This window comes from Roseiarcus fermentans (genome assembly GCF_003315135.1).
GTDB lineage: Bacteria > Pseudomonadota > Alphaproteobacteria > Rhizobiales > Beijerinckiaceae > Roseiarcus > Roseiarcus fermentans.
Genome location: NZ_QNRK01000049.1, coordinates 1 through 48,997, shown reverse-complemented (window position 1 = coordinate 48,997; position 48,997 = coordinate 1). Strand labels below are relative to the sequence as shown.

Annotated in this window: 46 protein-coding genes; 30 read left to right on the top strand and 16 right to left on the bottom strand. The window is 69.2% G+C overall.

Annotation, left to right across the window (positions count from 1 at the left end; genetic code table 11):
* Nucleotides 1-427 precede the first annotated feature (427 nt).
* Both rhaI and DFR50_RS28570 read right to left on the bottom strand, forming a co-directional pair.
* A complete protein-coding gene (rhaI, locus tag DFR50_RS28575) occupies nt 428-1,720 on the bottom strand; it encodes an L-rhamnose catabolism isomerase (RefSeq protein WP_113893250.1) in 1,293 nt (430 codons plus the stop codon).
* Between the two features lie 145 nt (nt 1,721-1,865).
* Complete coding sequence (locus tag DFR50_RS28570; protein WP_113893248.1) at nt 1,866-3,971, bottom strand: bifunctional rhamnulose-1-phosphate aldolase/short-chain dehydrogenase; 2,106 nt, start codon at nt 3,969-3,971, stop codon at nt 1,866-1,868.
* A 186-nt stretch (nt 3,972-4,157) separates the two neighbouring features.
* Between DFR50_RS28570 and DFR50_RS28565 the strand changes: the two genes are divergently transcribed.
* The 8 genes from DFR50_RS28565 (at nt 4,158) to DFR50_RS28530 (ending at nt 11,690) form a co-directional block, all read left to right on the top strand.
* Nucleotides 4,158-4,964, top strand: a complete 807-nt coding sequence (locus DFR50_RS28565) for a DeoR/GlpR family DNA-binding transcription regulator (protein WP_113893246.1) — start codon at nt 4,158-4,160, stop codon at nt 4,962-4,964.
* Nucleotides 4,961-6,487 carry a sugar ABC transporter ATP-binding protein gene (locus DFR50_RS28560; RefSeq protein WP_113893244.1) on the top strand — a complete coding sequence of 509 codons (1,527 nt, stop codon included), beginning with the start codon at nt 4,961-4,963 and terminating at the stop codon, nt 6,485-6,487. The genes DFR50_RS28565 and DFR50_RS28560 overlap by 4 nt, the downstream gene beginning before the upstream one ends.
* The gene (locus DFR50_RS28555) at nt 6,484-7,479 is read left to right on the top strand and encodes an ABC transporter permease (RefSeq protein WP_113893242.1); all 996 of its coding nucleotides are present in this window, start codon (nt 6,484-6,486) and stop codon (nt 7,477-7,479) included. Before DFR50_RS28560 ends, DFR50_RS28555 begins: the two co-directional genes overlap by 4 nt.
* On the top strand, nt 7,476-8,447 hold the full coding sequence (locus DFR50_RS28550; protein WP_113893239.1) for an ABC transporter permease: 972 nt from the start codon (nt 7,476-7,478) through the stop codon (nt 8,445-8,447). Before DFR50_RS28555 ends, DFR50_RS28550 begins: the two co-directional genes overlap by 4 nt.
* Nucleotides 8,448-8,506: 59 nt before the next feature.
* The gene (locus DFR50_RS28545) at nt 8,507-9,628 is read left to right on the top strand and encodes an autoinducer 2 ABC transporter substrate-binding protein (protein WP_113893237.1); all 1,122 of its coding nucleotides are present in this window, start codon (nt 8,507-8,509) and stop codon (nt 9,626-9,628) included.
* 225 nt (nt 9,629-9,853) lie between these two features.
* Entirely contained in the window at nt 9,854-10,168 is a 315-nt protein-coding gene (gene rhaM / locus DFR50_RS28540; protein ID WP_113893235.1) for an L-rhamnose mutarotase, read from the top strand.
* Between the two features lie 498 nt (nt 10,169-10,666).
* Complete coding sequence (locus DFR50_RS28535; protein ID WP_113893233.1) at nt 10,667-11,080, top strand: tautomerase family protein; 414 nt, start codon at nt 10,667-10,669, stop codon at nt 11,078-11,080.
* On the top strand, nt 11,043-11,690 hold the full coding sequence (locus DFR50_RS28530) for a TetR/AcrR family transcriptional regulator (RefSeq protein ID WP_170153429.1): 648 nt from the start codon (nt 11,043-11,045) through the stop codon (nt 11,688-11,690). The genes DFR50_RS28535 and DFR50_RS28530 overlap by 38 nt, the downstream gene beginning before the upstream one ends.
* A 454-nt stretch (nt 11,691-12,144) precedes the next feature.
* On the opposite strand, the gene DFR50_RS28525 is transcribed toward DFR50_RS28530, so the two are convergent.
* Both DFR50_RS28525 and DFR50_RS28520 read right to left on the bottom strand, forming a co-directional pair.
* Nucleotides 12,145-13,260 (bottom strand): 5-methyltetrahydropteroyltriglutamate--homocysteine S-methyltransferase, encoded by a 1,116-nt coding sequence (locus DFR50_RS28525; RefSeq protein WP_113893229.1) that lies wholly within the window; start codon nt 13,258-13,260, stop codon nt 12,145-12,147.
* 75 nt (nt 13,261-13,335) lie between these two features.
* Nucleotides 13,336-13,794 (bottom strand): nucleoside deaminase, encoded by a 459-nt coding sequence (locus tag DFR50_RS28520; RefSeq protein WP_245428195.1) that lies wholly within the window; start codon nt 13,792-13,794, stop codon nt 13,336-13,338.
* Nucleotides 13,795-13,908: 114 nt separating this feature from the next.
* Between DFR50_RS28520 and DFR50_RS28515 the strand changes: the two genes are divergently transcribed.
* From DFR50_RS28515 to DFR50_RS28500, 4 genes are read left to right on the top strand one after another with little or no spacing between them, the layout of a single operon-like run.
* On the top strand, nt 13,909-15,723 hold the full coding sequence (locus tag DFR50_RS28515; protein WP_113893227.1) for a pseudouridine synthase: 1,815 nt from the start codon (nt 13,909-13,911) through the stop codon (nt 15,721-15,723).
* Between the two features lie 3 nt (nt 15,724-15,726).
* On the top strand, nt 15,727-16,299 hold the full coding sequence (gene rsmD / locus DFR50_RS28510; RefSeq protein WP_113893225.1) for a 16S rRNA (guanine(966)-N(2))-methyltransferase RsmD: 573 nt from the start codon (nt 15,727-15,729) through the stop codon (nt 16,297-16,299).
* On the top strand, nt 16,296-16,703 hold the full coding sequence (locus DFR50_RS28505; RefSeq protein ID WP_113893223.1) for a hypothetical protein: 408 nt from the start codon (nt 16,296-16,298) through the stop codon (nt 16,701-16,703). The genes rsmD and DFR50_RS28505 overlap by 4 nt, the downstream gene beginning before the upstream one ends.
* A gap of 7 nt (nt 16,704-16,710) precedes the next feature.
* Complete coding sequence (locus DFR50_RS28500) at nt 16,711-17,391, top strand: helix-turn-helix transcriptional regulator (RefSeq protein ID WP_113893221.1); 681 nt, start codon at nt 16,711-16,713, stop codon at nt 17,389-17,391.
* 167 nt (nt 17,392-17,558) lie between these two features.
* Here the strand turns inward: DFR50_RS28500 and DFR50_RS28495 are convergent, their stop codons facing one another.
* The gene (locus tag DFR50_RS28495; RefSeq protein WP_113893219.1) at nt 17,559-18,146 is read right to left on the bottom strand and encodes a YdeI/OmpD-associated family protein; all 588 of its coding nucleotides are present in this window, start codon (nt 18,144-18,146) and stop codon (nt 17,559-17,561) included.
* A 179-nt stretch (nt 18,147-18,325) separates the two neighbouring features.
* Here DFR50_RS28495 and DFR50_RS28490 point away from each other — a divergent pair, with 179 nt between their 5' ends.
* Genes DFR50_RS28490 through DFR50_RS28465 form a run of 6 tightly spaced genes read left to right on the top strand, consistent with a single transcriptional unit; the run spans nt 18,326 to nt 25,660 of the window.
* Nucleotides 18,326-20,113 carry a thiamine pyrophosphate-requiring protein gene (locus DFR50_RS28490; RefSeq protein ID WP_113893217.1) on the top strand — a complete coding sequence of 596 codons (1,788 nt, stop codon included), beginning with the start codon at nt 18,326-18,328 and terminating at the stop codon, nt 20,111-20,113.
* Between the two features lie 13 nt (nt 20,114-20,126).
* Complete coding sequence (locus tag DFR50_RS28485) at nt 20,127-21,239, top strand: enolase C-terminal domain-like protein (RefSeq protein WP_113893215.1); 1,113 nt, start codon at nt 20,127-20,129, stop codon at nt 21,237-21,239.
* On the top strand, nt 21,236-22,180 hold the full coding sequence (locus DFR50_RS28480; protein WP_210209068.1) for a hypothetical protein: 945 nt from the start codon (nt 21,236-21,238) through the stop codon (nt 22,178-22,180). Before DFR50_RS28485 ends, DFR50_RS28480 begins: the two co-directional genes overlap by 4 nt.
* On the top strand, nt 22,173-22,820 hold the full coding sequence (locus tag DFR50_RS28475) for a gluconate 2-dehydrogenase subunit 3 family protein (protein WP_113893213.1): 648 nt from the start codon (nt 22,173-22,175) through the stop codon (nt 22,818-22,820). The genes DFR50_RS28480 and DFR50_RS28475 overlap by 8 nt, the downstream gene beginning before the upstream one ends.
* A complete protein-coding gene (locus tag DFR50_RS28470) occupies nt 22,804-24,456 on the top strand; it encodes a GMC family oxidoreductase (protein WP_113893211.1) in 1,653 nt (550 codons plus the stop codon). Before DFR50_RS28475 ends, DFR50_RS28470 begins: the two co-directional genes overlap by 17 nt.
* Nucleotides 24,457-24,469: 13 nt before the next feature.
* Nucleotides 24,470-25,660: an FAD-binding domain gene (locus DFR50_RS28465; RefSeq protein WP_113893209.1), complete on the top strand. Its 1,191-nt coding sequence runs from the start codon at nt 24,470-24,472 to the stop codon at nt 25,658-25,660.
* A 548-nt stretch (nt 25,661-26,208) separates the two neighbouring features.
* Here the strand turns inward: DFR50_RS28465 and DFR50_RS28460 are convergent.
* From DFR50_RS28460 to DFR50_RS28445, 4 genes are all read right to left on the bottom strand, one after another.
* A complete protein-coding gene (locus DFR50_RS28460) occupies nt 26,209-28,020 on the bottom strand; it encodes a glycoside hydrolase family 15 protein (RefSeq protein ID WP_113893207.1) in 1,812 nt (603 codons plus the stop codon).
* Nucleotides 28,020-29,042, bottom strand: a complete 1,023-nt coding sequence (locus DFR50_RS28455; protein WP_113893205.1) for an SDR family oxidoreductase — start codon at nt 29,040-29,042, stop codon at nt 28,020-28,022. The genes DFR50_RS28460 and DFR50_RS28455 overlap by 1 nt, the downstream gene beginning before the upstream one ends.
* Before the next feature lie 120 nt (nt 29,043-29,162).
* Nucleotides 29,163-29,999, bottom strand: coding sequence for a class III extradiol dioxygenase family protein (locus tag DFR50_RS28450; RefSeq protein WP_113893203.1), 837 nt, complete (start codon nt 29,997-29,999; stop codon nt 29,163-29,165).
* Nucleotides 30,000-30,012: 13 nt separating this feature from the next.
* Nucleotides 30,013-30,372: a protocatechuate 4,5-dioxygenase subunit alpha gene (locus DFR50_RS28445; protein ID WP_113893201.1), complete on the bottom strand. Its 360-nt coding sequence runs from the start codon at nt 30,370-30,372 to the stop codon at nt 30,013-30,015.
* Between the two features lie 82 nt (nt 30,373-30,454).
* On the opposite strand from DFR50_RS28445, the gene DFR50_RS28440 reads away from it, so the two are divergent.
* Nucleotides 30,455-31,423 (top strand): LysR family transcriptional regulator, encoded by a 969-nt coding sequence (locus tag DFR50_RS28440; RefSeq protein ID WP_113893261.1) that lies wholly within the window; start codon nt 30,455-30,457, stop codon nt 31,421-31,423.
* A gap of 40 nt (nt 31,424-31,463) precedes the next feature.
* Nucleotides 31,464-31,754 carry a hypothetical protein gene (locus DFR50_RS28435; protein ID WP_113893199.1) on the top strand — a complete coding sequence of 97 codons (291 nt, stop codon included), beginning with the start codon at nt 31,464-31,466 and terminating at the stop codon, nt 31,752-31,754.
* Nucleotides 31,755-31,814: 60 nt separating this feature from the next.
* Here the strand turns inward: DFR50_RS28435 and DFR50_RS28430 are convergent, their stop codons facing one another.
* Complete coding sequence (locus DFR50_RS28430; protein ID WP_245428197.1) at nt 31,815-31,937, bottom strand: hypothetical protein; 123 nt, start codon at nt 31,935-31,937, stop codon at nt 31,815-31,817.
* Between the two features lie 75 nt (nt 31,938-32,012).
* Entirely contained in the window at nt 32,013-32,933 is a 921-nt protein-coding gene (locus tag DFR50_RS28425) for a helix-turn-helix domain-containing protein (RefSeq protein ID WP_113893197.1), read from the bottom strand.
* A 162-nt stretch (nt 32,934-33,095) separates the two neighbouring features.
* On the opposite strand from DFR50_RS28425, the gene DFR50_RS28420 reads away from it, so the two are divergent.
* From DFR50_RS28420 to DFR50_RS28375, 10 genes are all read left to right on the top strand, one after another.
* Nucleotides 33,096-34,271, top strand: a complete 1,176-nt coding sequence (locus tag DFR50_RS28420) for a cytochrome P450 (RefSeq protein WP_113893195.1) — start codon at nt 33,096-33,098, stop codon at nt 34,269-34,271.
* A gap of 111 nt (nt 34,272-34,382) precedes the next feature.
* Complete coding sequence (locus DFR50_RS28415; protein ID WP_245428194.1) at nt 34,383-35,300, top strand: NAD(P)-dependent oxidoreductase; 918 nt, start codon at nt 34,383-34,385, stop codon at nt 35,298-35,300.
* Between the two features lie 84 nt (nt 35,301-35,384).
* On the top strand, nt 35,385-36,560 hold the full coding sequence (locus tag DFR50_RS28410) for an ABC transporter substrate-binding protein (protein WP_113893257.1): 1,176 nt from the start codon (nt 35,385-35,387) through the stop codon (nt 36,558-36,560).
* Between the two features lie 181 nt (nt 36,561-36,741).
* Nucleotides 36,742-37,605: a branched-chain amino acid ABC transporter permease gene (locus DFR50_RS28405; RefSeq protein ID WP_113893191.1), complete on the top strand. Its 864-nt coding sequence runs from the start codon at nt 36,742-36,744 to the stop codon at nt 37,603-37,605.
* Nucleotides 37,602-38,618 carry a branched-chain amino acid ABC transporter permease gene (locus DFR50_RS28400; RefSeq protein WP_113893189.1) on the top strand — a complete coding sequence of 339 codons (1,017 nt, stop codon included), beginning with the start codon at nt 37,602-37,604 and terminating at the stop codon, nt 38,616-38,618. The genes DFR50_RS28405 and DFR50_RS28400 overlap by 4 nt, the downstream gene beginning before the upstream one ends.
* A complete protein-coding gene (locus DFR50_RS28395) occupies nt 38,615-39,370 on the top strand; it encodes an ABC transporter ATP-binding protein (protein ID WP_113893187.1) in 756 nt (251 codons plus the stop codon). Before DFR50_RS28400 ends, DFR50_RS28395 begins: the two co-directional genes overlap by 4 nt.
* A 137-nt stretch (nt 39,371-39,507) precedes the next feature.
* The gene (locus DFR50_RS28390) at nt 39,508-40,215 is read left to right on the top strand and encodes an ABC transporter ATP-binding protein (protein WP_113893254.1); all 708 of its coding nucleotides are present in this window, start codon (nt 39,508-39,510) and stop codon (nt 40,213-40,215) included.
* Nucleotides 40,216-40,513: 298 nt separating this feature from the next.
* Complete coding sequence (locus DFR50_RS28385; RefSeq protein WP_113893185.1) at nt 40,514-40,993, top strand: DUF6932 family protein; 480 nt, start codon at nt 40,514-40,516, stop codon at nt 40,991-40,993.
* On the top strand, nt 40,990-42,267 hold the full coding sequence (locus tag DFR50_RS28380; protein WP_113893183.1) for an XRE family transcriptional regulator: 1,278 nt from the start codon (nt 40,990-40,992) through the stop codon (nt 42,265-42,267). The genes DFR50_RS28385 and DFR50_RS28380 overlap by 4 nt, the downstream gene beginning before the upstream one ends.
* Nucleotides 42,254-43,339 (top strand): beta family protein, encoded by a 1,086-nt coding sequence (locus DFR50_RS28375; protein ID WP_113893181.1) that lies wholly within the window; start codon nt 42,254-42,256, stop codon nt 43,337-43,339. The genes DFR50_RS28380 and DFR50_RS28375 overlap by 14 nt, the downstream gene beginning before the upstream one ends.
* Here the strand turns inward: DFR50_RS28375 and DFR50_RS28370 are convergent.
* The 5 genes from DFR50_RS28370 to DFR50_RS28350 form a co-directional block, all read right to left on the bottom strand.
* Nucleotides 43,293-43,886 (bottom strand): sce7726 family protein, encoded by a 594-nt coding sequence (locus tag DFR50_RS28370; protein ID WP_113893179.1) that lies wholly within the window; start codon nt 43,884-43,886, stop codon nt 43,293-43,295. The genes DFR50_RS28375 and DFR50_RS28370 overlap by 47 nt on opposite strands.
* Nucleotides 43,887-44,274: 388 nt before the next feature.
* Nucleotides 44,275-45,300, bottom strand: a complete 1,026-nt coding sequence (locus DFR50_RS28365; protein ID WP_113893177.1) for an Lnb N-terminal periplasmic domain-containing protein — start codon at nt 45,298-45,300, stop codon at nt 44,275-44,277.
* Nucleotides 45,301-45,364: 64 nt separating this feature from the next.
* Complete coding sequence (locus DFR50_RS28360; protein WP_113893175.1) at nt 45,365-46,390, bottom strand: SDR family oxidoreductase; 1,026 nt, start codon at nt 46,388-46,390, stop codon at nt 45,365-45,367.
* Nucleotides 46,391-46,525: 135 nt separating this feature from the next.
* Nucleotides 46,526-47,368, bottom strand: a complete 843-nt coding sequence (locus DFR50_RS28355; protein ID WP_245428192.1) for a protein-L-isoaspartate O-methyltransferase family protein — start codon at nt 47,366-47,368, stop codon at nt 46,526-46,528.
* Between the two features lie 221 nt (nt 47,369-47,589).
* Nucleotides 47,590-48,348 carry a dienelactone hydrolase family protein gene (locus tag DFR50_RS28350; protein ID WP_170153428.1) on the bottom strand — a complete coding sequence of 253 codons (759 nt, stop codon included), beginning with the start codon at nt 48,346-48,348 and terminating at the stop codon, nt 47,590-47,592.
* Nucleotides 48,349-48,997: the final 649 nt, after the last annotated feature.

Here is a 48,997-nt window from a genome sequence, read left to right as displayed (position 1 = left end):
CCGATGAGGAAATCCGCAACCGGAGAGCCGTGTGCGGGAGAACCGCTCGCACGGTTCGGAGGGAGGGGAGGCGAAAGCCTTCCCTACCCCTATCCAGGGCGCGCCCTGTCCGGCTCCTCGCGGACAGCCACCCTGGCAGTTGCAGTCGCCCGTAACTCCCAAGCCGGCAGCGAACAGCGCCGTCATCGCGAGCGAAGCGAAGCGATCCAGGGCCGCTGGGCTGCTGTTGCGCCCTCTGATCGTCCCGCCGCCCTTCGTTGCGAGCAGAAGACGGAGCGATTTTTTCCGCAGGAGGGAAGCGGCGGCATGGGTTGCTTCGTCGCTTCGCTCCTCGCAATGACGGGGTTGGCAGTTACAGTCGCCCGGAAAAACGGCCGCAACCCCTTGACAAAGTGGAATCCGCGCCCGGAATTGGGAGGCCCGGGAGTCAGACGATCCCGGACGACGATCCCGCGGCCGCCGGCCGCTCCTCGGCCTTCCGCGTCCGGTAGCCCGACGCGCGGTAGGTCGCGAGCGGATCGATCGCGCCGCCGCCCCGCCGCCGGGCTTCGGCGAGGATCGGCGAGACGTCGGTCACGAAGCCGGCCTTGAGCAGGCGACGCCCGAGCATGACGTCGCTCGCCTCCTGCGCGTCGGCGAGCGCGGCGCGGTCGACGGCGAGCGCCTGCGCATAGGCGCGCTGCACCTCGATCGCCGAGTCCATCAGGCTTTCGATCGGATCGGTGACGTTGTGGGACTGGTCGAGCATATACGCCGGGTCGAAGCCGGGCGCCCCGCGCTCCGCCGCGTCGACCAGCTCGTTGAACACCCGGAACAGGCGGAACGGGTCGATCGAGCCGGCGTCGAGATCGTCGTCGCCGTATTTCGAATCATTGAAGTGGAAGCCGGCGAGCCTGCCCACCCGGATCAGGCGCGACACGATCTGCTCGATGTTGACGTTGGGGGCGTGGTGGCCGAGGTCGACGAGGCAGAAGGCCTGCGGTCCGAGCGCCTCGGCCGCCATGAGGCTCGTTCCCCAGTCCGCGATCACGGTCGAATAGAACGCTGGCTCGTTGAGCTTGTGCTCGAGGAACACCCGCCAGTCGCGCGGCAGGCTGGCGTAGATCTGCGCCAGCGACTCCATATACCAGTCGAACACCCGGTTCAGGTTCGACTGGCCGGGGAAATTCGAGCCGTCGCCGATCCAGACGGTCAGCGCCTTGGAGCCGAGCTTCTCGCCGATGGCGATGCATTCGATGTTGTGCGCCACCGCCTGGTCGCGCACCGCCTTCGAGGCGTGGGTGAGCGAGCCGAACTTGTAGGACAGCGGCTGTCCCGGCTGGTCCTGAAACGTGTTGGAGTTGACGGCGTCGAAACCGATCCCGAGCGCTTTTGCGCGTTCGGCGAGTTCGCCGGTATCGCGGACCTTGTCCCAGGGGAAATGCGGCGAGCAGGTGGGGGTCGCGCGGGTCAGCTGATGGATGGTCGCGCAATCCTCGAGCTTGTCGAACACGCCGCGCGGTTCGCCGGGGCCGGGGAAGCGGGCGAAGCGCGTGCCGCCCGTGCCGACCCCCCAGGTCGGCACAGCCACGGCGAAGTCCACGACCTTCGTCGTGATCGCCTCGATGTCGAGGCCCCGGCGTTCGAGCTGCCGTCCGAGCGCGGAATAATCGTCCGCCAGCGCCGCCGCGCCCGCGGCGTTCTGTTCGGCGATCAGGGAGTCGGGGATGCGATAGGTCATGGTTTTTCCTCGGGCCTTTCCCGGTTCGCCGGGCCGGGGCGTCGGGCGTCCGAGGCCCCGCCGTCATTGCCAGCCGCAGGCGAAGCCACCCACGCCGCAGGGCGCGGTGGCGTGGATCGCTGCGCTGCGCTCGCGACGACGCACGTCACCGCGCGAAACTCACCGCATTGCCGGCGTCGACGTTGATGAAGTTGCCGGTGCTCTTGGCCGACAGGTCGGAGGCGAAGAAATAGACCGCCTCGGCGACGTCCTCGGGATAGACGGAAAGCTTGAGCAGCGAACGCTGGCGGTAGACCTCTTCGAGGTCGTCCGCCGACACCTTGTTGGAGGCCGCGCGCTGGGCGCGCCACTCGCCTTGCCAGATCTTCGAGCCGCGCAGCACGGCGTCCGGGTTGACCGAGTTGGCGCGGATGCCGAACGGCGCGCCGTCGAGGGCGATGCAGCGGGCGAGGTGCACTTCGGCGGCTTTCGCCGTGCAATAGGCGGCGGCGCCGGCCGAGGCGGCGATGCCGTTCTTCGAGGCGATGAACACGATGCTGCCGCCGAGGCCCTGGTCCTTCATGACCCGATAGCCCTCGCGGGCGGCGAGGAAATAGCCGGTGGCGAGGATGGCGAAGTTGCGGTTCCACAGCTCGAGCGAGGTATCTTCGAACGGCGCGGCGGAGGCGATGCCGGCGTTGGCGACCAGGATGTCGAGCCCGCCATAGGCGAGCACGGTTTCGCGCACCGCGGCCGCGACCGCGGTCTCGTCGGTCACGTCGATCGGAAGCCCGATCGCGGCGTCGCGGCCGAAGCTCTTGCGAAAGCCGCCGACCGCTTCGTCGAGGCTCGCCCGGTCGATGTCGGCGAGCGCCACGCAGGCGCCCTCGGCCATCAACCGCGCGGCGATGGCGCGGCCGATGCCGCCCGCCCCGCCGGTGATCAGCGCCACCCGCCCCGCGAGCGCCTTGGGCTTGGGCATGCGCTGGAGCTTCGCCTCTTCGAGCAGCCAGTACTCGATGTCGAACGCCTCCTGTTCGTCGAGCCCGACGTAGCGGCTGACGCTCGACGCCCCGCGCATGACGTTGATCGCGTTGAGGTAGAACTCCGAGGCGACCCGCGCCGTCGCCTTGTCCCTGGCGAACGACAGCATGCCGACCCCGGGGACGAGATAGATCACCGCGTTCGGGTCGCGCATCGCCGGCGAGTTCGGCCGCCTGCAGCGCTGGTAATAGGCGGCGTAGTCCCTGCGATAGGCGTCCAGACTCTCGTCGAGCGAGCCCACCACCGCGTCGGAATTGTTCGCCGCCGGATCGAAAGCCAGCACCAGCGGCCGGATTTTCGTGCGCAGGAAATGGTCGGGGCACGACGTGCCGAGCGCGGCGAGCGGCTTCAGATCGCGCGAATTGACGAACTCCAGAATGTCCGGCGCGTCGGAAAAATGGCCGATCTTGCGCTCGCCGGCCGAGATGCGCTTGCGGATCTCGGGCATCAGCCGGGCCGCCACCGTGCGACGGTCGTCGGGCGACAGGGCCTCGACCGCCGCGCCGCCGAAAGCGGCCCCCTTGGCGTTGGCGGCGAGCCAGGCCGAGGCCTTGTTGATCATGGCGAGCGTGGTCTCGTAGCAGGCCTTCGAGGTCGGGCCCCAGGTGAACAGGCCGTGGCCGCCGAGCACGGCGCCCTTGAGCCCGGGATTGGCGGCGGCGAGCTCGCCCAGTCTCAGACCGAGGTCGAAGCCCGGCCGCAGCCAGGGCAGGAAACCCATCTCCTCGCCATAGATTTCGCGCGTCAGCGCCTCGGCGTTGGCGCATGCCGCGATCGCGATCACCGCGTCGGCGTGGACGTGGTCGACATGGGCGTGCGGCACGAAACCGTGCAGCGGGGTGTCGATCGAGGTCGCCCGCGGATTGAGATCGAAGGTGCAGTGATTGAACAGCGCCACCATCTCGTCCTCGTGCGCGAGGCCGCGGTAAACCCTCTTCAACGACAAGAGCTTGTCGAGATAGAGCGTCGAGAAGCCGTCGAGCTTCATCGAGCCGATGTCGCCGCCCGAGCCCTTGACCCACAGCACCTTCACCGTCTCGCCGGTCAGCGGATCGACGCCGTCGATCTTGGCCGAGGTGTTGCCGCCGCCGAAATTGGTGATGCGCAAATCGGAGCCGAGCAGGTTCGACCGGTAGAGCAGCAGCCTAGGCTCGTCGAGCCGGGCGGCGTGCGCGTCGTCCCACAAGTCGGGCAGGGGCGCGGTGAGGCCAGACGCTGGGCCGCTCATGGGACGTTCCTCGCGATTGTCGAGCGATTTTGCCCGAAGCCTAGGCAAACAATCACGATCCGTCAACAAGACCGGCCGAGATCGCGCCGCAATGAGCAATATCGGTCAGACGCGATTGACAGCGCGCAGAGCCGGTGGCAGCCTGAACGCATAAGCACGGAATGATCGAGGAAACGGCAAGGGGCCATGCGCGAGCGTCAGCGCGCCGAAATCGTCCGCACTCTTCTCGCCGAGCGCGGGTTCCTGTCGATCGCCGACATCATGGCGGCGACCGGGGTGTCCGCGGCGTCGGCGCGGCGCGACGCGACGCGGCTGGCGGAAGCGGGCGTCGCCGAGCGGCTGCACGGCGGCGTCCAGGCGATCGACGGGGCGTTCTCCCGGGTCGCTTCTCGGCTCGCCACCCGCTCGTTCGATTCCAGTCGCACCATCCACGTCGCGGCCAAGCGGGCCATCGCCCGTAAGGCGGTCGAACTGTGCGTCGAAGGCGACGTCGTCATCATCAACGGCGGCACCACGACCTACCAGATGTCGGAGTTCCTGCTCGACACGCGGCTGAAGATCCTGACCAACTCCTATCCGCTGGCCGAGTTCCTGATCCACGAGACGCAGAACCGCGTGGCGCTGCCGGGCGGGGAGGTCTATCGCGACCAGAAGCTGATCGTGGCGCCGTTCGACGACGACGCCATCCAGCATTATTCGGCGCGGCTCATGTTCATGAGCGCGATGGCGATCGGGCCGCTCGGCGTGATCGAGGGCGATCCGCTGATCGCGCGCGCCGAGACCAAGCTACTCAGGCGCGCCGACCGGCTGATCGTGCTCGCGGACGCCTCGAAATTCGGCCCGCGCGGCAGCCTCGTCGTCTGCCCGCTGGCGCGCATCCACATGTTGATCACCGACTCGGACGCGCCGCCCGAGGCGCTCGCCATGCTCGAGGCCGCGGGCGTCGCCACGATCGTGGTCGAGGCCGAAGCCCACTCGACGGAGGCGGCATGAGCGCGGCGGCGACCGTCCCCCTTCTCGAGGTCAAGGGCCTCGAGAAGAGCTTTCCCGGCGTCCGGGCGCTCAGCGGAGTCTCGTTCGACGTCCGGCCGGGCGAAGTCCACGCCCTGCTCGGCGAGAACGGCGCCGGCAAGTCGACGCTGATCAAGATCGTCTCCGGCGTCTATCAGCCCGACGCCGGCGAAATCCTGATCGACGGGCGCGCCATGCGCTTCGCTGCGCCGGAGGACGCCAGGCGCGCCGGCGTCGCCACGATCTATCAGGAACTCCTGCTCTTTCCCGAGCTCACCGTCGCCGAGAACATTTTTCTCGGCCATGCCCCGCGCGCGTCGGGCGGACGGATCGACTGGCGCGCGATGACCGCCAAGGCCGAAGCGCTGCTCGCCTCGCTCGACATCGACGACCTCGCCGCCGACCAGGTCGTTGGCAGCCTGTCGGTCGGCCACCGCCAGCGGGTGGAAATCCTGCGCGCGCTGTCGCACGACGCGCGCATCCTGATCATGGACGAGCCGACCGCGGCGCTGACGGAAGCGGACGTGACGCGGCTGTTCGCCATCGTGCGTCGGCTGAAAGAACGCGGCGTGGGCATCGTCTACATCAGTCACCGGCTCGACGAACTGTTCCAGATCGCCGATCGCGTCACCGTGCTGCGCGACGGCGCCTGGGTCGGGGCGCGCGACATGGCGGACACCAACGCCGCGGAGCTGGTCCAGATGATGGTCGGGCGCCGCATCGACAACCTGTTTCCCAAGATCGCCGCGCCGATCGGCGCGCCGGTCCTTCAGGCGCGGGGGCTCGTCCGCAATCCGACCACGCGGGACGTGAGCCTCGAGGTGCGGGCGGGCGAGATCGTCGGGCTCGCCGGGCTCGTCGGCTCCGGCCGCAGCGAGCTGGCGCAGGTCCTGTTCGGGATCACCCCGGCCGAGCGCGGCGAGATCCGGCTCGACGGCCAGGCCGTCCGGATCGATTCCCCCGAGCGCGCCCGCGCCGGCGGGATCGCCTACGTGCCCGAGGATCGCGGCGCCCAGGGGCTCGTCAGGGCGATGAGTGTGCTGCACAATTTCTCGCTCGCCGCGCTCGGCGGCCTGTCGCGCCTCGGGTTCATCGACCGGGCGGCCGAGCGGCGGATGGCGGAAGCGGGCGTGCTGCGTTTCGGCGTCAAGACCAGCTCGGTCGACGAGCTCGCCGGCCGTCTCAGCGGCGGCAACCAGCAGAAGATCGTGCTCGGCAAGTGGCTCGCCAACAATCCCAAGCTCCTCATTCTCGACGAGCCGACGCGGGGCATCGACGTCGGCGCCAAGGCCGAGATCCATCGCCTGATGTGCGAGCTCGCCGGCGAGGGCGTCGCCATCCTGATGATCTCGAGCGAGTTGCCCGAGGTGCTCGGCATGAGCGACCGGGTGCTGGTGATGCGCGAGGGCCGACTGGTCGCCGAGTTCGATCGCGCGCACGCGACCTCGCAAGCCGTCGGCGCCGCCATGATGGGAGGAGACGACCCGATGGAGCGCGCGGCGTGAGCGCCATCCCGGTCCCGCGCCTCGCCTTGCCCCGCGCCGGGATCTTCAGGCGTTTCGCCTCGCAGGAGGCGCTGCTCGCGCTCGCCGTGATCGGGCTCGCGATCGCGGTCGGCTTCGTCAACCCGCGCTTCCTCGCCTATCGCAACCTCGCCGACATCCTGCTCGGCAACGCCTATATCGCGATCGCCGCGATCGGCATGTCGATGGTGATCATCTCGGGCAACATCGACATTTCCGTGGGCGCGCTGATCGGCGTGCTCGCGACCGTCAGCGGGTCGCTCGCGGTCGCCGGCGCGCCGACCCTCGTCGCCTGGATCGTGCCGGTCGTCCTCGGCGTCCTGGTGATGGCGGCGCAGGGGGCGGTGGTCGCCTATCTCCGGATCCCGGCGATCGTCGTCACGCTCGGCATGATGTCGATCCTGAAAGGGGGCCTGATCAGCGTCACCGGCGGCAAATGGATCACCGACCTGCCGCAGGGCTTCCATCTCGCCGACCTCAACCTCCTCGGCGTGCCGATGCCGGTGGCGATCATGGTCGTCGCGACCGCGCTCGCGGCGCTCTGGATGCGCTATTCGGCGAGCGGGCGCGCGATCTACGCGACCGGCGGCAATGCCGAGGCGGCGCGCCTGTGCGGCGTCAATCCGCAGCGCACCGTCGTTATGGTGTTCGCGCTGCACGGCTTCTTCGCCGGCATCGCCACGCTGGTCTACGCCACCCAGCTTCGCGTCATCCAATCGACCACTCCGCCCGGTCTGGAGCTCACCGTCATCACCGCCGCCGTCGTCGGCGGCGTCAGCATTCTCGGCGGCGTCGGCACCGTCGTGGGCGCGACGCTCGCGGCCATCCTCATCGCCGAGATCACCAGCGCCCTCGTCTTCGTCAACATCTCGCCCTACTGGACGGACTCGCTGCGCGGCGGCCTGATCCTCGCCACCGTCATCGCCGACATCGTCCGGCGCCGGCGCCGCGCTTCGCGGGGGCGGCGGATATGAGCGTCTTCGCGGCGAGCCCCGGCCGCAGGGTTCCGAAGTGGCTCGCGCGCCATGAAACGCTGCTCGCGATCATCCTCGTGGCGGCGCTGGCGGGCCTCGGCGCGTTCAACAACCGCTTTCTCACCGTCGACAACCTGCTGAACCAGGGCCGGCTGATGACCGAGATCGGCCTGATCGCCCTGCCGATGACCTTCGTCATCATCACCGGCGGCATCGACCTGTCGGTCGGCGCGATCGTCGGCCTGAGCGCGGTCATGCTCGGCTACTCCTGGAAGACCTTCGGCTTTCCCCTGCCGCTCGCGATCGCCTTCGCGCTCGCGGTCGGCGGACTCGCCGGCTTCGTCAACGGCTTCGTCATCACCCGGGTCAAGGTGCCGCCGCTGATCATGACCATCGCGACGCTGGCGCTCTATCGCGGACTGGCCGAAGGCGTGAGCCAGGCCCGCTCCGTGCGCGGCTATCCGGAGTGGTTCTACGGCCTCGGTCAGGGCGAATGGCTCGGCGTGCCGACGCAACTCCTCCTGCTCGTCGTCCTGATCGTGATCGCCGGCGTCGCGCTCGACCGGACGACGTTCGGCCGCACGCTCTACGCCATCGGCTCGAACGAGACGGCCGCGCGCTTTTCCGCGCTCGACGTCGACCGCACCAAGGTCGTGATCTACACGCTCTCCGGCCTCGCCTCGGGCCTCGCCGCCGTGGTTCTGGTCTCGCGGGTGACGACCACCCGCATGGACATGGGGATGGGCTACGAGCTCGACGTGATCGCCGCGGTGGTGCTCGGCGGGACCAGCATCTTCGGCGGCGCCGGCACGATCTGGGGCACGGTGATCGGCCTGGTGATGATCCAGCTGCTGAAGAACGGGCTCGCCCTGACCGGGGTCAAGGGCGACGCGACCATCGTCGTCATCGGCGTGGCGCTGATCATGTCGACGCTGATCGCGAGCTCGCTCCAGCGCCGGAGGGAATGAGGCGAAAATCGAGAGGTTAGCCGCAGTCTTGCGGCTGAAGCAGGGAAGGAAACAACGATATGAAAGCACGATATCTCACGACCGCTGCGGCTGCGGCCCTGGCGCTCGCGGGCCTCGCCACCGCAGCGAACGCCGCCGGAAAATGGGACGGCGGCGACGACCTCGCGACCAGCCCGCTCGAATGCGGAATGGGCCCGGCCGCGCCGGCCGCGCCGATGAAATACGACGGCGGACAGCCGACCAACGCCGCCGACAAGGCGGGCAAGGAGATCGTGGTCGTCGACGTGCCCAAGCTGATCGGCATCGGCTACTTCAACGCCACCGCGAAGGGCATCCAGGACGCCGCCAAGGACATCGGCAACGTCAAGGCGAAGACCGACGGGCCGACGGAAGCCAAGATCGACGAGCAGATCAAGTTCATCGACAATTACATCACCAGCGGCGTCGACGGCATCCTGTTCGCCGCCAACGATCCGGTCGCGATCGCGCCGGTCTTGAAGAAGGCGCTGTCGAAGGGCATCCACGTCGTCGGCTACGACGCCAACTCCACGCCCGACGCGCGCGAATGGTTCGTCAACCAGTCGCCGTTCAACGGCATCGCCAAGTCGATGGTCGACGCCATGGCCAAGGAGACCGGCGAGGACGGGTCGTTCGCCATCGTCACCTCGACCTTCACCACGCCGAACCAGGCGCGCTGGATCGCCGAGATGCAGGCCTACGCCGCCAAGTGCCATCCCAAGCTCAATTGGCTCGAGACGGTCGAGGCGCAGGAGGACAACAACCTGTCGTTCAACCAGGCCACGACCCTGATCAACAAGCACGGCGACAAGCTCAAGGGCATCTTCGGCATGACCTCGGTCGCGACGCCCGCCTCCGCCGAAGCGGTCACCAAGGCCGGCCAGTGCGGCAAGGTCGCGGTCGTCGGCCTCGCCACGCCCAACGCCATGAAGCCCTACGTCCACTCCGACTGCGTCAAGTCGGTGGTGCTGTGGAACCCGATCGACCTCGGCTACGCCGCGACCTACGTCATGCGCGCCGCGGTCGACGGCAAGCTGAAGCCCGGCGACACCTCGGTCGACGCCGGCAAGCTCGGCAAGCTCAACGTCATCAACGGCAGCGAGATTTTGCTCGGGGCGCCTTACATCTTCGACAAGGCGAACATCGACAAGTTCGACTTCTGATCGCGCGCTCGGGCTCCCTTCCCCAGCTTGCTGGGGAAGGCAGCGCGAAGCGCCGGATGGGGTGTGCGCCGCTACAGAGACGCTGCAAGACTCGCACGAACGTTCTCGCGAACTTGCCGCGTCGGCGCGCCGCTCTCCACACCCCATCCGTCGCCTTCGGCGACACCTTCCCCGCTTGGCGGAGAAGGGGAGGCGAGACCGCCCCAAAGGCTTCGGGAGCCCGCCATGCAGCGCTACGCCTTCAAGATGTTTCTCGACCCCGGCGCGGCGCACGAATACCGCCGCCGTCACGACGCGATCTGGCCGGAGCTGAAGACCCTGCTCGCCGAGAAGGGCGTCTCCAACTACTCGATCTTTCTCGACCCCGAGACGAACACGCTGTTCGCCTACCTCGAGCGCCCCGACCGCCACGGCATGGACGACTTGCCGCTCGATCCGGTGATGCGGCGCTGGTGGGCGCACATGCAGGACCTGATGGCGGCCAACGCCGACGGCAGCCCCAGGACGGCGCCGCTGGTGGAGATGTTTCACCTGGACTGACCAGTCCGCGCGGCTCGAAGGGCGATTTTCCGCACCCGGCGAAATCGCCGCGCCCGGTTGCTCGCCCCTCAGCAGACCGCCGTCCCGTCGAACATTTGCAGGATCTTGCGACGGAGCATCCGGGCCGTCGACCAGCGCGGCCCGGCGCTCCGAGCCGTCAGCGTCGCTGTCCCTGCGCTGCGCATCCTCTGGCCGGGCGCGGGGCGCAGCAAGACTGTCGCCGCGGGGCGCGGCCGCCGCGGCGGACGGTGTCAACGGAGTCCATCGCCCCTTGGACCGAGGTCGTCCCGGGCCGGGATTCGAGCTCTTCAGAATCGTGGGGCCGTCGCAGGAAGCGCTCCGATTCCGCAGGGATTCGGAAGGTCGGGAAGGCGGTCCCGAGCCGTTCGGCGGCGCTCTGGCCGACTGTGTGGCCGAGGTGGCCTCGGGCTGCCCGAATTGACAACCGGAATTCCGTTCCGTATTAAGCGGAACCATCTTCCGGTTAGGAGACCTCCCATGCCCTTGATCAGCGTCTATCTCAGAAAGGGCGCCAGCCCGGAATTCCGCCGCTCGCTCGCCGGCGCCATCAAGACGGCGTTCATCGGAGTCCTCAAACTGCCTGATGACGACTACAATCAGGTCACGTTCGAGCTCGATCCGGAGAATATGATTTACGATCCCAATTTCTTTGGCGAAGCGCGCAGCGAAAAGATGATCTTGATTTCGATGTCGTTCAATCACCGCTCAGCGGAGCTGAAAGCGCAATTGTTCGAAGCCGTCGCGAAGAACGTGGTCGAAGCGGTCGGCATCCGAATACAAGATGTGATGATGAACATCGTTGAGACCGCTCGCGAGAATTGGTGGGCTTATGGGCGGACCGTCAACCGAGACAGTGGATTTGATTCGCGTATGGTCGATGCGCCTACCTGAGAAGACGAACCCGGCCGAGCCCGCCACCGATAACTGGTCGAAGATCCGCCGCATCGACGCGCGCCGAAACCGGGCGCGCATTTTCACCGCAGCAAAGAAGCTTTTTTCCGAGCAGAGCGGTTCGACCCGAATGGAAGATATCGCCCGGCTCGCCGGGGTTGGCGTTGGGTCGCTCTATCGCTCTTTCGGCAATCGCGCGGGACTGGCCGAAGCGATCTTCCGCGATATTCTGGATGAATTGGTGGAGATGGCCAATCGGCTGGGTCTGGACCGCGACCCGTGTTCGGCTCTGCGAATTTGGTTGCAGACATATATCGACGGACTTCACGCGAAGCGATCCATGCTTGGCGACCTCGCCCCGCTGTTCGAGTCTGATCCAAAGTTGCTCGCGAGCGCTCGAACCAAGGCGGCGTCGGCGCTGGCGACGGTTCTGGTCAGGGCGCAAGAAGCCGGCGCCGTGCGATCGGACATCGACGCGGAGGCGCTGACGCAACTCATCAATGGACTGGCGGGCAGCTCCAATTCCGCTGAACCCCAGCGCGCGGACTTGCTGCTGGAGGTCATTTTGGACGGCTTGGCGGCTCGCGGGGCTTATCCGAAGGAACTCTGACCTTCGCAGGCTCAGGCAGGCTCGATTTCGTCGCCCCGGAATGGCCGGCAACTCCATTTCCGGCCGGGCGACGGCGCGTCCGCCATACAGGGGTCGGCGTGGAATCCGGGGCAGGGCGCATCGGCTTCTCGCTGAACCGCGTCCGCGCGGCGATCCCTGCGCCGCGGGCGCCGGCGTCGAGAGGAGCGGCGATCCGTTGTTCCCGACCCGGCCGACGGAACGGCGCGATCTCGCCGGCTTTCCGCCGACGGGGAAACGCCCGCGGCTCAGGCCGGCGCGGGCGCCGCCTTACGCATGTCCCCATCTCCTTGCCGGCGCAATCCCCAACGCGGAGGGCGGCGTCACTCCCGGCGGGCCGGAGCCGCGACGCACGCATGCAATGGCGGCCCTGCCGGGAGCAGGCACGCGACGGCCGGACGGGCTCTCCGGACCCGTCTGCCCGGACGGCGCCCCGTCACACCTCCCCCCAGACCTCCTCGGCGATCTCCACCAGCCGCGCGAGCTTGATCCACTGGTCCGCCTCGGACAGGTCGTTGCCGTGCGCGGTCGAGGAGAAGCCGCACTGATGCGAGAGCGCGCACTGGTCGAGGGCCACGTATTTCGTCGCCTCCTCGATCCGCCGCTTGACCTCGTCCTTCGGCTCGGCCGCGGCCTTCTTCGAGCTCATGAGGCCGAGCACGATGGTGGCGCTCTTGGGCGCGAAGCGGAGGGGGGCGAAGTCGCCCGAGCGCTCGTCGTCGTATTCGAGGAAGAAGCCGTCGATCTTCATCTCGTTCAGGAGGATGTCCGCCACCGGCTCGTAGCCGCCCTGCGCCACCCAGGCGCTCTTGAAGTTGCCGCGGCACAGGTGGACGCAGACCGTCATGTCGGCCGGCCGGTCGCGGATGGAATCGTTGATCAGGCGGCAGTAGAGGCGGGTCAGCGCGTCGGGATCGTCGCCGCGCGCCTTGGTGCGGGCGCGGATCTCCGGATCGCAGAGATAGGCGAGGTTGGTGTCGTCGAACTGCAGGTAGCGTAAGCCCCGCCTGGCGAGATCGGCGATTTCGGCGCGGTAGGCGGCGGTCAGGTCCTCGTAGAATTGCTCGAGGTTGGGGTAGACGGTCTCGCTGATCGCCTCCCGCCCGCCGCGGAAATGCAGCATCGACGGCGCCGGGATGCAGACTTTCGGAGTGCGGGTCACGGCCGACTTCAGAAAATCGAAGTCCGCGCCCTGGATCGGCGCGACCCATTTGACCGGGCTGCCGACATGCATGGTCGGCGGCTTGAACCCGACCTGCGCCCCGTCGTCCTTGCGGAAGCTCGCGACATATTCGCCGTAGCGCGTCTCGACGCCCTCGAGCCGTTCGAGGAAATCGACGTGAAAATAGGTGCGGCGGAACTCGCCGTCGGTGATCCCTTTCAGGCCGACGTTCTCCTGAGCGCGGGCGACCTCGCGGATGCATTCGTTCTCGACCGCGTGAAGGTCCTCGGCGGGGAGTTCGCCCGCGGCGAAGGTCTCGCGGGCATGGCGCAGGCGCTCGGGGCGCAGGAAGCTGCCGACGTGGTCGGCGCGGAACGGCGGACGGGGCATGGCTTTCCTCCCAGGCTTTTGATGACAGGTCATCTTGTCACGCCGGGCGGGCCTTTGACAACCCGGCGCCCGAGGCTACCGCTTCGCCGCGAAAAACGCCCGCAGAATCGCCGCCGCCTCGCTTTCCCGGATGCCGCCGTAGACTTCGGGCGCGTGATGGCAGGTCGGCTGGCCGAACAGGCGCGGCCCGTGGTCGACGGCGCCGCCCTTGGCGTCGGGGGCGGCGTAATAGAGCCGGCGGATGCGGGCGTGGGCGATCGCGCCGGCGCACATCGCACAGGGCTCCAGCGTCACATAGAGGTCGCAGCCGACCAGGCGCTCGGACTGGAGCCGGGCCGCGGCCTCGCGGATCGCGACGATTTCCGCATGCGCGGTCGGGTCGGCGCGCTCGCGGGCGCGGTTTCCCGCCCGGGCGATGACGGCGCCATCGCGTACGACCGCCGCCCCGATCGGCGCCTCCCCGCGCGCCGCCGCCGCGCGCGCCTCGGCGAAGGCGACACTCATCGGATCGTTGGTGTCGGGGCTCGCTGTCATCGTTCCCGGCCGCTCGCGCCCGCATTTTCGTTTGGCGGCCGCGCGCTTTCCGGCTTAGGACAGGCGCTCGCTCCGGGCAATCCGAGGAGCGTCGCGGACAGAAATGACACGGGAATGAGCGACGAGGACAAATCCGAGGTTCGCGAGGGCAGCCGCATCGCCAAGGTGATGGCGCGGGCGGGCCTGTGCTCGCGCCGCGAGGCGGAAACGTGGATCGCCGAAGGGCGGGTCAGCGTCAACGGCAAGGTCCTCGACAGCCCGGCCTACAACGTCAGCGACCAGGACGAGGTGCGGGTCGACGGCGAGCGGCTCGGCGCGGCCGAGCGCACCCGGCTGTTCCTGTTCCACAAGCCGCGCGGCCTCGTCACCACCTCGCGCGACCCGGAGGGGCGGCGGACGATCTTCGACGCTCTGCCGCCCGACCTGCCGCGCGTGGTCGCGATCGGCCGCCTCGACATCAACACCGAGGGCCTGCTGCTGCTCACCAACGACGGCGGCCTCGCCCGGGTGCTGGAGCTGCCCGCGACCGGCTGGCTGCGCCGCTACCGCGTGCGCGCCCACGGCGCCGTCGACCAGGCGCAGCTCGACGCGTTGCGCGACGGCGTCACCGTCGACGGGATCGACTACGCCGGGATCGAGGCGAAGCTCGACCGCGAGCAGGGCTCCAACGCCTGGATCACCATGGGTCTGCGCGAGGGCAAGAACCGCGAGATCAAGCGCGTGCTCGAACACCTCGGGCTGTCGGTGAACCGGCTGATCCGGGTGTCGTTCGGGCCGTTCGAGCTCGGCGACCTGGCCGAGGGCGAGGTGGCCGAGGTGCGCACCCGCGTCTTGCGCGATCAGCTCGGCGCCAAGCTCGCCCGCGAGGCCGGCGTCGATTTCGACGCGCCGGTGGCCGACCACGCGCCGGCGCCCGCGCCCGCGCCTGAATCGCCGCGCGAGGAACGGCGCAAGCGGCCGGACGACGCGGGCCGCAGCCGCAAGCCGGCGTTCGCCCGCGACCGCGAGCGCGAGGAGGCGCCGCCGCGCCGCGCGCCGCCAGCGCCCTCGACGCCCGAACGCAAGCGCAAGCACGTCTCGGCCCTGCGCGCCGAAATCGCGCGCGACGCCACGGACGAGGCCGCCCCGCGCAAGCGCATCGCGCGCAGCGCCACCCAGGACCGCAAGGGCCGCACCGTCGCCGTCGAGCGGATCTCGAAGGCTGGCGCCGACGTCGAAGCGCCGGCCTCCGAAACCCGCGCCCGCAAGGCCGGCCCGCGCCGCGAGCGCGGCGCGAGCGACGGTGAGCGGCGGCCGCGCGACGGGCGGCGCGAGGCCGCCGCCCCGGGCGCGGCGCGGCCGCGTCGCGCCGGACCGGACGGCGAGCGGTCGCCTCCTGCCCGCGGCGAGGGGCGCGCCCGCCCGCCGCGCGATGCAGGCGAGGCGGGCAGACCCGCACGATCGTTCCGCCCCGACGCCCCGCGCGGCCGGCCGGCCGGGTCCGGCGGCAGGCCCGAGGGCGGCGCTTCGGCCCCCGGCGCGGCGCGCCGCCCGTGGAAAGACGGCGAGCGGTCGCCCCCCCGCGGCGGAAAGTTCGAGGGCGAGGGCCGCGGCCGCCCGCCGCGCGGCGAAGGCGAGGCGGGCAAACCCGCGCGATCGTTCCGGGAGGGGCCGCGCGAGCGCCCGCCGGCGGCGCGCGGCGGCAAGTTCGAGGGCGAGCGCGCCCGCCCGCCGCGCGGCGAGGGCGAAGCGGGGAAGCCGGCGCGATCGTTTCGTCCGGAGGGGTCGCGCGAGCGCCCGCCGCGCGGCGAGGGCGGGACGGGCAAACCGGCGCGATCGTTCCGCAGCGACGCCCCGCGCGGCCGGCCCGAGGGCGACAAGCCGCGGGGCGCGCCGGGAGGCCGCAGCGGGCCGGGCGCCGGGCCCGGCCGGCCGCCGGGCAAGCGCTGACCGATGCGCGTCGTCGGCGGGCGCCTCGGGGGCCGCGCGCTCGCCGCGCCCGGTTCGCGCGCCATACGCCCCACCTCCGACCGCCTGCGCGAGTCGATGTTCGACATTCTCGAGCACCGCTACCCCGGGCGGATCGAGGGGCGCCGGGTGGTCGACCTGTTTTCGGGATCGGGGGCGCTGGCGATCGAGGCGCTGTCGCGGGGCGCCAAATTCGCGCTCATGGTCGACAAGGAGGCGGAAGCGCGCGCGCTGCTGCGCGCCAACGTCGAGGCGATGGGGCTCGGCGGCGTCACCCGGATCTGGCGGGCGGACGCGACGAAACTCGGCGACGCGCCGGCCGGCGGGCCGTTCGCGCTCGCCTTCCTCGACCCGCCCTACGGGCAGGGCCTCGCGGGCCCGGCGCTCGCCGCCCTCGTGGCCGGCGGCTGGCTCGAAGCGGACGCGCTGTGCGTGGTCGAGGAAGCGGCGAAGGCGGAGATCATCGCGCCGCCGGGGCTCGCGCCGATCGACGAACGGGTTTATGGCGACACGCGGATCGTCATTCTGCGGCGGGAAGAATCGGGGGGCGAAGCGTGACCTCAACGCGCGTGACCGCGGCCCTGCTGGCGGCGCTGGCGCTTCCGGCCTGCACGGAGGCGCCGCAGACCGACCCGACCGCCCAGCAGTCCATGATCGGCCTGTCGGGGCGGGAGGTTCTCGCCTGCATGGGGGGCCGGCCTTCGCAAGTGACGCGGCCGGCGGAGGGGACCGAGATCTGGAGCTGGCCGCTCGGCGTGACCACGACCGACAGCCCGCCCTGGAGCGTTGGGACCAATTTTTCCCTCATCGCGCGCGACGCGCCCTGTGAGGTGCGGCTGGTGATGACCAACGGCCGCGTCAGCCAGGTGGCCTATCGCCTGCCCGACGGCCGCGCCCTGCCGTCCGGGCGGCAGTGCTCCTTCCCGGTCTGGACCTGCGCGGCCGCCGGCGCCCTGCGATAGGGCGCCGATGGCGCGCGCCGGCCGGCTGCTCGACCTCATGCAGGCGCTGCGCCGGCGCCGGGCGCCGACGCCGGGCGCGGCGCTCGCCGACGAACTCGGCGTATCGCTCCGGACCCTCTATCGCGACATCGCCACGCTGCAGGCGCAGGGAGCGGCGATCGAGGGCGAGGCGGGCCTCGGTTACGTGCTGAGAGCCGGCTTCGAATTGCCGCCGCTGATGGTCACGCTGGCGGAGATCGAGGCGCTGGCGCTCGGCGCGCGCTGGGTCGAGGGGCGCGGCGACGAGGCCCTTGCACGGGCGGCGCAGGACGCGCTGGCGAAGATCGCCGCCGTCCTGCCGCCCGACCGGGCGGACGCGCTCGACTGGCCGACCCTGCTCGCCGGCGCGACCCGAGCGGGCGACGCGGAGCGCGCCGCGCTGCCGCTGGTGCGCCAGGCGCTGACGACGGAGCGCAAGCTCGGCTTCGGCTACGCCGACAAGGCGGGGCGGGCGACCGACCGGGTCGTCTGGCCGGTCGCCGTCGGTTTCTTCGAATCCGTGATGATGCTCGCCGCCTGGTGCGAGACGCGCGAGGCCTTCCGGCACTTCCGCCTCGACCGAATGGCCGGGGTGGCGGTCCTGCCCGCCCGCCCGCCGAAGTCCCGGCGAGCGTTGCTCAAGGACTGGCGTCGGGACGAGGGGCTGTGAGCAGCGCGCCGCGGTTGCAGGGCCGGGTCGCTGACCCGGCCGGCGCGCTCAGCGAGCACAGGCCGCCGGGCTCTGTAGGGCCGGGTCGCTGACCCGGCCGGCGCGCTCGGCGAGCGCGCCCTACAGGGGCCGCCGCTGGCCGCGAAGGACGCCCGACCCCGAGCGCTTCAATCGTCCAGACCCTTGCCGGCGAGAATCCGGGGGATGGCGCTTTCGACCCGCGCCGAGCGCGTTTTCGATTGTTTGGCGGACGAAAAACGGAGCAGGTAGGCCCGTCTTCGCCCGGGAGTGAGCGTGTCGAACGCCTTTCTCAGTTCATCACTCGCTTCGAGCGCCATCTTGAACTCGTCAGCAACGGTAAACGCTTCCGCCGTCTTGAGCACGACCTTCGCGCCCGACGTCTCCAGCGCGATCGCTTCGCGAATACAGGCTTGCAAGACCGCTTCCATGGCGACGATCTCGTCGACGCCGGTGAAGCGGATCTGGCGCGCCGCCTGCACGTTCGCCGTCTGCTGGATGAGGACATGGTCGGGGTCGGCGAGCAGGGCGCCCTTGGGAAACAGAAGCGCGCAATAGTCCTTGAACCCGTGCATGAGGACGACGTTGCGCTTGTCCAGCGTGTAGCAGGGCCAGCCCCACTTGAGGTCCTCGGTCAGCCCGGAGTCGAGGGCGATTGTCCGCAGCGCCGCGAATTCCGCGCGCCACGCGCCGGGCGCGGCGAGGAAGGCGTCGACCCTGGGGTTTCTGTCAGTCATGGCGCGAATTCTCGGCGGAAGGCGGCGCGGCGTTCGATCCTGCCCGACTCGTCCCTGCGCTGGCAAACGCGGCGCGACGAGGCGGGCGCCGGCCGTTCGAGGCGGAACAAACCGTCGCGGAGCGCCATTGACCCGGCGAGCCGCGAGGAGCGGCGAGCCCGTCATTTGGGGAGGCCGCCATGAGCCTGACCGTCGGAGATTTCATCGTCGAGCGCCTGCACGCCTGGGGCGTGCGCACCATTTTCGGCTATCCCGGCGACGGCATCAACGGCGTGATCGAGGCGCTCAACCGCGCCGACGGCAAAATCGAATTCATCCAGGCGCGCCATGAGGAGATGGCCGCCTTCATGGCCAGCGCCTACGCCAAATTCTCGGGCCGTCTCGGCGTCTGCCTCGCGACCTCGGGCCCCGGCGCGTCGCATCTGGTCACCGGGATGTACGACGCCCGGCTCGACCACATGCCGGTGCTGGCGATCGCGGGCCAGCAGGCGCGCAACGCGCTCGGCGGCCACTACCAGCAGGAAGTCGATCTCGTCAGCCTCTACAAGGACGTCGCGGGCGCCTTCGTGCAGCAGGCGTCCGAGGCGGCGCAGGTCCGGCATCTGGTCGACCGGGCGGTGCGCATCGCGCTCGGCGAGCGCCGCGTGACGGCGCTGGTGCTGCCTAACGACCTCCAGGACGCGCCCTACGAAGACCCTCCGCGCAAGCACGGCACGGTGCATTCCGGGGTCGGCTACGCGCCTCCCCGCACCGTGCCTTACGAAGCCGACCTGCGTCGCGCCGCCGACGTCCTCAACGCCGGCGAGAAGGTCGCGATCCTGGTCGGGGCCGGCGCGCTCGGCGCGGGCGACGAAGTGATCGCGGTGGCGGAGACGCTGCGCGCCGGCGTCGCCAAGGCGCTGCTCGGCAAGGCGGCGCTGCCCGACGATTTACCTTACGTCACCGGGTCGATCGGCATGCTCGGCACCAAGCCCAGCTATCGCCTGATGACCGAATGCGACACGCTGCTGATGGTCGGCTCGGGCTTCCCCTATTCCGAGTTCCTGCCGGAGGAGGGACAGGCGCGCGGGGTGCAGATCGACATCGCCCCCGAGATGCTGTCGCTGCGCTATCCGATGGAGGTCAACCTGGTCGGCGACGCCAGGGAGACGCTGAGGGCGCTGCTGCCGCTGCTGAACCGCAAGACCAACGGCGCGTGGCGCGAGGCGATCGAGGCCGAGGTCGGGGACTGGTGGAAGACGCTGGAGGCGCGCGCCATGCAGCCGGCCAACCCGGTCAACCCGCAGCGGGTGACCTGGGAGCTGTCGCCCCGCCTGCCGGACGGCGCGATCGTCACCAGCGACTCGGGCTCGTGCGCCAACTGGTACGCGCGCGATCTGAAGATGCGCCCCGGCATGATGGCGTCGCTGTCGGGCGGGCTCGCCTCGATGGGCGCGGCGGTGCCCTATGCGATCGCCGCCAAATACGCCCATCCCGACCGGCCGGTGATCGCGCTGGTCGGCGACGGCGCCATGCAGATGAACAACATGGCCGAGCTGATCACCGTCGCCAAATACTGGCGCAGCTGGACCGACAAGCGCTGGATCGTCTGCGTCTTCAACAACGAGGACCTGAACCAGGTGACCTGGGAGCAGCGGGTGATGGAGGGCGACCCGAAATTCGAGGCCTCGCAGCGCATCCCGAACGTGCCCTATCATCGCTTCGCCGAGCTGATCGGCCTCGAGGGGATCTACGTCGACAATCCCGACGCCATGGGCCCGGCCTGGGACCAGGCGCTGGCGGCGGACCGCCCGGTGGTGCTCGAGGTCAAGACCGATCCCGAGGTGCCGCCGCTGCCGCCGCACATCACCCTCGAGGAAGCCAGGAAGCTCACCTCGACGCTCCTGAAGGGCGACCCGGACGAGGTCGGCCTGGTCCGGGGCGCCGCGCGGCAATTGCTGAGCAAGGTGCTCCCGGGGACGCAATAGCGGACCCGCGACGATGCCCCGATCCGGCGAAGCGCCCATCTCCGAGGTCAGGCCGGCGGCCTACCGCATCCCGACCGACGCGCCGGAGGCCGACGGCACGTTCGCGTGGGACGCGACGACGCTGGTCGTCGTCCACGTCGCGGCCGGCGGCGACACCGGCCTCGGCTACACCTACGCCGGCGCGAGCGTCGCGCCGCTGATCGCGACGCTGGCGGCGAAAGTCCTCGACGGGCAGGACGCGTTCGACATTCCCGCCCGCCGGCTCGCGCTCCTGCGCGCGGTGAGGAACCTCGGCCGCTCGGGACTCGCCGCCTGCGCCGTCTCGGCGCTCGACTGCGCGCTCTGGGACCTCAAGGCGCGCCGGTTCGGGGTCGCGCTCGCGACCCTGCTCGGCCGCTGCCGCAACGCCGTTCCGATCTACGGCAGCGGCGGCTTCACCAGCTATTCCGACGCGAGGCTCGCCGACCAGCTGTCGGGCTGGGTCGAGCGCGACGGCTGCCGCTTCGTCAAGATGAAGATCGGCAGCGATCCCGAGCGGGACCCGGCGCGGGCGCTGGCGGCCAGGCGCGCGATCGGCGACCGGCAGCTGTTCGTCGACGCCAACGGCGCCTTTTCGGCCAAGCAGGCCTTGCGCTTCGCCGCCGCCAGCGCCGAGGCCGACATCCGCTGGTTCGAGGAGCCGGTGACCTCGGACGACCCGCCGGGACTGAGGCTCGTGCGCCAACGCACGCCCCCCGGCATGGAGGTGGCGGCGGGCGAATACGTCTACGACCTCGACGACGCCCGCATCCTGCTCGAGGCGCACGCCGTCGACGTCCTGCAGGCCGACGTCACCCGCTGCGGCGGCGTCTCGGCCTTTCTGGAGGTCGGCGCGCTGGCCGAGGCGCACCACACCGACCTCTCCGGCCATTGCGCCCCCTCGCTCCACCGCCACGTCGCCTGCGCGGCGCCGCGCCTGAGGCGCCTCGAATGGTTCCACGACCACGTGCGGATCGAACAGATGCTGTTCGACGGGGCGCCGAGGCCCTGCGGCGGCGCCATCGCGCCGGACCTTTCACGCCCCGGCCATGGGCTCGAATTCAAGGCGGCGGACGCCGAACGTTTCCGCATCGGAGGACGGCCATGACGACGCTCGTGCGACCGCGGACGCCGGAAGCCGTCGGGGTTTCGACGTTCGGCGAATGGCCTGCAGTCGCCGGAGGCGACGGCGGTCATCGACCGGGGCTGCGGGAGCGCCGGGTCGCGGAAGAAACCGTCCGCGACGCCGCCGAGGAGCGCGCCGGGCGGACGGTCCACCTCGGCGCCGGCGTTCTGGCGCTCTCCGTGCTGGCCGACAGCGCGCTCGAACATTATCGCGGCTCGTTCCACAACAAGGCGATGGTCGCGCCGCTGGTCAGCGCGACGCTGTCGCTCGCGACCAACGCGCCGGCGACGTTCGGCGCGCGGGCGCCGCTGCCGTTGCTCGACGCGGTGCAGGCGGCTGCCGCCGCGACCGGGGTCGCCGGCCTCGGCTTCCACGCCTTCAACATCGGCAAGCGGCCGGGCGGCCTGTCGTGGCTCAACCTGTTCTACGCCGCCCCGGTCGGCGCGCCCTTCGCGCTGGCGCTGTCGGGGTTCTTCGGCCGCTGCGCGGTGCGGCTCGCGGGCGATTCGCGCACGTTGTTCGGCTGGCCGGCCGGCCGCCTGCTCGCCGCGACCGCGGCCGGCGGGCTGATCGGCACGGCCGCCGAAGCGGGGCTGCTGCACTTCCGCGGCGCCTATCACAATCCCGCGATGGCCCTGCCGGTGACGATCCCGCCGGTCGCCGCCGGGCTCCTCGCGGCCGCGGCGCTGAAGCCAGCGCCGGCGCTGAGGAGAGCGGCGCGCGTCGGTCTCGTCGCGACCGCCGCCGTCGGCGTCGCCGGGGTCGGGTTTCACCTGTTCGGCGTCTCCCGCAACATGGGCGGCTTCCGCAACCTGAGCCAGAACCTGTTGAACGGCCCGCCCGTGCCGGCGCCGCCGAGCTTCCTCGGCCTGGCGCTGATCGGGCTGGCGGCGCTTTCGCTCATGGAGGCGAACGATGCGTGAGCGCTATCCCGGCTATGACGTGCTCGCCAAGCGCGACACGCCGTCCTGGAACGACCAGACGAGGCGGGCGATCGACGCCCGGATGGCGATCCCGCTCGCCGCCCGCCGCTTCTTTTCCGACGACGAATGGCCGACCGTGCAGGCGATCTGCGGCCGGATCGTCCCGCAACCTCGGGACCGCGCCCGTCCCGCGCCGGTCGCCGCGATGATCGACGCCAAGCTCGCGGCCGACGATCGCGACGGCTACCGCCACGCCAGCATGCCGCCTCAGCGCGAGGCGTGGCGGCGCGGGGTGCGGGCGATCGACGCGGAGGCGCAGGCCCGCCTCGGGGCCCGCTTCCACGCGCTCGCGCCCGACGCCCAGGACGAGGTCCTGAAGGCGGCGCAGCGGGGAGAGGCGCGCAGCGACGCCTGGGGCGACATGCCGCCTGCGGAATTCTTCCGCGCGCGCCTGCTGCACGACGTCCTCGGCGCCTACTACGCCCACCCGTCGGCCTGGAGCGAGATCGGCTTCGGCGGCCCGGCCAGCCCGCGCGGCTACGTGCGCATGAATTTCGACCGCCGCGACCCATGGGAGGCGGCGGAAGCGCTTCCCGGCCGTGAAGCCGACGCCCGGCGTGACAATGCTTCCGTCCGATAATCCCCTCACGACGCCGCGCGCGACCAACGGACGCGCGCCCGACGTCTTCCGGCCCGGCGCGTGGACGCCGATGCGCTGCTGGTCGGACGACGACGAGGTCGACTTCGCCATCGTCGGCACGGGCGCGGGCGGGGGCGCGCTGGCCTGCAAGCTCGCCGAATACGGCTTCTCGGTGGTCGCTTTCGACGCCGGCCCGTACTGGCGGCCGCTCGAGGACTTCGTGTCCGACGAGCGCGAACAGTCGAAACTCTACTGGACGGACGAGCGGATCGTCGACGGCGACAATCCGCTCAGGCCCGGCTCCAACAATTGCGGCAAGTCGGTCGGCGGCTCGACCGTGCATTTCGCCATGGTGTCGCTGCGCTTCCGCCCGGAGTGGTTCAAGGCGCGCACAACTCTCGGCTACGGGGCCGACTGGCCGCTCGACTGGCGCGAGATGTGGACCTACTACCGCGAGGTCGAGGAGACGCTGACCATCTCCGGCCCGGTGACGTACCCGTGGGGGCCGAAGCGGCCGCGCTATCCTTATCGCCCGCACGAACTCAACGCCGCGGCCCTCGTCCTCGCCGAAGGCGCCGAGGCGCTCGGCATCCCGTGGTCGGCGACGCCGCTCGCGACGCTCTCGGCGCCGCGCGGCCTCTCGCCGCCGTGCGTCTATCGCGGCATGTGCGTGATCGGCTGCTCGACCAACGCCAAGCAGAGCGTGCTCCTGACCTGGCTGCCGCGGGCGCTGAAAGCGGGGGCCGAGATCCGCGACCTCGCCATGGTCGGACGGATCGAGCACGACGGGCGCGGCCTGGCGACGGGCGTGCGCTACCATCGCGAGGGCCGCTGGCGCTTCCAGCGGGCCAGGAACGTCGTCGTCGCCGGCTACGCCATCGAGACGCCGCGTCTTCTGCTCAACTCGGCCAGCGCGAAATTTCCCGACGGCCTCGCCAATTCCTCCGGGCTCGTCGGCAAGAATCTGATGGTGCAGGCGAACCAGGCGGTCTGGGGGCTGATGGAGCGGGAGATCCGCGCCTACAAGGGGCCGCCGTCGCTCGCGCTGACCGAGCACTGGAACTACAAGGACGACGGCAAGGATTTTTTCGGCGGCTACGCCTACATGAGCCAGGGTCCGCTGCCGGTGGCGTGGTCGAGCGTGCTGGCGGGACAGCGCGGCCTGTGGGGGCAGGGGCTGCTCGACGCCATGCAGGACTATAACCACCAGGTCGGCCTCAAGATCGTCGGCGAATGCATGGCGCAAGAGCGGAACCGCGTCACGCTCGCCGACGAGACCGACCGGTACGGCCTGAAGATCCCGCGCGTCACCTATTCCTACTGCGACAACGACCGGCGGCTGATCGCCCATTCGCTGGCCTTCATGCGCGTCGCGCTGGAAGCGGCGGGCGCGCGCGACATCTGGGACGAGACCGACGACACCTGCCATCTCAACGGCACCGCGCGCATGGGCGACGATCCGAGGACGAGCGTGGTCGACGCCGACTGCCGGGCGTGGGACATGCGCAATCTGTGGGTGTGCGACGGCTCGGTGTTTCCGACGGTCGGCGGCGTCAACCCGTCGCTGACGATTCAGGCGATCGCCTGCCGCACCGCCGACCGGATCAAGACGCTGGCGCGTCGCGGCGAGTTGTGAGGGGCCTCGCGGAATGGCCGGCGCCGCGCTGATATCAGGAGCCGGCATCGCGGGTCCGACGCTTGCCTATTGGCTGCTTCGCGTTGGATGGACGCCGACGCTGATCGAGCGCGCGCCAAAGCCGCGGGGCGGCGGCTACGTCATCGACTTCTGGGGACTCGGCTACGACATTGCGGAGCGCATGGGGCTCGCGGAGGAGATCCAGAGGGCCGGCTACCACGCGGAGGAGCTGCGGATTGTGGGCGACAGCGGCGAGCGGAAAGCCGGCTTCGGCGCGGCGGTTTTCAGCGAGTTGACCGGGGGTCGCTATGTGACTGTGAAGCGGAGCGACCTCGCCGCCTTGCTTCTCGCCAAGGTCGCCGACCGGTGCGAGGTCGTCTTCGGAGAAGAGGTTGTCGAACTCAACGAGAATTCCGGGGGCGTCGAGGTGCGCTTTCGCCATGGAAAAACACGGCGTTTCGACATCGTTGTCGGCGCCGATGGTCTTCACTCGAGAGTCAGGGCCCTCGCCTTCGGCGCCGAGAAGAATTTCGAGGGCTTCCTCGGGTATGTAGTCGCCGCGTTCGAGGCCAGGGGGTATCGCCCGCGCGACGAAGACGTCTATGTCATTCACAACGAGCCGGGCCTCATGCTCGCTCGCTTCGCGCAGAAGGACGACACGACCCTCTTCCTGTTCGTGGCCGCGCCCGAGCCCGGAGAGATCGGTGACGGGCAGGAGGCGGAAGAGCAGAAGTCGCTGCTCGCGACCCGCCTCTCGGCGATGCGATGGCGGGAAGCCGCTCATGTTCGGGCCGCGCTCGAATCGGCCGAAAGCGTCTATTTCGATCGCGTGAGCCAGATTCGGATGAACCGCTGGTCGAAGGGTCGGATTGCATTGGTCGGCGATGCGGCCTTCTGCCCATCGCTTCTCGCGGGCCAGGGCGCGGCGCTCGCCATGACGGCGTCCTACGTCCTTGCGGGCGAGCTTGCCCGACAAGGCGGGGATCATACCGAGAGCTTCCGAGCCTACCAAATGAGGTTGCACTCGTTCGTCGATCGCAAGCAGCGCTCGGCGAGAGGCTTCGCCCGCGCCTTTGCGCCGCGAACGCGCTTCGGAATCCTGTTTCGCAACGCGGTTGTCCGGGCGACTGCGATCCCGGGTCTTTCCCGTCTGGTTATCGCCCGTGACGTCGCTGACCGGATCGTCCTGCCTGACTATCCTTGATGTGAGGATCGGGCCGGAACGTCGCCGGGTCTCCAGTCCGGGGGGACGTCAATTCCCGCGTCGGCGGGGCATAGACGGCGCCGGCGGCGAAGAACGCCAGCGCGCCCGCCGCGAGCCGCGCCGATCACCAGCGGCGCCTCGTTTGCGGCCTCCGCGCTGAACGAGCCGCGCACGCGATGGAGCGCCGTCAAGACGCCGATCCCGCCGGGGCGCCCGGAAAATATCGACCATCCGGTACGCGGCGGGGGGAGCTGTGAGGGCGGGGGCAGTTGTCACCGTCGCGAAGGCGGGGTCCGGAGCCGCGCCGCCCCCGCCTCCTGACGGCGAGCCGCTGATGATCTTCGACCGCGCATTCAGCGGAAGGGAAAGCGACGACGAGGCAAGGGCGTGGGACGACCGGGGCCGGCGGGACCGGGAAGCTCGAGCCGATCCAGCGGTTCACGATTGATTATCACGGCTGTGGCGTGCCCGAACCCCTGCGGTCGCGGGGCTGAGATGGGCAGGCTGTCCCGGCACGATCGCTCGGCGCTCCGTTCGATGCGGCTCCTTCACCCGGCCGTCGCCGAGCGGTCGGCGCGGGTCTTTGCCGGGCCATCGGCGTTGGCGAGGTTGTGGGCGGTGTTGATCAAAGCGAGATGGGAAAAGGCCTGCGGAAAATTGCCGAGCTGGCGTTTTTCGTGCGGATCGTACTCTTCCGCCAGGAGGCCGACGTCGTTGCGCAGCGCCAGCAGCCGGTCGAACAGGGCGTGCGCGTCGTCGAGCCGCCCGGCGAGCGCGTAGGTGTCGGCGAGCCAGAAGCTGCAGGCGAGGAAGGCGCCCTCGCCCGCCGGCAGACCGTCCGCGCCGCTGCCGGTGTCGTAGCGCAGCACCAGGCCCTCGCGCATCAGCTGGCGCTCGATGGCGGCGATGGTGCCGCGGACGCGCGGGTCGTCCGGCGGCAGGAAGCCGACCAGCGGGATCAGGAGACAGCTCGCGTCGAGCGCGCTCGCGCCGTAGGACTGGACGAAAGCGTTCTGCGCGCTGTCGAAGCCGTGCTCGCAGACGCTGGCGTGGATGGCGTCGCGCGCCTCCCGCCAGCGCTCGACCGGACCCTGCAGCCCGAACGCCTCGACCGAGCGCACCGCGCGGTCGAAGGCGACCCACGCCATCACCTTCGAATGGGTGAAGTGCCGCCGCTCGCCCCGCACCTCCCAGATGCCTTCGTCGGGTTCGCGCCAGATCGCTTCGAGATGGGCGAGGAGCGCGCACTCGAGGTCCCAGGTGGATTGCGAGGTCGCGAGCCCGGCGCGCCGGGCGACATAGAAGGTGTCGAGCACCTCGCCGTACACGTCGAGCTGGAGCTGCCCGACGGCGGCGTTGCCGATGCGGACCGGGCCCGAGCCGCTGTAGCCCGGCAGCCACGGAACCACGTATTCGTCGAGCCGCCGCTCTCCCGCCACGCCGTACATGGTCTGGACGTCGTCGGGCGACCCCGCCACCGCGCGCAACAGCCATTCGTGCCAGGCCTTGGCTTCATCGAGGTATCCGGCGCCGATCAGCGCCAGCAGGGTGAACGTCGCGTCGCGCAGCCAGCAGAAGCGATAGTCCCAGTTGCGCTCGCCGCCGATCCGTTCCGGCAGCGAGGTCGTGGCGGCCGCCACGATCCCGCCCGTCTCCCAGTGCGCGAGCGATTTGAGGGTCAGCAGCGAGCGCAGGACGGCGTCGCGCCCGGCGAAGCGCCCGCTGAACGTCCCCGCCCAGCCTGTCCACTCGGCCTCGACGCCGCGCAGGGCCTCGGGCGGCGGCGCAGCCGCCTGCGGCGGGGGCCGCCAGGACGGCGCCCAGGTCAGGCTGAAGCTCGTTTCCTGCCCGGAGCGGATCGAGAAGTCGGCGACCGTCCGGCGATCCTCGCCGCGGGTCGCGATCGCGGCGTCGAGCACGAGCCGGTCCGGTCCGGCCGTGAATTGCAGCCGCCCGTCCTCCTGCCGCGAAACCCATGGGACGATCGAGCCGTAGTCGAAGCGCACGACGAGTTCCATGCGCATCGCGACCTCGCCTTCGAGGCCGGTCACGATCCGCATGAGGTCGGCTGCGCCGTCGCGCCGGACCATGAAGTCGGTGACGCGGACGGCGCCCCGGCCGGTGCGGAACACCGTCTCGAGAATCAGCGTGTCGCCGCGGTAGCTGCGCGTCGCCGTCGCCGACCCGTCGGCCGGCGCGATCAGCCACCGGCCGTGCTTCGGCTCGCCGAGCAGCGCCGCGAAACAGGCCGGGCTGTCGAAGCGCGGCAGCCCCAGCCAGTCGATCGAGCCGTCGCGCCCGACGAGCGCCACGGTCTCGCAATTGCCGACGATGGCGTAGTCCTCGATCCGGCAGGGCATCAGTCCGCCGCCTGCAGCCGGCGGCGCGCGCCGCGGCGCGCCATGACCAGGGCGCCGGCGGCAAAGAAGACCAGCGCGCCTGCGGCCACCGCGCCGAGGCGGGCCAGTTCGCCCACGACCAGCGGCGCATGGGTTTCCGCCTCACGGCCGAACGATCCGCGCACCCGGTGAAGCGACGTCACCGGATGGTCGAGATTGTCCGGACGGTCGTGCGCAATCGGCGTTTTGGTCTGCTGCCCCTCGATCGCGGCGCCGGCCAGATAGCGGTCGAGCGCGCCGGGCAGGACGAAGTCGCCGAGGATGAGCAGAATGGTCGGCCAGCCCAGCCAGTATTCCCGCCAGCGCCCGGCCGTGGCGCGATAGACCGCGTCGGCCACCGCTTCCGGCTCGACCGGCCGCCCCATCGGCCGCGGGGTCCTGCCGAGATGCGCCCGCGCCCAGTCGAACTGCGGCGTGTTGACCGCCGGCAGTTCGACAATCGTCACTGTGATTTGGGAGCCCTCGGCGAGCAACTCGGCGCGCAGGCTGTCGGTGAAGCCGCGGATGGCGTGCTTGGCGCCGCAATAGGCGGCCTGAAGCGGAATGCCGCGGTAGGCCAGCGCGGAGCCCATCTGCACGATGCGGCCCTGGCCTCGCGGCCGCATCGATTTCAGCGCCGCCATCGTCCCGTGGACGAAGCCCAGATAGGTGACGTCGGTGACCCGCTGGAACTCGGCCGGGCTGATGTCGGCGACGCGCGAGAACACCGTCTCCATCGCGTCGTTGATCCAGACGTCGACCGGCCCGAGCGTGTCCTCGAGTCGCGCCGCGGCCGCGAACACCGCGTCCGCGTCGGCGACGTCGACCGATTCGCAGGCGGCCTCCGCCCCGAGGACCGCGAGTTCCCGTCTGACCTCCTCCAGCGCCTCGGGATCGCGCGCCAGAATGCCGACGCGGTCGCCCGCGCCGGCGAACCGGCGGGCGACGGCGCGGCCGACGCCGGCGGTCGCGCCCGTGATGAAGACAGTCCGGGATCTCCCCATGGTCTGGCTCGCGGCAAGGACAAACGAGCGCCTCCGGCGCCCGACCAGGTCACAACGAGCCGTCCCGATCGATTGTTCCCCGCGCCCGGCGGAGGGTCGCGGCGCTCCTCCCCGCCCGGTTCACGCCGGCTCGAGCACCAGCGTGGCGGCCGCGGTGTTGCTGATCGGGATGTGGTAGGTCTGGGTGACCTTGCGCATCGGGCCGGGCGAGGCCGCCGCCCGGGCGGCGAGCCAGTTGATCAGCTCCACGCCCTGCGTGCCGGTCTTCTCGACCAGCTCCAGAACGCTGAACTGGGTCGCCCATTCCGGGTCGTCGGCCATCGTGTCGAGGAATTTCAGGTCGAACGGCTTGTTGATGAAGCCGGCGCGCTGGCCCTCGAGCTGGTGGCTGAGGCCGCCCGAGCCGATGGTGACGACCTTCAGATCCCTGTCCCAGCCCGCGATCGCCTCGCCGACCGCGCGACCCATGGCCCAGCAGCGTTTGGCGCTCGGCAGCGGGAACTGCACGGTGTTGATGCAGATCGGCACGGCGGCCGGCGCGTCGCCGTCCGGCCAGAACAGTTTCAGCGGCACCGTGAAGGCGTGGTCGACCAGCATCTCCTGGCAGGTGACGATGTCGAAGTCGTTTGCGATCAGGTGATCGATGATCGCCCAGGAGAGCTCCGGGACGCCCTTGAACGGCGGCAGGGTCGGGATGCCCCAGCCCTCGTCGTCGTTGCGGTATTGCGCCGCCGCGCCGACCGCGAAGGTCGGCATCTTGTCGAGGAAGAAGTTGAGGCCGTGGTCGTTGTAGAACACCGCCACGACGTCCGGCTTCTCCCTGGCGAGCCATTCGCGCGGCCGATCGAAGCCGTCGAAGAATCGCTTCCAGTAGGGTTCCTTTTGCAGGCCCCGGGCGATGGCGCCGCCGATGGCGGGAATGTGCGAGGTTGCGAGCGCGCCGACGATCCTTGCCATGGTGTCCTCCCTCTCAGAGCGTTTCGGGCTGGTCGTTCTGGGCGACGAGGCGCGCCTTGAACGCCTCCTTGGTCAGGCCGGTCTGGGCCGCGCCAAGGTCCTGCACGTCGAGGCCGAGGATGCCGGCGAATTTCGCGAGGTAGTAGACGTTGCCGCCCGCGGCGAGCAGGCCGAGCACGTCGCGCTTGCGGATCGCCTCGGCCTGGGCTTCGTCGAGGCCGTAGGCGCGCATGTAGGCTTCCTCGTCGGCGCGAAACGTCTCCCGGTTCTCGGCGCTGTTGAAGGAAAAGCACATTCTGTTCAGCGCGTAGCCGCGCATCGCGACCGTTCCGTCGAACGGCGTCGTGCCGAAGATTGCCTGCGACCCTGCCATGGGACCCTCCCGAGAATAACGATTTCCAAACCGAATATCGGTTCCATTGCCAAACAACAATGCATGCGTAATCATGAATCGCATGAGCGATTTCGATTGGTCGGATCTCGACGCCCGGCTGCTTCGCCTCCTCGTGGCGATCGCCGAAACCGGCTCCGTCACCGGCGCCGCGCAAAAGCTCGGCGTCACGCAGTCGGCGGTCAGCCACCTCGCCGGCAAGCTCAGGCAAATCGTCGGCGACCCGCTGTTCGTGAAGTCCGGCCGCGGCATCGTCGCGACGGCGCGGGCGGAGGCGCTGGCGGTGCGGGCGCGCGATCTCCTGCGCGATCTCGAACGCTTCGCCCATTGCGAGACCTTCGACCCGGCGCGTTGGCGGACGACCTTCGTCATCGCCGCCAACGACCTGCAGCGCGACGCGCTGCTGCCGGGGCTGGTCGCGGCCTTGCGCCAGCGCGCGCCGGGCGTGGCGCTGCGCATCGTCCCGTCCGACGTGCCGACGGCCGAGATGCTGCGCGACGAGCGCTGCCATCTGATCATCAGCCCGCGGCCGCCCCAGGGGGCCGACATCATGCAGAAGCGCCTGTTTCAGGACCGTTACCGGGTGTTTTACGATCCGGAGCGGCGTGCGGCCCCGAGCACGCGCGACGATTACCTCGCGGCCGACCACGTCACCGTGGTCTACGAGCCGCGGCGGGCGCTCGATCTCGACGCCCATCTGGCGACGAGCGGCGTCCAGCGGCGCTTCGTCGTGACGGTTCCGAGCTTCGCCGGCGTGCCCGCCTTCCTGCGCGGCGGCGACCTCGTCGCGACCGCGCCGAGCCTGTTGCGGTTCGGCCCGTTTCAGGGTCTGGCCAGCGCCCCGCCGCCGGTCGCCTGCCCGCCCTTGCCGATGTTCCTGATCTGGAGCCGGCGGGATCACGACGACCCGGCCCACCGCTGGATGCGGGCGCAGGTGGAGGCGGCGGCGAAGCCGGTCGGGGCGCGGGCGCGGGGAAGCGCGGCGAGCGCGCGCGCCGTTGACACGGAACGCCGCGGGGAGGAGGTTGATTAGGCGCGACGAAATGTCGCGACCCACAACCAGGGAGGCGGCCATGAGGATGATGCTGCGGATGGTGATCGACGCCACCGACGGAAGCGATGCGATCCAGTCCGGCGCGATGCAGAGGGCGATCGGCGCCCTCGTCGAAAAGCTGAAGCCGGAGGCGGTCTATTTCTCCACCGAGGACGGCATGCGGGCGGGCTACATCGTCTTCGACATGACGAGCGCGAACCAGCAGGTGGAGATCGGCGAGCCCTTGTTCGACCTGGGCTGCGAAGTGCATCTGACGCCGTGCATGACGCCGGACGAACTGCAGGCTGGATTCGCGGCCGCGGGGCGGTAGAAGCCGCGGCTGGCGTTTCGGGCGGGCCATTTGCCCGGCGGGCGCGTGAACAAGCTCCGGTCAGGCCGCCTCGGGCTTGTTCACCGGCTCGATGCCGTCGAGGATTTTGCCGAGGCCGCGTCCCGCGACCTGAAGATCATAGTCGGCTTGCAGATTGAGCCAGAGTTCCGCCGTCGTCCCCAGCGCCTTGGCCAGGCGCAGCGCCGTGTCGGCGCTGACGCCGCTTTGCCTGCGCCGCGCCCCCCGGACGGAAGGCCCTCACGGCGCGGCCCGCTGCCGCTCCCGCCACGCCCGCGGCGTCAGCCCGGTCCGGCGCTTGAAGAAGCGGTTGAAATAGGCCGGGTCGTCGAAGCCGAGCTCGGCCGCCAGCGTCTCCGCCGGCGCCGCGATCCAGGTGAGCTTCCGGCACGCCTCGCGCGTCAGCCGCTCGTGCACGATCTCGAGCGCCGACCGCCCGCTTTCGGCGCGCGCGAGCCGGTTCAGCCGCTGCGTCGAGAGCCCGAGGGCGACGGCGTAGCGTTCGAGCGGCCAGCGCTCGAGCAGGTGGGCTTCGACCAGCAGCAGGAAGCGCGAGAACAGCGCCTGGTGGCGATGGCCCCGCTCGCTGGCCCGTCCGATCCGGTCGCGCGCCTCGGCGAGGCGCCACACCACGGCGCGGGCGAGCCAGGCGGGCGCCGGCGACGCCGCCGCGCCGGGCGAGGCGAATTCGGCTGCGAGCTGGCGCACGAGCCCGTCGATCCGCCCGACCGCGGGATCGTCGCGGGGAAGCGTCACCACGCCCGGGGCGAGGAACAGGGCGCGGAAGGCGGCGGAGGCCTCCGCCTCGCCCTCGACCAGGAACCGCGCGCTCAAGGTCAGCACATGCCCGTCGGCGTCCGGCGCGAAGCGGAAGCCGTGCACCACGCCCGGCGGCGCGATCACCGCCGCCGGCGCCGCCACCTCGCCCCGCCATTCGTCGAGCGCGACGGCGGCCCCGCCGCGCGCCAGCCACACCGTCTGGTAGAGCCCGTGGTGGACGTGCGGCCGGATCTCCCAATCGTACAGCCGGCTGCGCGACGGGATGTCCTCGATGTGGAGACGCTCGCGCCCCGGCTCCGGGTCCTCGCCGTAGAGCGAGAAGCTCGGGATCGCGGCGGGGCGGCGGCGAGCCGCGGGGCGGCTCGCGGAGGGGGCGGTCATCGATCGACGGTCCTGAACGCCTTCGGCGGCGGGCCTTGCGGGGCCAGGCGCGCCTCAGACGCAAAGTTTGATCGAAAAGTGCAACTTTTGCACATGGTTTCGACCGGGCGCCGCGCCGCCCCCGGCGCTATCCTGCCGCCAAAGAATAACCGGGGGGAGCCCATGCTGCGTTTCGATCCCTATTCGCCGTCCGTCGACGCCGATCCGTTCCCTTATTACAAGCGCCTGCGCGCCGCCGCGCCGTGCTTCTTCTCGGAGGAAGCGCAGATGTGGATTCTGACGCGGTTCGCCGACATCGTCGGGGCCGGGCAGGACTGGAAGACCTTTTCGTCGGCCAGCGGCAACATGATGACCGAGCTGCCGAACCGCGCCGGCGCGACGCTGGGCACCACCGACCCGCCGCGCCACGACCGCCTGCGCGCGCTCGTCAATTACGCCTTCATGAAGCGCAACCTCGACGGCCTCGCCGACCCGATCCGCGACATCGCCCGCGGCGCGGCCGAGGAGTTGCGCGGCGAGACGACGTTCGACTTCAAGGACTATTCCGCCAAATTCACCGTCCGCGTCCTCGCCGCCGCGCTCGGCCTGCCGATGGGCGACGAGGCGATCGTCGACGAGGAGACGGTGCGCGAGAAGGCGGTCATCATGGTGCAGAGCGACCCGCGCACCCGCGCCAAGGGGCCCGAGCACCTGGCCGCCTTCGAATGGATGCGCGACTACGCCGCCAGGGTGATCGCGATGCGCCGCGCCGAGCCGCGCAACGACCTGATCTCGAACTTCGCCTCCGCCGAGATCGACGGCGACAAGCTCGACGAGCGCGAGGTGCTGCTCACCACCACGACCCTGATCATGGCGGGCGTCGAATCGCTCGGCGGCTTCATGATGATGTTCGCCTATAATCTCGCGACCTTCGCCGAAGCGCGCGAGGCGGTGGTGGCCGACCCCGCCCTGCTCGCGGACGCGATCGAGGAGAGCCTGCGCTTCAACACCTCCGCCCAGCGCTTCAAGCGCCGCCTGATGCGCGACGTCGAACTGCACGGCCAGACGATGCGGGAAGGCGACTTCGTTTGCCTCGCCTACGGCTCGGGCAACCGCGACGAGCGCCAGTTTCCCGATCCCGACCGCTACGACATCGCGCGCAAGCCGCGCGGGCATCTCGGCTTCGGCGGCGGCGTGCACGCCTGCCTCGGCACGTCGATCGCGCGGCTCGCCACCAAAATCGCCTTCGAGGAGTTCCACAAGGTCGTGCCCCGTTACGCCCGCGTCGCCGATCAGCTCGCCTGGATGCCGTCCTCGACCTTCCGCAGCCCTCTGGCGCTGGAGCTTGCGGTCCACTAGAGCCTTGGCGGCTCGAGGCGGCGGCGACCTCTCCCGCTCGCGGTCGAGCGGCGTGCGCCGCCTCGACGGGTTGGCCGTCCGCCTTCCGGGAACACGATGGGTGACGCGAGCATGACGGCGGACAGCGCGAGGGCGATCGCGTTCATCGGATTCGGCGAGGCTGCGCAGGCGTTCCTCGCCGGCTGGCGCACGGAGCCCGGCTTCGTCGCCACGCTCGCCGCCTACGACATCAAGACCGATTCGCCCGACGCCGCCGTGCGCGAGGGCAAGCGCGCGGACTACGTCAGGGCGAACGTGATCGGCGCCTCGACAGCGCCCGCGGCGGTCGCCGGCGCGACCTCGGTCTTCTCCGTCGTGACGGCGGATTCTGCGCACGAGGCCGCGATCGCCGCTCTGCCGGGGCTCGCGCCCGGCGCCTTTTTCTTCGACTGCGATTCCTGCGCCCCGCAGACCAAGGCGCGCAGCGCGAAAGCGGTCGACGCGGCGGGCGGCCGCTACGTCGACGTGGCGGTCATGGCCCCGGTCCACCCGCGCCTCCACCGCACCCCGCTGCTGATCAGCGGGCCGCACGCCGAAGCCGCGCTCCCCGTGCTCGCCGGGCTCGGCATGGCGGCGGCGATCCACGACGGGCCGGTCGGCTCGGCCTCGGCGATCAAGATGATCCGCTCGATCATGATGAAGGGGCTCGAGGCGCTGGTCGCCGAATGCGTGCTCGCCGGGACGAAGGCGGGGGTCATCGACACGGTGCTCGACTCGCTCGACGACACCTATCCGGGCTTCGACTGGAAGGCCCGCTCGGCCTACATGCTCGAACGCGTGATGACCCACGGCGTCCGGCGCGCGGCCGAGATGCGCGAGGCGGCGCTGACCGTCGAGCTGCTCGGCCTCGATCCCGCCATGTCCGCCGCCTCGGTCGGATGGCAGCAGGCGATCGGCGAGCTCCGCCTCGCCGCCACGCCCGAGGAGGCGGCGGACTATCGCATCCTTGCCGACAAGATTCTCGCCCGCCTGCCGCCGCGGCAGCCGTGACCGTCTTTCGCTCGCGGTCGCGGGCCGCTAACGTCGCGCACAAGAACCGTCCAAACCATGCTCGGCTTTGAGGGAGGAACGAAGATGACCGCCAGGACCAGCACGCTCTGCGTCGCGCTCGCGGCGCTGCTCGCGGCAAGCCCCGCGCTCGCCGACGACAACAGCGTGACGATCGGCATGATCCTTCCGATGACGGGCCCTTCGGCTTCGACCGGCAAGCAGGAGAAGGCCGGCGCGGAGCTCTACCTCCAGCAGCACGGCGACACGGTCGCCGGCAAGACAATCGTGCTCGCGGTCAAGGACGACACCGGCGCCGCCGACGTCACCAAGCGCCTCGCGCAGGACCTGGTCGCCAACGATCACGCCGCGGCGCTGATGGGCTTCGGGCTGACGCCGCTGGCGCTCGCCGCCGCGCCGATCGCGACGGAAGCGAAAGTCCCGGAGATCGTCACCGCCGCCGCGACCGCGAGCATCACCGAAAAATCGCCCTTCATCGTGCGCACCTCGTTCACGCTGCCGCAGGCCTCGGCGCCGATGGCGCAATGGGCCTTGAACAACGGCGTCAAGAAGGTCGTCACCATCGTCACCGACTACGGCCCGGGCGTCGACGCCGAGAAATGGTTCGGGGAGACGTTCGAAAAGGGCGGCGGGACGATTGTGGAGAGAATCCGGGCGCCGCTGAAGAACCCGGACTTCGCCCCGTTCCTGCAGCGCGTCGCCGATGACAAGCCGGACGCGGTGTTCGTGTTCGTGCCGTCGGGCTTCGGCTCGGTGTTCATGAAGCAGTTCGTCGAGCGCGGGCTCGACAAGGCGGGCGTCAAGCTGATCGGAACCGGCGACGTCACCGACGACGACCAGCTCGCCGACATCGGCGACGCGGCGCTCGGCGCCGTGACCGCGCACCACTATTCCGCCGCCCACGATTCGCCCGAGAACAAGGCGTTCGTCGCCGCCTTCGAGAAGGCCAACGCCGGCATGCGCCCCAACTTCATGGCGGTCGCGGCCTATGACGGCATGGATCTCGTCTACCGGGCGCTCGAAAAGACCAAGGGCGACGCGAGCGGCCCGGCGCTGCTCGCGGCGATGAAGGGCATGAGCTGGACGAGCCCGCGCGGCCCGGTCTCGATCGACCCCGAAACCCGCGACATCGTGCAGAACATCTACGTCCGCAAGGTCGAGAAGACCGACGGGGCGCTCTACAACGTCGAGTTCGCGACCATTCCCGACGTGAAGGACCCCTACAAGGCGGGCAAGCATTAGCGGCGTCGGCCCCGGCCGTGGAGAAGCGTCGCCCCAGTCTCGGCTTCTGTCGCCCCTGCGAAAGCGGGGATCCAGACTCGCCGCGTGAAGTCGAGTCCGGTTGCGCGGACCGCCGCTTCCAAAGCGGCGGCCGCGCGGCTCCGGAGGCCGGCATACGCGGGCATGACATGGACAGCCGCCGATGCTGACGATCCTGTTCGACGGCGTCGCCTACGGCATGCTGCTGTTCGTGCTGGCGAGCGGGCTCTCGGTGACGCTGGGGCTGATGAACTTCATCAACCTCGCCCACGGCGCCTTCGCCATGGTCGGCGGCTACGTCACGGCGCTGCTGATGGAGCGCCTCGGCGCGCCGTTCCTCGTCACGCTGCCGGCGGCGTTCCTTGTCCCAGCGATCCTCGGAATCGTCCTCGAGCGCACGCTGTACCGCCGCCTCTATGGCGCGAGCCCGCTCGACCAGGTGCTGTTCACCATCGGCCTCGTGCTGATGGCGATGCCGATCGCCGATTATTGGCTCGGCGCCGAGGCGCGGCAGGTCCACCTGCCGGACTGGCTCTCCGGCAGCCTCAGCCTGTATGGGGTCGGGATCAGCCGCTACCGGCTGTTCATCGTCGGCGTCTGCGGGGCGATCGCGGCGGCGCTCCAGATCTTCCTGGTCAGGACCCGTTTCGGGGCGCAGCTCCGGGCGGCGGTCGACGACGCCCGCGTGGCCAACGGGCTCGGCATCGACGTCGACCGCATCTTCGCCATCACGTTCGCGGTCGGCTCGGGCCTGGCGGGCCTCGGCGGCGCGCTGGCGGCCGATGTCGTCGGCGGCGTCGATCCGTCCTTCCCGCTCAAGTTCCTGGTGGCGATGCTGATCGTCGTCACCATCGGCGGCTCGAACGGCATTCTCGGCGCGCTGTTCGGCGCGCTCTTGCTCGGCGTCCTCGACGTCGCCGGCAAGTACTACATCCCGTCGATCGGCGCGTTCATCATTTACGGCGTCATGGTCGCGACCCTGATCGTCCGGCCGCAGGGCCTGTTCTCCCGCGGGGACGGCCGATGAGCGGCGCATCCTCGGCGGTCGCCCGCCGGATCGAGGCGCATCTCGCCCGGCGCCGCCGCTGGCGGGCGATCGAGATCGTCTTCTGGCTCGCGGCGCTGGGAACGATTCTCGCCTTTCCGTCTCGGGCGGCGCTGATCAACGAGATCGTTATCGCCGGGCTGTTCGCCCTGTCGCTCGACCTCATTCTCGGCCTCGCCGGCATCGTGTCGCTCGGGCAGGCGGCCTTCCTCGGCGTCGGCGCCTATGCCGCCGCCATCCTCGCCAGCAAGGATCTCGGCGATCCGACGCTCGGGCTCGCCGTCGGCGCGCTCGCCGCCGGCGCGCTCGGCTTCGTCACCGCGCCGCTGCTGCTGCGCGGCGCCGACCTCGCCCGGCTCATGGTGACGCTCGGCGTGTCGCTGATGCTCGGCGAACTCGCCAACCGCAGCGCCTGGCTCACCGGCGGCGCCGACGGCCTGAACTTTTCCATGAGCCCGGTGCTCGGCCTGTTCCCGATCGGCTTCACCGGCCAGCGCAACGCGGCGCTCTACAGCTTCGTTGTCCTCTTCGTCCTGTTCGCGCTCGCGCGCCGGCTGCGCCAGTCGCCGTTCGGGCTGGCGCTCGCGGCGATCCGCGAGAACCGGCTTCGGGCCGGCGCGCTCGGCATCGCCACCGGCTGGCGCATCGTCGCGATCTACACCGTATCAGCGGCCTATGCCGGCGCGGCCGGAGCGCTGCTCGCCCAGACCACGCAGATCGTGTCGCTCGATCTGTTCGACTTCCACCGCTCGGCCGACGGACTGCTGATGCTGATCATCGGCGGCGCGGGCTACCTGTACGGCGGGATCATCGGCGCGGCGATGTTCATCGTGCTGCGCGACGTCATCTCGGCCGCGACCCCGGAATATTGGGAGTTCTGGATCGGGCTCCTGCTGGTGGCGCTGGTGCTGGTCGGCCGCGAGCGCCTGCGCGACATCGTGCTCAGCCGCGCCGCCCTCGTGTGGCCGAAGGCCGCAGGACGGGGCGCGGCATGAGCAGGCCGGCCCTCGAAGCGCGCGGATTGATGAAGCAGTTCGGCGCGCTGCTCGCCACCGACAGCGTGTCCTTCGCGCTTCAGCCCGGGGCGCGGCAGGCCTTGATCGGCCCCAACGGCGCCGGCAAGACGACGCTGATCAACCTTCTGACCGGCGTGATCAAGCCGACCGAGGGCCATGTCGTCCTGAACGGCCAGGACGTCACCGCCGTGTCGGCGAGCGAGCGCGTCCGGCTCGGCCTGTCGCGCACCTTCCAGATCAACCAGCTCTTTCCCCATCTGACGCCGATCGAGTCGCTCGGCCTCGCGATCTCCGAGCGCAACCGCTCCGGCGCCGATTTCTGGCGGGTGGCGGGAACCAGGGCCGCGATCGTCGCCGAGATCGAGGATCTGATCACCCGCTTCGGGCTCGAAGCCGACATGGACGTCCCGACCCACAGGCTCGCCTACGGCAAGCAGCGGCTGCTCGAGATCGCCCTGGCGCTCGCGACCCGGCCGCGCGTGCTGCTGCTCGACGAGCCGGCCGCGGGCGTCCCGGAGGAAGAGCGGCAGGACATTCTCGCAGCCCTCGCCGCCCTCCCCGCCGAGGTCGCGATCCTCTTGATCGAGCACGACATGGACCTCGTCTTCACCTTCGCGACGCGCATTTCGGTGCTGGTCGCGGGACGGCTGCTGACCGAGGGCGATCCGGAGACGATCGCGAAGGACGAGCGGGTGCGCGCCGTCTATCTCGGCGAGGACGGTCATGGCTGAGCAAATGTCCCCGGTCCGGCCCGCGGACGAGGCGCGAAACGGCAGGGACGGCGTCTCGCCGCCCCAGGGCGCTCGCGAGCGCGGGGATGTTGGGCGCCTATGGGCGCGGGCGGAACGCGCCGCGCCGGGACGTCGTCATGGCTGAGCTGCTCCGGGTGGAAAACCTCTCCGCCGGCTACGGCGAGGCCCGCGTCATCCAGGGGCTCGACTTCGCGCTCGAGGATGGCCGGTCTCTCGCGCTGCTCGGCCGCAACGGCGTCGGCAAGACCACGCTGATCGACACGCTGGTCGGGGTGACGACGCGCTTCTCCGGCCGCATGTCCCTGGGCGGCCGGGACATCACGACGCTCACGCCGCACGCTCGCGCTCACGCAGGAATCGGCTGGACGCCGCAGGAGCGCAACATTTTTCGGTCGCTGACGGTGGAAGAGAACCTGACCGCGGTCGCCGTCCCCGGACCCTGGACGGTCCGGCGCGTGTACGACCTGTTTCCGCGGCTCGAGGAGCGGCGCACCAACGGCGGCCGGCAATTGTCGGGCGGCGAGCAGCAGATGCTGGCGATCGGCCGCGCCCTGATGCTGAATCCGCGCCTGCTGCTGCTCGACGAGCCGACCGAGGGCCTCGCGCCGATCATCGTCGACGAGCTGCTGGCGGCGCTGCGGGAGCTCGCGAAGGCGGGCCTGTCGATGATCATCGTCGAGCAGAAGCCGAAGAAGATCCTGCCGTTCACCGACCACGCCATCGTGCTCGACCGCGGCGCGATCGCCCACGAAGCCCCGAGCGCCGACCTGCTCGCCGACCCGGCCGCGCTCGACGCGCATCTGACGGCGAGCCGGAAGGGGTGAGGGGGCCGGGCCGGCCGGCCGGCTCCCTTCGACACGAGGGTTGTTCCGCGTTCGCAATGGAATGTCGGGGAATCGACGCAGACGTTGCGGATCGCGGAGTGCGAACGGCGAAAGTGGGTCAGAAAGCGCGCGCTGCCTGCGGGCGCGACGTCGCCCGCTGCGTCACAATCATCTGTCGGGAATGCCGGCCTTGGAACCGCCGATCGCCTACTCCGGTTGCGGTGGCAGGAGATAGTCGCGCTTCACGCGTTTTTAGAGGACTTGCGTTTTAGATGATACAACATTATTGTTGTAAGAGATGATTCCTGTCCTCGCCCCTCTTCCCGGTTCGCCGTGGCCTGTACTGCCCGCCGGGATACACCCGGCGAGCCTCAACGAAGTGGGGGTGGCCTTCGCCACCGACGCCTGGAGACGCGAGTTGTTTGATGGTTTGGTTGATGCGTGCGGGAGTCTGCTGCGAGCAGGATGCCGGACGGTCTATCTCGACGGCAGTTACGTGTCAGGGAAACCGAAACCAGGCGATTTTGATGCATGCTGGGACCCTAGCGGCGTGAACCGGGCGTTACTCGATGCGGTTTTCTTGCAATTCCAGAATGGCCGCGAGGCTCAGAAGCGGAGGTTCAAAGGCGAGTTCTTCCCTTCGTCAATGATGTGTACGGATGTCGGACAGGCATTTGTTGATTTTTTTCAAATCGATCGTTTCACAGGCAAACAAAAAGGAATTCTCTCTATTCAGCTTCCGGCCGATCCGTTTCTTTCGAGGAAGGTGCAGCCATGATCTATAGCGACAAGCAGCGCAGCGTAGCGAGTGCACAACTCTCAAAGTTGCGGAATGCGCTTGCATCCGCAGAGGATCACGCCGCAGATCAGCTTTGGCTCAGGCAAGCGGAGATCGACGCGCTGAAAAGTCAAATCGCGGACATCGAGGCTGAAGTTGCGGAGTACGATCTGCTTAAATCTGGTCAAAGTTCCTTCTCGAAAACTTCTTCTCTCGAAGAGTTGCCGCGCGTGCTCGTGCAGGCGCGGATCTCATCAGGAATGAGCCAGACCGACCTTGCCGAGAAGCTCTCTATGAAGCCACAACAAGTGCAGCGTTACGAGGCGACAGATTACATGGGCGCGAGCTTGGCGCGGCTTGTTGAGGTGGCGCGAGCCGTTGGTGTCAAGGCGGCAGGAAGTTTCGAGGGGCCAAGGCAGGGTGACGGATCGGTCTTCGTTTGGGGCGATTCCGACGACATCGCTTGGGGCCAATTTCCCTATAGGGAAATGATAAAACGCAAGTGGTTCGATTTGCCACGCAATTCGAACCCGATCGAGAAGGTGAAGGAGTATTTCCTGCGCTCGGCCGGGCCTCAGTTCGCGACAGCGCTTCACCGCAAAAAGATGCGGAGTGGCAATGTGCCAAACGAATACGCGTTGCTCGCATGGCAGGCACGCGTACTAGAGCGCGCGCGAGCAAAGATCGATGCTGGAGGAGTCGGCACCTTCGAGTTGGATGACCGGTGGCTGCCGGGTTTGGTGCAGATGACTCAACTCAGTGACGGGCCGGCGCGCGCCCGCGATCTTCTCGCCGATCGAGGCATCGTGCTGGTTGCTGAGCGGCATCTGCCAGGGACCTACCTCGACGGCGCGGCCATGCTGGCTGATGGAGAAGCTCCCGTTGTCGGACTCACGCTGCGGCACGACCGGTTGGACAATTTTTGGTTCGTACTGATGCACGAACTGGGGCACATTTTTCTGCATCTATTCGACGGGCATCGCTTCGACTTCTTCGACGAAGAAAGTGCGAGCGATACCGATAAGATCGAGGTAGAGGCTGACAACTTCGCCCTTGATCGGTTGATACCCCAAGGCTTGTGGGACCAGTGCCTATCGCGCTTCGGGCTTTCTGAAGAGGCGGTTAGGATCGATGCGGAGACGATCGGAATTGATCCAAGTATCATTGCGGGTCGCATCCGTAAGGAGCGCGGGAATTACACCATCCTGAACAAATTGGTTGGCCAAGGTCAGGTGCGTTCCCAGCTTGAGGAGGCGGGCGATGATCTTGACTAGTGGGATGTATGTTCCGGCACTGCGTTGGCGTCAGGGCGAATATCAGGCGCTAGCGCGCCTACCGGCAACGGTCAGGGACCGCCTAGTGCCTTACATTAGCATTCCTGAGGTCGAATTCGATTTTGAATTGTGGCAGCCAAAAAAAACCGTTCAGGAGCATGTCCATCCGTTTGCAGCCCGCTTCAACGCGAAGTGGGGGAAGCGCGCTGCGTGGGTCGGAGTGCATCCGAGTATTTTAGGCAAGCCAATGGGAGACGGCCGTGATATTTTCGCATATGTCTTTGAAGCTCTGCGGGTATTTAAAGCACGCGCAATTCCTGCGGTTCTGCTTGATTTCTCAGGCCCCCTTGTCAAGTCCGTACGGGCGGTTCTCGCGACGGATGGACTTGGAGTCGCGATCGCCATCCGGTTGGAAGACATGATGAAGGCGGACGCCCGCAGTCGCGTAGAGGCTTTAGCTAAATTGCTTGGCGTGCCGCTTGGCGAGGTTGATCTGATTATCGACCTAGGCGCGCCCAATTTCGAGCCGTACAACGTCTTTGCGGGCGCGCTGGTCGCCGCGATGCGCCGCCTTGGCGATCTTAGTGTATTTCGAAATTTCGTGGTCATCGGCACGGCCATCCCGCAGACCTTCAAGGACGTGGCTAAGGGGGCTAACCAGTTGCCGCGGCACGACTGGCTCTTTTACCAGACGCTGATCGATAAGCTTCCGGCCGGCATGCGGCGGCCGAATTTCGGCGATTACACGATTGTGCATCCGGACTTCGCGCCGTTGGACATGCGCAAGATCAAGTCGGCCGGGAAGCTTGTTTACACCACAATTGCGGAATGGGAGGTAAGAAAAGGCGGGTCTTTCCGAGACAATCCTAGCCAGATGCACGATCACTGTGCATCCATCGTGGCGTCGGGCAAGTTCAAGGGGGACCACTTTTCAAGCGGCGATGATTACATCGCCAAATGTGCTGCTCACACTAAAGGGCCTAGCAATCAGCCATTCTGGAAGTTCGTTACAATTAACCACCACATCACGCACGTTCTTGATGATCTCGCCAAGTTTTACGCCGCAACATAAAACATCGTATCGACACGGTGATTTGACGCAAAGTCATAACTTCGCAGAGGATATTGTAAAGTTGCTTTCTCGGTCGTCTCAAGTCCTTGGCCGGATAGCCGATACTACTTAGAAGATCGATTACCTCATCGCGCCAAAGAAGGTGCGCCACCATCACCGGATCGACATCGGGATTGACTGCCGCATTGCGCACGACCTGAAAGCTCATGCTCCCCCTTGGCCCGTACTCAGCAGCCATCACGCCGCACCACTGAGGCGAATGTTCAACGACGGCTGAAACATGCTTTGACGCAGCAACGAAAGTGAGCTTCTCAAGCGTTTGCCGATAGATGTCGATTTGTGCCGCCAGACGGTCCAACGTATCCTTGGCGCTCTTGATTTCGTAGCCGTGGATGGACCCGTTTATCACGGCCACGTCGATACGACTTTTCGCATGAGCAAGCCCCAACTCGTCAATCACAATGGTTTGAGGATTGGCTCGTACGCGACGCAGGTACTTCATGTGCAGCGCGGAGCGAATTTCTATGTCGCCACTCTTCGTCATCATCAGTGCGGTCTTCCCCCAAAATCTTTATTAGCCGAATTTTCGTCGTCGAGCCAACCAGCATTTTGGCTCATCCGGAGAAGACGATCGACATCAGGACGTACGCACTGGCGCTCTCGTCGCGTCGGGTGACCAACCGGGAAGGGCAGCAAGGGGGAGGCCTTGACCCGTCCGCCAAGTCCTCCGCCAACGTCCGCAATTTGCGCAGTCCCGCCGTCCCTCGCGGGCGGGCCGACGCGCAGAAGCGGCGCCCCCTGCCGTGCCGGAGCGAGCGGGAACACGTTCGCCAAGTCTTCCGGCAACGAGCGCAAATTGCGCGTTACGTCCTTTCATGCTCCGCCAGCCGCCGCCACGCACGCCGGCGTCGCCTGCCGTAACAGGCGACGCCCTCTTACATCAACGGCTTGCCGTCCGGCGCCGGGACGCCGACCCGGATCAGCCGCGAGAAGTCGGGCGACCCGTCGGCCGCCTTCGCGCGCGCGTCGATCCGCGCCCGCTCGATCAGCTCGGCGAGCGGAATGGCGTTGGTCACCGCGCCGTGGTCGTAGAGGTAGCTCGGCAGGTAGCCGTTGACGATCAGCCGCCAGTCGAACGGCAGCACGCCGCCGAGGCTGCGAATGAGCCGGGTGACGGCGGTGGTGCAATTGGTGGTGAGTGAATTGTACCAGCGCGGTTCGCGGGCGAGCGCGTCGGCTTCGTCGACATAGCCGACCAGCAGGGTGCGGATCGCCGCGGGCGAGGCGCGCAGCCGGTAGAGCTGGACGTCCTCGCCGCGCACGTTCGAGCGCAGCCGCACCACGTCGCGCTCGGTCGCCGCGATCGACACCAGCGTGTGCGAGCGAAAAGCGTCGGCGACCGGCGAATAGACGCTGCCCTTCTCGCGCCGGACCTCGAGCGACCAGGCCAGCACCTGCCCGTCGTCGAATTCGAAGCTCATGATCAGATGGGCCATCTGCGGCCCGGCCCAGTAGGACAGGATGAGGTCGAGCGCCTTCAGCTTCGACAGGTCGTAGCGGCGCGTCTCCCAGGCTTCCGTGAAGTCGTCGTCGGAGCGCCAGTCGAAGTCGCGCACGTCGGTGAGCGTCAAAATATCGCCGTCGATCGTCCCGGTCGTCTGCCGGGCGACGTCGGCGGTCCAGTTTCCGCCCTGCGGCGGCGTGATCGTGCTCCACCAGACGAGAATCCCGGCGAAGGCGAGCGCGAAGGCGCCGAGCGCGCGCCAGCGCAGGCGGGTGAACAGCGCGACGATCGCGGCGATTGCGGCGACCGCGGCGAACCCCGCCGCGACCGCCCGGACCGCATCCGGCCCGGGACAGCGGAACCACAGCGCCAACGCGCTCCACAGTCCGATCGGCGCGACGATCAGGAGCGCCAGGAGAAGCATCAGGATCGCCGAAACGACGCGGCCCGCTGTCATGATTTCCCCCCGCACTCCCGGCGCGCCCGCCGCATTCCGTCCTTACGGCAGGCGCAGGTCGCCGTCAGCTCTTGACGAGGCCGAGCTTGATCAGGCTTTCGGCGGTGGCGACGAGGGCGTCCTCGCGCGAGCGCGGCGACCAGCCGAGCAGCCGCTTCGCCTTGTCGGCGGTGGCGTTCTTCACCTTGCCGAGTTCCGGAACGATCTGCTGGACGGAGGAGTCGGCGAGCGAGACCAGCCGCACCAGCCAGTCGGGCAGCTCGCGCGTCGTCGCGCGCTTCGCCTTGTCGCCGAGACGCGTCTTCAGAATGCGCGCCATGTCGGCGAGGGTCAGGAAGTCGCCGGCGACCGCGAGGAAGCGTTCGCCCTTGGCGCGCGCATCGGTCATGGCGCTGAGGTGCAGGTCGGCGACGTCGCGCACGTCGACCACCCCGAAGCGCAGGTGCGGCAGGCCCGGCATCGCGCCGTTCAGCATGCGCTGGACGATCATGATCGAGGTCGACGTGTCCGGCCCGAGCGCCGGCCCGAACACCCCGACCGGATTGACCACGGCGAGCTCCGGCCCGCCTTCCCTGGCGACGAAGTCCCAGGCGGCGCGCTCGGCGATCGTCTTCGACTTGACGTAGGCGGTCAGGCCCTCCCCCTTGAGGTTCGTCCAGCTCGTCTCATCGAACGGGGCGGCCTGCTCGGGATGGCCGTAGCCGACCGCGGCGAACGACGAGGTCAGCACGACCCGCTTGACCCCGGCGGCGCGCGCGGCCGAAAGGACCCTCAACGCCCCGTCGCGGGCCGGCCGGATCAGGTCGTCCTCGTGCTTCGGCACGGAGAACGGAAACGGCGAGGCGACGTGCAGGACGAAGTCGCAGCCGGCGACCGCCTCCGGCCAGCCCGCGTCGCGCTCGAGGTCGGCGGCGGCGAAGGAGAGGCGGTCGAGCCCCTGCGCGCCGGCCCGCGCCAGCTGACCGCGCACCGCCTCGCCGCGAGCGGGATTGCGCAGGGTGGCGCGGACCGAATGGCCCGCGGCCAGGGCCTGCAAGGCGCAGTGGCCGCCGATGAAGCCGGATCCGCCGGTGACGAGAACGAGACTCATGCGCTTCTCCCTGAAGCCCGAATGCATCGTTGGAACATGATGAAATCAGGTGGAAACACCGCCGTCATTGCGAGCGACCCCCGGGTCGAAGAGCCCGGGGGTCACTCGCATTGACGGACCTCAATTCATCCGGCGCTAGCCCGCGCCGTCGTTGGTCTGATGGCCGCCGGTCAGCGGCACGAACGGAATGACCTTGCCGCCGAAAATGTCGGACCGCGCGACCGACGGCCCGTCCGCGCCCGCCTTCTTGACCACCTTCAAGATGTGCTGCGCGCCGGGCGGGCCGACGGGAATGACCATGATTCCGTCGGGCTTGAGCTGCTGCAGCAGCGGCGGCGGGATGTGGTCGATGCCGCAGGTGACGATGATCTTGTCGAACGGCGCGGCCTCGGCCCAGCCGAAATAGCCGTCGGCGCTGCGGGTGGCGATGTTGGAATATTCGCTGTAGCCCGAGGCGATCAGCCGGTCGTAGACGCCGCGCGTGCGCGCCGCGAGCTCGGGAATGATCTCGATCGAATAGACCCGCGGGGTGAGGTAGGTCAGCAGCGCCGACTGGTAGCCGGAGCCGGTGCCGATCTCGAGCACCTTCTCGCCGTTGCGGATCTGGAGCGCGCTGGTCATCCGCCCCATCGTGCCGGGCGGGGTGATGGTGACGCCGAAGCCGATGTCGATGTAGTGGGCGACGTAGGCCTGGTCCTTGTCCTCGGGCCGGGTGAATTCCTGGCGCGGGGTGAGCAGGAAGGCGCGCTTCTCGGCCGCCGTATAGAGGTCGTTGAACGACAGGACCTCCTTGTAGCGGTCGAAGCGGCGCTCGAGATAGACCGGGTCCTCGCGGGTGTTCGCCTTGCCCCAGGCGACGAAGGCGGCCTTGTCGGCGAGCGGCGGCGCGAGGTCGCGGGCGAACGCGGTCGCGGCGGCGAATGGCGAAGCGAGCGCAGCCGCGCCCGCGCGGATCAGGAAATCGCGTCTTCGAATCATCCCCTCGGCTCACCCCTTCGTGTCTCTGAAGGCCCCGCAATCGGCCAAGTTTGTGGCGCGAACGTGAAAGGCGCGGCGAAAGCCCTTTTTCGTAACTGCAGAGGGGGGTGTTTGTGAGGAGCCGAGGGGCGCGCCCCGGGAGGGGCGGCGTCCCGCCGCCCGGGGACGCGGCCCCCTCCGTTGAGCGCCGCGACCCCCCTTACAGCTTGGGTTACCCGTATTCAGCGCCCGAGGCTGTCGTGCAGGAAGGCGATCAGCCCCGCCATGCCCCGCCGCGCCGCCGCGGCGTCGTAGCGTAGCATCATCCCCATCACGCTTTTTCCTCCCGCGAAGGCCGGATCGTCGAAGCAATGGCCCGCGGCGGGGAGGACGGAGAGCCGGACGTTGTCTTGCCCCTGCGCGAGCCGCCGGCAGTCTGCCGCCGGCGTCACCGTGTCGGCGGACCCGACCACGATCAGGGTCGGAATCGCGAGCCTTTTCCCCGCTTCGTTGGCGCAAGGGGGGTAGAAGGCCGCCGCCGCCTGGAAGGCGAGCCCGTTCGCGCCCGCTGGCGACGCCGCGGCCGCGAGCGCCCCGTCGCCGCCCTGCGAGAAACCCACGACCGCAATGCGCGCCGAATCGACGTCCGGCCGCCCGGCGAGAAAGGCGAGCGCCCCGAACGCGTCGGCAACGAGCTGCGGGAAGTCGACCGCACAGGTCTCCTTCAGGCCGCGGGTGGAAAACTCGTCGACGAACAGCGCCGCGTAACCGGCGTCGGCGAGCGCGGTTTCGATCGCGCGCCGGTTGGACGGCAGGCCGAGGCACGAATGCAGCAGCACGACCGCCGGAAACGGCCCGGCGCCGGAGGGCATCGAGAGAGCGCCGCGGATCGCCTCGCCTGCGGCGCTCTCGAACGACACAATCCGGTCGGGCGACGCTCGGCAGGGCGCGGCGAGCAGGGCGAGCGCTGCGACGGCGAGGAGGATGGGGAGGAAGCGCAAGGAGTCGGTCCGGGCGGCGAAGGCGTCACGCCGCCGGCTTAGGGACTTTCGCGCGGAAAGGGAACAGGCGCCCGGGGAAGGCCGTTGCGGGCGGCCCTTCCCCGCCGCGCCCCTTGGGCGACAGCCGGGGCGACGCGCAAGGCTACGACCGTTGAAGGCGGGTCGACATCGCGTCGATCGCCCCGATGATGTCTGCCGCGTCGGAAACCGGCTGCCGACGGCTGAACGCCTCCGCGGCGCCGCCCGCCTCCTCCAGCAGCGCGCCCGCGCCCCGGGGGCGTCGCCCGCGCCTCTGGCGTGTCCAGCTCCCGGGCGAGCGCGCGGCGGAGCTCCAGCTTTTGGCGAGCAGCCAATCATACAGAATACTTCAGGTAAAAACTGGCTTGCAAGCGGAGACGCGCGGGCCGGACCGGCGACCGGCACGGGCTCGTAATCCGAAAAACAGATTATTCGAGATTTATATTGCTATTTTCCAGAATCACCATCAGAATGCGGGGATGCACGGAGAAGCCCTTCCCGCGGATCGATCGACCTCGCGCGCCCCGCGCGTCGGCCAGCGACCGCGACCGACGCGGTCGACGACCGCCTCGACGACAACGCCCGGCGCTCTGCTCCGGTTACCATGCTCGCGCGCAACCCGCAAAACGGC

Coding starts and splice junctions, on each gene's coding strand:
- rhaI (WP_113893250.1), bottom strand. CDS start 1,720: ATGACCTATCGCATCCCCGACTCCCTGATCGCCGAACAGAACGCCGCG.
- DFR50_RS28570 (WP_113893248.1), bottom strand. CDS start 3,971: ATGAGCGGCCCAGCGTCTGGCCTCACCGCGCCCCTGCCCGACTTGTGG.
- DFR50_RS28565 (WP_113893246.1), top strand. CDS start 4,158: ATGCGCGAGCGTCAGCGCGCCGAAATCGTCCGCACTCTTCTCGCCGAG.
- DFR50_RS28560 (WP_113893244.1), top strand. CDS start 4,961: ATGAGCGCGGCGGCGACCGTCCCCCTTCTCGAGGTCAAGGGCCTCGAG.
- DFR50_RS28550 (WP_113893239.1), top strand. CDS start 7,476: ATGAGCGTCTTCGCGGCGAGCCCCGGCCGCAGGGTTCCGAAGTGGCTC.
- DFR50_RS28545 (WP_113893237.1), top strand. CDS start 8,507: ATGAAAGCACGATATCTCACGACCGCTGCGGCTGCGGCCCTGGCGCTC.
- rhaM (WP_113893235.1), top strand. CDS start 9,854: ATGCAGCGCTACGCCTTCAAGATGTTTCTCGACCCCGGCGCGGCGCAC.
- DFR50_RS28535 (WP_113893233.1), top strand. CDS start 10,667: ATGCCCTTGATCAGCGTCTATCTCAGAAAGGGCGCCAGCCCGGAATTC.
- DFR50_RS28525 (WP_113893229.1), bottom strand. CDS start 13,260: ATGCCCCGTCCGCCGTTCCGCGCCGACCACGTCGGCAGCTTCCTGCGC.
- DFR50_RS28520 (WP_245428195.1), bottom strand. CDS start 13,794: ATGACAGCGAGCCCCGACACCAACGATCCGATGAGTGTCGCCTTCGCC.
- DFR50_RS28515 (WP_113893227.1), top strand. CDS start 13,909: ATGAGCGACGAGGACAAATCCGAGGTTCGCGAGGGCAGCCGCATCGCC.
- rsmD (WP_113893225.1), top strand. CDS start 15,727: ATGCGCGTCGTCGGCGGGCGCCTCGGGGGCCGCGCGCTCGCCGCGCCC.
- DFR50_RS28500 (WP_113893221.1), top strand. CDS start 16,711: ATGGCGCGCGCCGGCCGGCTGCTCGACCTCATGCAGGCGCTGCGCCGG.
- DFR50_RS28495 (WP_113893219.1), bottom strand. CDS start 18,146: ATGACTGACAGAAACCCCAGGGTCGACGCCTTCCTCGCCGCGCCCGGC.
- DFR50_RS28490 (WP_113893217.1), top strand. CDS start 18,326: ATGAGCCTGACCGTCGGAGATTTCATCGTCGAGCGCCTGCACGCCTGG.
- DFR50_RS28485 (WP_113893215.1), top strand. CDS start 20,127: ATGCCCCGATCCGGCGAAGCGCCCATCTCCGAGGTCAGGCCGGCGGCC.
- DFR50_RS28480 (WP_210209068.1), top strand. CDS start 21,236: ATGACGACGCTCGTGCGACCGCGGACGCCGGAAGCCGTCGGGGTTTCG.
- DFR50_RS28475 (WP_113893213.1), top strand. CDS start 22,173: ATGCGTGAGCGCTATCCCGGCTATGACGTGCTCGCCAAGCGCGACACG.
- DFR50_RS28470 (WP_113893211.1), top strand. CDS start 22,804: ATGCTTCCGTCCGATAATCCCCTCACGACGCCGCGCGCGACCAACGGA.
- DFR50_RS28465 (WP_113893209.1), top strand. CDS start 24,470: ATGGCCGGCGCCGCGCTGATATCAGGAGCCGGCATCGCGGGTCCGACG.
- DFR50_RS28460 (WP_113893207.1), bottom strand. CDS start 28,020: ATGCCCTGCCGGATCGAGGACTACGCCATCGTCGGCAATTGCGAGACC.
- DFR50_RS28455 (WP_113893205.1), bottom strand. CDS start 29,042: ATGGGGAGATCCCGGACTGTCTTCATCACGGGCGCGACCGCCGGCGTC.
- DFR50_RS28450 (WP_113893203.1), bottom strand. CDS start 29,999: ATGGCAAGGATCGTCGGCGCGCTCGCAACCTCGCACATTCCCGCCATC.
- DFR50_RS28445 (WP_113893201.1), bottom strand. CDS start 30,372: ATGGCAGGGTCGCAGGCAATCTTCGGCACGACGCCGTTCGACGGAACG.
- DFR50_RS28440 (WP_113893261.1), top strand. CDS start 30,455: ATGAGCGATTTCGATTGGTCGGATCTCGACGCCCGGCTGCTTCGCCTC.
- DFR50_RS28435 (WP_113893199.1), top strand. CDS start 31,464: ATGAGGATGATGCTGCGGATGGTGATCGACGCCACCGACGGAAGCGAT.
- DFR50_RS28425 (WP_113893197.1), bottom strand. CDS start 32,933: ATGACCGCCCCCTCCGCGAGCCGCCCCGCGGCTCGCCGCCGCCCCGCC.
- DFR50_RS28420 (WP_113893195.1), top strand. CDS start 33,096: ATGCTGCGTTTCGATCCCTATTCGCCGTCCGTCGACGCCGATCCGTTC.
- DFR50_RS28415 (WP_245428194.1), top strand. CDS start 34,383: ATGACGGCGGACAGCGCGAGGGCGATCGCGTTCATCGGATTCGGCGAG.
- DFR50_RS28410 (WP_113893257.1), top strand. CDS start 35,385: ATGACCGCCAGGACCAGCACGCTCTGCGTCGCGCTCGCGGCGCTGCTC.
- DFR50_RS28405 (WP_113893191.1), top strand. CDS start 36,742: ATGCTGACGATCCTGTTCGACGGCGTCGCCTACGGCATGCTGCTGTTC.
- DFR50_RS28400 (WP_113893189.1), top strand. CDS start 37,602: ATGAGCGGCGCATCCTCGGCGGTCGCCCGCCGGATCGAGGCGCATCTC.
- DFR50_RS28395 (WP_113893187.1), top strand. CDS start 38,615: ATGAGCAGGCCGGCCCTCGAAGCGCGCGGATTGATGAAGCAGTTCGGC.
- DFR50_RS28390 (WP_113893254.1), top strand. CDS start 39,508: ATGGCTGAGCTGCTCCGGGTGGAAAACCTCTCCGCCGGCTACGGCGAG.
- DFR50_RS28385 (WP_113893185.1), top strand. CDS start 40,514: ATGATTCCTGTCCTCGCCCCTCTTCCCGGTTCGCCGTGGCCTGTACTG.
- DFR50_RS28380 (WP_113893183.1), top strand. CDS start 40,990: ATGATCTATAGCGACAAGCAGCGCAGCGTAGCGAGTGCACAACTCTCA.
- DFR50_RS28375 (WP_113893181.1), top strand. CDS start 42,254: ATGATCTTGACTAGTGGGATGTATGTTCCGGCACTGCGTTGGCGTCAG.
- DFR50_RS28370 (WP_113893179.1), bottom strand. CDS start 43,886: ATGATGACGAAGAGTGGCGACATAGAAATTCGCTCCGCGCTGCACATG.
- DFR50_RS28365 (WP_113893177.1), bottom strand. CDS start 45,300: ATGACAGCGGGCCGCGTCGTTTCGGCGATCCTGATGCTTCTCCTGGCG.
- DFR50_RS28360 (WP_113893175.1), bottom strand. CDS start 46,390: ATGAGTCTCGTTCTCGTCACCGGCGGATCCGGCTTCATCGGCGGCCAC.
- DFR50_RS28355 (WP_245428192.1), bottom strand. CDS start 47,368: ATGATTCGAAGACGCGATTTCCTGATCCGCGCGGGCGCGGCTGCGCTC.